53 protein-coding genes (1 of these 53 cut by a window edge) are annotated in these 57,355 nt (G+C 61.5%); 28 read left to right on the forward strand and 25 right to left on the reverse strand.

The window, feature by feature from the left end; all coding sequences use genetic code 11:
- Positions 1-168: 168 nt before the first annotated feature.
- From ACU8HS_RS08980 to ACU8HS_RS08995, 4 genes are all read left to right on the forward strand, one after another.
- Positions 169-1,116: an ornithine cyclodeaminase family protein gene (locus ACU8HS_RS08980; RefSeq protein WP_447015778.1), complete on the forward strand. Its 948-nt coding sequence runs from the start codon at positions 169-171 to the stop codon at positions 1,114-1,116.
- 5 nt (positions 1,117-1,121) lie between these two features.
- Positions 1,122-3,578, forward strand: a complete 2,457-nt coding sequence (gene hrpB, locus ACU8HS_RS08985; RefSeq protein WP_447015779.1) for an ATP-dependent helicase HrpB — start codon at positions 1,122-1,124, stop codon at positions 3,576-3,578.
- Between the two features lie 125 nt (positions 3,579-3,703).
- Positions 3,704-5,014: an ActS/PrrB/RegB family redox-sensitive histidine kinase gene (locus tag ACU8HS_RS08990; RefSeq protein ID WP_112562676.1), complete on the forward strand. Its 1,311-nt coding sequence runs from the start codon at positions 3,704-3,706 to the stop codon at positions 5,012-5,014.
- 67 nt (positions 5,015-5,081) lie between these two features.
- Positions 5,082-5,660 carry an ActR/PrrA/RegA family redox response regulator transcription factor gene (locus tag ACU8HS_RS08995; RefSeq protein WP_112562675.1) on the forward strand — a complete coding sequence of 193 codons (579 nt, stop codon included), beginning with the start codon at positions 5,082-5,084 and terminating at the stop codon, positions 5,658-5,660.
- Here ACU8HS_RS08995 and ACU8HS_RS09000 read toward each other — a convergent pair whose 3' ends face one another.
- Complete coding sequence (locus ACU8HS_RS09000; RefSeq protein ID WP_112562673.1) at positions 5,661-6,155, reverse strand: MmcB family DNA repair protein; 495 nt, start codon at positions 6,153-6,155, stop codon at positions 5,661-5,663. It abuts the gene before it with no gap.
- A gap of 183 nt (positions 6,156-6,338) precedes the next feature.
- Between ACU8HS_RS09000 and ACU8HS_RS09005 the strand changes: the two genes are divergently transcribed.
- Complete coding sequence (locus ACU8HS_RS09005; protein WP_112562672.1) at positions 6,339-7,022, forward strand: L,D-transpeptidase; 684 nt, start codon at positions 6,339-6,341, stop codon at positions 7,020-7,022.
- 73 nt (positions 7,023-7,095) lie between these two features.
- Here the strand turns inward: ACU8HS_RS09005 and ACU8HS_RS09010 are convergent, their stop codons facing one another.
- The 6 genes from ACU8HS_RS09010 to hslV form a co-directional block, all read right to left on the reverse strand.
- On the reverse strand, positions 7,096-9,267 hold the full coding sequence (locus ACU8HS_RS09010; protein WP_447015780.1) for a malate synthase G: 2,172 nt from the start codon (positions 9,265-9,267) through the stop codon (positions 7,096-7,098).
- Positions 9,268-9,356: 89 nt separating this feature from the next.
- The gene (locus ACU8HS_RS09015; RefSeq protein WP_447015781.1) at positions 9,357-10,769 is read right to left on the reverse strand and encodes a cytochrome P450; all 1,413 of its coding nucleotides are present in this window, start codon (positions 10,767-10,769) and stop codon (positions 9,357-9,359) included.
- Positions 10,770-10,818: 49 nt separating this feature from the next.
- Positions 10,819-11,766, reverse strand: a complete 948-nt coding sequence (locus ACU8HS_RS09020; RefSeq protein WP_447015782.1) for a DUF1402 family protein — start codon at positions 11,764-11,766, stop codon at positions 10,819-10,821.
- A gap of 187 nt (positions 11,767-11,953) precedes the next feature.
- Positions 11,954-13,261: an ATP-dependent protease ATPase subunit HslU gene (hslU, locus tag ACU8HS_RS09025; RefSeq protein ID WP_112562665.1), complete on the reverse strand. Its 1,308-nt coding sequence runs from the start codon at positions 13,259-13,261 to the stop codon at positions 11,954-11,956.
- The gene (locus ACU8HS_RS09030; RefSeq protein ID WP_447015783.1) at positions 13,258-13,761 is read right to left on the reverse strand and encodes a GNAT family N-acetyltransferase; all 504 of its coding nucleotides are present in this window, start codon (positions 13,759-13,761) and stop codon (positions 13,258-13,260) included. Before ACU8HS_RS09030 ends, hslU begins: the two co-directional genes overlap by 4 nt.
- Positions 13,758-14,282 carry an ATP-dependent protease subunit HslV gene (hslV, locus tag ACU8HS_RS09035; protein WP_112562661.1) on the reverse strand — a complete coding sequence of 175 codons (525 nt, stop codon included), beginning with the start codon at positions 14,280-14,282 and terminating at the stop codon, positions 13,758-13,760. Before hslV ends, ACU8HS_RS09030 begins: the two co-directional genes overlap by 4 nt.
- 177 nt (positions 14,283-14,459) lie before the next feature.
- On the opposite strand from hslV, the gene hisB reads away from it, so the two are divergent.
- The 9 genes from hisB (at position 14,460) to coaA (ending at position 19,881) form a co-directional block, all read left to right on the forward strand.
- Positions 14,460-15,068: an imidazoleglycerol-phosphate dehydratase HisB gene (hisB, locus tag ACU8HS_RS09040; protein WP_113413149.1), complete on the forward strand. Its 609-nt coding sequence runs from the start codon at positions 14,460-14,462 to the stop codon at positions 15,066-15,068.
- A gap of 20 nt (positions 15,069-15,088) precedes the next feature.
- Positions 15,089-15,559 carry a DUF2628 domain-containing protein gene (locus tag ACU8HS_RS09045; RefSeq protein ID WP_112755914.1) on the forward strand — a complete coding sequence of 157 codons (471 nt, stop codon included), beginning with the start codon at positions 15,089-15,091 and terminating at the stop codon, positions 15,557-15,559.
- On the forward strand, positions 15,559-16,209 hold the full coding sequence (hisH, locus tag ACU8HS_RS09050) for an imidazole glycerol phosphate synthase subunit HisH (RefSeq protein ID WP_112562654.1): 651 nt from the start codon (positions 15,559-15,561) through the stop codon (positions 16,207-16,209). The genes ACU8HS_RS09045 and hisH overlap by 1 nt, the downstream gene beginning before the upstream one ends.
- 63 nt (positions 16,210-16,272) lie before the next feature.
- A complete protein-coding gene (locus tag ACU8HS_RS09055) occupies positions 16,273-16,455 on the forward strand; it encodes a hypothetical protein (protein WP_112702786.1) in 183 nt (60 codons plus the stop codon).
- On the forward strand, positions 16,455-17,009 hold the full coding sequence (locus tag ACU8HS_RS09060; RefSeq protein ID WP_112562650.1) for a hypothetical protein: 555 nt from the start codon (positions 16,455-16,457) through the stop codon (positions 17,007-17,009). Before ACU8HS_RS09055 ends, ACU8HS_RS09060 begins: the two co-directional genes overlap by 1 nt.
- Positions 17,010-17,014: 5 nt before the next feature.
- Positions 17,015-17,764 (forward strand): 1-(5-phosphoribosyl)-5-[(5-phosphoribosylamino)methylideneamino]imidazole-4-carboxamide isomerase, encoded by a 750-nt coding sequence (hisA, locus tag ACU8HS_RS09065; RefSeq protein WP_112562648.1) that lies wholly within the window; start codon positions 17,015-17,017, stop codon positions 17,762-17,764.
- On the forward strand, positions 17,761-18,549 hold the full coding sequence (hisF, locus tag ACU8HS_RS09070; RefSeq protein WP_112702785.1) for an imidazole glycerol phosphate synthase subunit HisF: 789 nt from the start codon (positions 17,761-17,763) through the stop codon (positions 18,547-18,549). The genes hisA and hisF overlap by 4 nt, the downstream gene beginning before the upstream one ends.
- Positions 18,550-18,565: 16 nt before the next feature.
- Entirely contained in the window at positions 18,566-18,889 is a 324-nt protein-coding gene (locus ACU8HS_RS09075) for a phosphoribosyl-ATP diphosphatase (RefSeq protein ID WP_447015784.1), read from the forward strand.
- Complete coding sequence (gene coaA, locus ACU8HS_RS09080; protein ID WP_112562642.1) at positions 18,886-19,881, forward strand: type I pantothenate kinase; 996 nt, start codon at positions 18,886-18,888, stop codon at positions 19,879-19,881. The genes ACU8HS_RS09075 and coaA overlap by 4 nt, the downstream gene beginning before the upstream one ends.
- A gap of 10 nt (positions 19,882-19,891) precedes the next feature.
- On the opposite strand, the gene ACU8HS_RS09085 is transcribed toward coaA, so the two are convergent.
- The 3 genes from ACU8HS_RS09085 to ACU8HS_RS09095 all read right to left on the reverse strand — a co-directional run bounded on the left by ACU8HS_RS09085 (position 19,892) and on the right by ACU8HS_RS09095 (position 22,675).
- Complete coding sequence (locus ACU8HS_RS09085; protein WP_447015785.1) at positions 19,892-20,503, reverse strand: alpha-ketoglutarate-dependent dioxygenase AlkB family protein; 612 nt, start codon at positions 20,501-20,503, stop codon at positions 19,892-19,894.
- A 1-nt stretch (position 20,504) separates the two neighbouring features.
- Entirely contained in the window at positions 20,505-20,942 is a 438-nt protein-coding gene (gene arfB, locus ACU8HS_RS09090) for an alternative ribosome rescue aminoacyl-tRNA hydrolase ArfB (protein ID WP_112562638.1), read from the reverse strand.
- 122 nt (positions 20,943-21,064) lie between these two features.
- Positions 21,065-22,675, reverse strand: coding sequence for a phosphoenolpyruvate carboxykinase (locus ACU8HS_RS09095; RefSeq protein WP_447015786.1), 1,611 nt, complete (start codon positions 22,673-22,675; stop codon positions 21,065-21,067).
- A gap of 337 nt (positions 22,676-23,012) precedes the next feature.
- Here ACU8HS_RS09095 and ACU8HS_RS09100 point away from each other — a divergent pair, with 337 nt between their 5' ends.
- From ACU8HS_RS09100 to trxA, 12 genes are all read left to right on the forward strand, one after another.
- A complete protein-coding gene (locus tag ACU8HS_RS09100; protein ID WP_447015891.1) occupies positions 23,013-23,750 on the forward strand; it encodes a response regulator transcription factor in 738 nt (245 codons plus the stop codon).
- Positions 23,751-23,826: 76 nt separating this feature from the next.
- A complete protein-coding gene (locus tag ACU8HS_RS09105; RefSeq protein WP_112562632.1) occupies positions 23,827-25,617 on the forward strand; it encodes a stimulus-sensing domain-containing protein in 1,791 nt (596 codons plus the stop codon).
- Positions 25,614-26,054, forward strand: coding sequence for a serine/threonine protein kinase (locus ACU8HS_RS09110; RefSeq protein ID WP_113413154.1), 441 nt, complete (start codon positions 25,614-25,616; stop codon positions 26,052-26,054). Before ACU8HS_RS09105 ends, ACU8HS_RS09110 begins: the two co-directional genes overlap by 4 nt.
- A 153-nt stretch (positions 26,055-26,207) precedes the next feature.
- Positions 26,208-26,609: a PTS sugar transporter subunit IIA gene (locus tag ACU8HS_RS09115; protein WP_007813746.1), complete on the forward strand. Its 402-nt coding sequence runs from the start codon at positions 26,208-26,210 to the stop codon at positions 26,607-26,609.
- A gap of 9 nt (positions 26,610-26,618) precedes the next feature.
- Entirely contained in the window at positions 26,619-26,894 is a 276-nt protein-coding gene (locus tag ACU8HS_RS09120; protein ID WP_112562628.1) for an HPr family phosphocarrier protein, read from the forward strand.
- Positions 26,895-27,061: 167 nt separating this feature from the next.
- Positions 27,062-28,462: an adenosylhomocysteinase gene (gene ahcY, locus ACU8HS_RS09125; RefSeq protein WP_447015787.1), complete on the forward strand. Its 1,401-nt coding sequence runs from the start codon at positions 27,062-27,064 to the stop codon at positions 28,460-28,462.
- A 202-nt stretch (positions 28,463-28,664) separates the two neighbouring features.
- On the forward strand, positions 28,665-31,250 hold the full coding sequence (locus ACU8HS_RS09130) for a sensor histidine kinase (protein WP_113413155.1): 2,586 nt from the start codon (positions 28,665-28,667) through the stop codon (positions 31,248-31,250).
- Positions 31,247-32,758: a tRNA (adenosine(37)-N6)-threonylcarbamoyltransferase complex ATPase subunit type 1 TsaE gene (tsaE, locus tag ACU8HS_RS09135; RefSeq protein WP_113413156.1), complete on the forward strand. Its 1,512-nt coding sequence runs from the start codon at positions 31,247-31,249 to the stop codon at positions 32,756-32,758. The genes ACU8HS_RS09130 and tsaE overlap by 4 nt, the downstream gene beginning before the upstream one ends.
- Positions 32,759-32,770: 12 nt before the next feature.
- Positions 32,771-33,502 (forward strand): nucleotidyltransferase family protein, encoded by a 732-nt coding sequence (locus tag ACU8HS_RS09140; protein WP_447015788.1) that lies wholly within the window; start codon positions 32,771-32,773, stop codon positions 33,500-33,502.
- A gap of 3 nt (positions 33,503-33,505) precedes the next feature.
- A complete protein-coding gene (gene addB / locus ACU8HS_RS09145) occupies positions 33,506-36,694 on the forward strand; it encodes a double-strand break repair protein AddB (RefSeq protein ID WP_447015789.1) in 3,189 nt (1,062 codons plus the stop codon).
- Entirely contained in the window at positions 36,687-40,232 is a 3,546-nt protein-coding gene (addA, locus tag ACU8HS_RS09150; protein ID WP_447015790.1) for a double-strand break repair helicase AddA, read from the forward strand. Before addB ends, addA begins: the two co-directional genes overlap by 8 nt.
- Positions 40,233-40,307: 75 nt before the next feature.
- Positions 40,308-40,628 (forward strand): thioredoxin, encoded by a 321-nt coding sequence (gene trxA, locus ACU8HS_RS09155; protein ID WP_112755932.1) that lies wholly within the window; start codon positions 40,308-40,310, stop codon positions 40,626-40,628.
- A gap of 47 nt (positions 40,629-40,675) precedes the next feature.
- Here the strand turns inward: trxA and ACU8HS_RS09160 are convergent, their stop codons facing one another.
- From ACU8HS_RS09160 to ACU8HS_RS09205, 10 genes are all read right to left on the reverse strand, one after another.
- Entirely contained in the window at positions 40,676-42,028 is a 1,353-nt protein-coding gene (locus tag ACU8HS_RS09160) for a bifunctional folylpolyglutamate synthase/dihydrofolate synthase (protein ID WP_447015791.1), read from the reverse strand.
- A 30-nt stretch (positions 42,029-42,058) separates the two neighbouring features.
- Entirely contained in the window at positions 42,059-42,961 is a 903-nt protein-coding gene (gene accD / locus ACU8HS_RS09165) for an acetyl-CoA carboxylase, carboxyltransferase subunit beta (RefSeq protein ID WP_112562610.1), read from the reverse strand.
- Between the two features lie 39 nt (positions 42,962-43,000).
- Entirely contained in the window at positions 43,001-43,840 is an 840-nt protein-coding gene (gene trpA / locus ACU8HS_RS09170) for a tryptophan synthase subunit alpha (RefSeq protein WP_112562608.1), read from the reverse strand.
- Between the two features lie 5 nt (positions 43,841-43,845).
- Positions 43,846-45,066, reverse strand: coding sequence for a tryptophan synthase subunit beta (gene trpB, locus ACU8HS_RS09175; protein ID WP_112562606.1), 1,221 nt, complete (start codon positions 45,064-45,066; stop codon positions 43,846-43,848).
- Positions 45,063-45,737: a phosphoribosylanthranilate isomerase gene (locus tag ACU8HS_RS09180; RefSeq protein ID WP_112562604.1), complete on the reverse strand. Its 675-nt coding sequence runs from the start codon at positions 45,735-45,737 to the stop codon at positions 45,063-45,065. Before ACU8HS_RS09180 ends, trpB begins: the two co-directional genes overlap by 4 nt.
- 73 nt (positions 45,738-45,810) lie before the next feature.
- The gene (locus ACU8HS_RS09185) at positions 45,811-46,569 is read right to left on the reverse strand and encodes a M48 family metallopeptidase (RefSeq protein ID WP_447015792.1); all 759 of its coding nucleotides are present in this window, start codon (positions 46,567-46,569) and stop codon (positions 45,811-45,813) included.
- Between the two features lie 89 nt (positions 46,570-46,658).
- Entirely contained in the window at positions 46,659-47,093 is a 435-nt protein-coding gene (locus ACU8HS_RS09190) for a DUF2852 domain-containing protein (protein WP_112562600.1), read from the reverse strand.
- A gap of 144 nt (positions 47,094-47,237) precedes the next feature.
- Entirely contained in the window at positions 47,238-48,512 is a 1,275-nt protein-coding gene (locus tag ACU8HS_RS09195) for a polyhydroxyalkanoate depolymerase (RefSeq protein WP_112562598.1), read from the reverse strand.
- A gap of 207 nt (positions 48,513-48,719) precedes the next feature.
- Positions 48,720-49,562, reverse strand: coding sequence for a fumarylacetoacetate hydrolase family protein (locus ACU8HS_RS09200; protein ID WP_112562596.1), 843 nt, complete (start codon positions 49,560-49,562; stop codon positions 48,720-48,722).
- 140 nt (positions 49,563-49,702) lie between these two features.
- Positions 49,703-50,656 (reverse strand): glutathione S-transferase family protein, encoded by a 954-nt coding sequence (locus ACU8HS_RS09205; protein WP_112755941.1) that lies wholly within the window; start codon positions 50,654-50,656, stop codon positions 49,703-49,705.
- 193 nt (positions 50,657-50,849) lie between these two features.
- On the opposite strand from ACU8HS_RS09205, the gene ACU8HS_RS09210 reads away from it, so the two are divergent.
- Positions 50,850-51,446, forward strand: a complete 597-nt coding sequence (locus ACU8HS_RS09210; protein WP_112755943.1) for a nitroreductase family protein — start codon at positions 50,850-50,852, stop codon at positions 51,444-51,446.
- Positions 51,447-51,508: 62 nt separating this feature from the next.
- Here ACU8HS_RS09210 and gyrB read toward each other — a convergent pair whose 3' ends face one another.
- From gyrB to ACU8HS_RS09235, 5 genes are all read right to left on the reverse strand, one after another.
- Positions 51,509-53,944, reverse strand: coding sequence for a DNA topoisomerase (ATP-hydrolyzing) subunit B (gene gyrB, locus ACU8HS_RS09215; protein ID WP_112562590.1), 2,436 nt, complete (start codon positions 53,942-53,944; stop codon positions 51,509-51,511).
- A 133-nt stretch (positions 53,945-54,077) separates the two neighbouring features.
- Positions 54,078-54,455, reverse strand: coding sequence for a helix-turn-helix domain-containing protein (locus ACU8HS_RS09220; RefSeq protein WP_447015793.1), 378 nt, complete (start codon positions 54,453-54,455; stop codon positions 54,078-54,080).
- Entirely contained in the window at positions 54,452-55,021 is a 570-nt protein-coding gene (locus tag ACU8HS_RS09225; protein ID WP_447015794.1) for a Smr/MutS family protein, read from the reverse strand. The genes ACU8HS_RS09220 and ACU8HS_RS09225 overlap by 4 nt, the downstream gene beginning before the upstream one ends.
- Complete coding sequence (gene mltA, locus ACU8HS_RS09230) at positions 55,021-56,136, reverse strand: murein transglycosylase A (RefSeq protein WP_447015892.1); 1,116 nt, start codon at positions 56,134-56,136, stop codon at positions 55,021-55,023. The genes ACU8HS_RS09225 and mltA overlap by 1 nt, the downstream gene beginning before the upstream one ends.
- Positions 56,129-56,833, reverse strand: a complete 705-nt coding sequence (locus ACU8HS_RS09235; protein ID WP_112702769.1) for a Tim44/TimA family putative adaptor protein — start codon at positions 56,831-56,833, stop codon at positions 56,129-56,131. The genes mltA and ACU8HS_RS09235 overlap by 8 nt, the downstream gene beginning before the upstream one ends.
- Before the next feature lie 126 nt (positions 56,834-56,959).
- Between ACU8HS_RS09235 and ACU8HS_RS09240 the strand changes: the two genes are divergently transcribed.
- A protein-coding gene (locus tag ACU8HS_RS09240; protein ID WP_447015795.1) for an FxsA family protein crosses the window boundary here: on the forward strand, positions 56,960-57,355 show its 5' portion. 120 nt of this gene lie beyond the right edge of the window; the window shows 396 of its 516 coding nt (coding positions 1-396); it begins with the start codon at positions 56,960-56,962; its stop codon lies off the right edge, out of view.

Consider the following 57,355-nt stretch of genomic DNA (forward strand, 5'->3'; position numbering starts at 1 on the left):
CAAAATCACCCCGTCTCGGACCGATTTAGATCGATTCCGGCCATGCGACGTCGGCTTCAGATGTTTTCTTTATATGGGCGGCCACGGGGGCAATTTCCAGAGCGCTTGCCTCGACCGTCCCAATCGGTAGTTTGACATGCATATATCCATGCCTCTGGAGAGTTCGGAATGCTTGTCCTCGATGAAGATCAGACCCGGTCGGCGCTGCCTTGGGCGCAGCTTATCGATGCGATCGAGGCGATGTTTCGAAGCGGCTGCGTCATGCCTGTGCGCCACCATCACGATATGGAGGTTCCGGGAGAGGAGAACGCCACCCTGCTGCTGATGCCGGCCTGGCTTCCCGGGCGATATGCGGGCATCAAGACGGTTTCCGTGTTTCCGGGGAATGTCCGCCGCAGCCTGCCTGCGATCTTCGGGACCTATCTGCTTTCTTCTGCGGCGACCGGACAGATGCTGGCCGTCATCGAGGGCGGAGAATTGACGGCGCGGCGGACGGCGGCGACCTCGGCCCTTGCATCGCGCTACCTTTCCCGGCCGGACGCAGAGGAAATGCTGGTCTGCGGTACCGGGCGGCTTTCACTCAACCTCATGCAGGCGCACGGGATCGTCAGGCCGATCCGGCGCTTCCGCATCTGGGGACGCAATAGCGAAGCGGCGGCGAGAGCGGCGGCGGAGGCCCGGGCACTCGGCCTGCCGGCCGAACCGGTGCGCGATATCGAAGCGGCGGCAAGAACTGCCGACATCATTTCCTGCGCGACGCTTTCCAGCGAGCCGCTTGTTCGCGGCGAATGGCTAAAGCCGGGCGCCCATCTCGACCTCGTCGGCGCCTTTAAGCCCGGCATGCGCGAGAGCGACGATGCGGCCGTGCTGCGCTGCGCCGTCTATGTCGACACGAGGGCCGGCGCGCTGAGCGAAGGCGGCGACATCGTTCAACCCCTGAAGAGCGGCCTGCTGAAAGAGAGCGACATACGCGGCGAGTTGGCGGAACTGGTATCCGGTGCCTGCGACGGGCGCAAAGATGCGCAAGAGATGACCCTCTTCAAGTCCGTCGGCGCAGCGCTCGAGGACCTGGCCGCTGCCATCCTTGCCTATGAAATGGTCACAGGCCGAAAGTGAAAACCATGCCTTCTTTGCCGGAGCTTCCGGTTTCGCATGTGCTGTCCGATATCGGCGCAGCGCTGGGCAAGCAAAAGCGCGCCGTGCTTTCGGCCCCTCCGGGTGCCGGCAAGACGACGCTCGTGCCGCTTCATCTGCTTGGCGAGGCCTGGCGCGGCGAGGGGAAGATCATCCTGCTGGAGCCCCGCCGGCTGGCGGCGCGCGCCGCGGCAAGCCGCATGGCGTCCCTGCTTGGGGAGCAGGTGGGCGAAACGGTCGGCTACCGCATGCGCCTGGACAACAGGATATCGGCCAAGACGCGGATCGAGGTCGTCACCGAGGGCGTCTTTGCCCGTATGATCCTTGATGATCCCGAACTCTCCGGCGTCTCCACCGTGATCTTCGACGAATTCCACGAGCGGTCGCTGGATGCCGATTTCGGCCTTGCCCTGGCGCTCGACGTTCAATCGGCGCTTCGCGATGACCTGCGTATCCTTGTGATGTCGGCAACCCTTGATGTGGAGCGGGTCGCCGCGCTGCTTGACCACCCGCCTGTTATCGAAAGCATGGGACGCAGCTTTCCGATCGATATCCGCTATCAGGACCGGCCCGGTGGCGAGCGGATCGAAGATGCGATGGTGCGGGCCATCGTCGATTCACACGCCGGCGAATCCGGCTCGATCCTCGCCTTCCTTCCTGGTCAGGCGGAGATCACCCGGACGGCAGAGCGGCTCGAAGGGCGGTTCGGAACCGAGACGCTGATCGCGCCGCTCTACGGCAATCTCAGCCAGAAGGAGCAGGATGCGGCGATCCGCCCCGCGGCAGCCGGCACACGCAAAATCGTGCTGGCGACCTCGATTGCCGAAACCTCGATCACCATCGACGGCGTGCGGATCGTGATCGACAGCGGGCTGCAGCGACTGCCGGTCTTCGAGGCATCGACGGGCATCACGCGGCTGGAAACCGTGCGCGTCTCGCGCGCTTCTGCCGACCAGCGCGCCGGCCGCGCGGGACGAACAGAGCCTGGCATCGCCATCCGTCTCTGGCACCCGGGGCAGACGGCGGCACTTCCGGCCTTCACGCCGCCACAGATTCTTTCGAGCGATCTTTCCGGCCTCGTGCTCGATCTTGCCCACTGGGGCGTTCAGGATGCGAAATCGCTCGCCTTTGTCGACCAGCCCCCGGAGACGACGATCAGGGAAGCACGCGCGCTGCTGGCGCAACTCGGGGCGCTGGACAAGGACGGTGCGCTGACGGCGCGGGGAAAGCTGATGCGCGACCTCGCCCTGCCGCCACGGCTCGCTGGGATGGTGGTTTCGGCCGGCGAATCGGGACATGCCAGGGATGCGGCACTGATATCCGTGCTGCTGACCGAGCAGGGGCTCGGCGGCACCGGTATCGATCTGGAAGAGCGGCTGCGCCGGTTCAAAGGTGAAAGAGGCGAAAGGGCCGAGGCTTCCAGGCGGCTGGCGGGAAGGCTCTCCGAAGGCCTCGACAGGGTTTCGAGTACCGAACCCGCGCTCGCAGGAAGGCTTCTGCTGCATGCATTCCCGGATCGCATCGCCCTCCAGCGCGGCGCGCGCGGGCGGTATGTCATGGCGAACGGCCGGGGTGCCGAGCTTGCGGAAACCGAGCGGCTGGCCGGCAGCCAGATGCTCGTGATTGCCGATCTGACAGGTCGGGCCGCGCAGGGGAGAATTCTGGCGGCAGCGGAAATCTCCCGTGCCGACATCGAGGCCGAACTGCCGGGCGAAATCCGGACGGACGACCAGACCTTTTTCGACAGGCAGAGCCGGCAGGTGCGGGCACGCCGGGCCACAAGACTCGGTGCGATCGTTTTCGAGGAAGCGCCGCTTCCGCGCCCATCGGGCGAGGCCGTGGTGCGGGCGCTGGCGCAAGGATTGCAGGAACTGGGGCTCGATCCGCTTCCCTTTTCCAAGGAGGCTCTACAGCTTCGCGAGCGAATCGGCTTCCTGCATCGGACGATCGGCGAGCCATGGCCCGATATGAGCGACGAAGCACTGCTCGGCCGCATGGAAGACTGGTTCATTCCGTTCCAGACGGATGCGCGAGGGCTTTCGGATATTTCCGCTTCCGGCCTTTCCAACGGGTTGATGGCACTCGTGCCGCACGATCTGCAGCGCGATCTCGCACGGCTTGCACCGACACATTTCGAGGCGCCGACGGGGCAGCGTCATGCGATCCAGTATGATGGCGAGGAGCCGACGCTGACGATCCGGGTACAAGAGCTCTTCGGCCTCAAGCACCACCCGGCGGTCGCCGGCGGGCGATTGCCCCTGCTGCTGGAACTTACCTCGCCGGCCCACAGGCCGATCCAGACGACCCGCGACCTGCCGGGTTTCTGGGCAGGTTCGTGGAAGGATGTGCGGGCGGACATGCGGGGGCGCTATCCGAGACATCCCTGGCCGGAAAAACCCGACGAAGCGGCGCCGACGACACGGGCAAAGCCGCGTGGTACATGATCCACCGGCCCGGAGCGTGATGCGTCGATCCGGACGCACAGGGATGCCCGAACCCCTTTGAATCTGCGTATCAGCCTTGCCGAAAATCGATTCCGATTTTCGGGCCGATGCTGTAGGAGTATGGCGTGATCGAGAAGGTTGAAATCCAGACGCAGGAAGACAGACTGAGCAGCCGCCGGTTGCGCTTGCAGACTTTGGTGCGCTTGCGATGGCTGGCCGTCATCGGCCAGGCGGTGACGGTCTTTATTGTCGCCTTTCTTTTGAAATTTCCCCTGCCGCTGGTGGCGAGCTGCTCGTTGATTGCGGCCCTTGCCTGGGTGAATTTCTATCTGACGATCCGCTATCCGCCGACCCACCGGCTTGAGCCGCCTGCCGCTTTCGCGCTCCTGGGTTTCGACCTTCTGCAGCTTTGTGCGCTGCTTTTCATTACCGGCGGTCTTGCCAATCCCTTTGCGGCACTGGTCTGCGTTCCCGTCATCATTTCCTTCGCATCACAGCCGATCCGCTACAGCACGGCACTGATCGGCTTTGCGATGGTCTGCATTACCGTGCTCGCCTTCTCGCCCTTTCCGCTTCCCTGGTTCGACGGGATGGAGATCAACGTGCACAATGTCATGCAGTTCGGCGTCTGGTGTTCGATCGCTTCCACCATGGCCTTTGCCGCCTTCTATGCCTACCGGGTGTCGATGGAAGCGAGCCAGCTTGCCGACGCGCTGGCGGCGACGGAGCTGGTGCTGCAGCGGGAGAAACATCTTTCCCAGCTCGACGGGCTGGCGGCCGCTGCAGCCCATGAACTCGGCACGCCGCTTGCCACGATCAGCGTCGTTGCCAAGGAAATGGAGCGCGAACTCAAGGACGACGACCGGTTCCGCGAGGACGTCCAGCTTCTGCGCAGCCAGAGCGAGCGCTGCCGCGACATCCTTCGCCGGCTGACGACACTCTCCGCGGAGGGCGAGGCGCATATGCGACGGCTGCCTCTCTCCTCGATGATGGAGGAAATCGTCGCACCGCATCGCGAATTCGGCATCAATCTGGAACTGGTGGAAAAGAGCCCGCGCAAGGGCGAGCCTGTTACCGACCGCAATGCCGGCATCATGTACGGGCTCGGCAATCTGATCGAGAACGCCATCGACTACGCGCGCGAGAAGGTGACGGTCACGGTCGAGCACGATCACGAAAAGGTGCTCATCGTCATCGAAGACGACGGCAATGGTTATGCACCCGACATTCTGACGCGGATCGGCGAACCCTATGTCACCAAACGGCAGAAGGAGGATACGGCCGGAGGCCTGGGATTGGGGCTTTTCATCGCCAAGACGCTGCTGGAACGCTCCGGCGCATCCTTGGTTTTCGAAAACCGCGATCCGGAAAACGCCGGCGCTCGCATTCGAATCGAATGGCCGCGCGTATTGATCGACGCAAATTCGACAAAATGACTTTGTGGGCATAAACAGGATAGAGCGGTTGACGCATTTCGGACATTCAACCGCCGGGACCGTAGCGATGACAGACCAGAACCACGAGATTTCCGCCGGCTCCAATGCGGAGCATATCGGGCCTGACCCGAGCCTGCTGATCGTCGATGACGACGGCCCCTTCCTGCGGCGCCTGGCACGCGCCATGGAGGCACGCGGCTTTCATGTGGAAACGGCCGAATCGGTGGCGGAGGGCGTGGCAAAGTCCAAGGGCCGGCCGCCGAAATATGCCGTGGTCGATCTGAGGCTCGGCGACGGCAACGGCCTGGACGTTATCGAGGCGATCCGCCAGCGGCGCGACGACACGCGAATCATCGTGCTGACCGGCTACGGAAATATCGCCACCGCCGTGACGGCGGTGAAGCTTGGGGCTGTGGACTACCTGGCGAAACCTGCCGATGCCGACGATGTGTTTGCCGCGCTGACGCAGCGGCCGGGGGAAAAGGCCGAACTGCCGGAAAACCCCATGTCGGCCGACCGCGTGCGCTGGGAACATATCCAGCGCGTTTACGAAATGTGCGAGCGCAACGTCTCGGAAACCGCGCGCCGGCTCAACATGCATCGCCGCACGCTGCAGCGCATCCTCGCCAAACGCGCACCGAAATAACTACACGTCGTCGACGTTGAATGGCTTTCCGTTTGCCCATTCGGCCATCATCAGCCGCTGCGCGGCCGTACGCGAGAAGTTGAGCGTCACCGCCTTGCGGGTCGCTGGCGGCAGGCGGTGTTCCGGCGCTTCACGCAGCATATGCGCCCCGTAACCATCCGATAGAAAAAGGCCGCATTCCTGCGGGAAGATATCGAGCGGCACATCCTTGTGCGTCGCGAAGAACAGCCGGTCGCAGTGCAGGCGGTAGTCCGGCCATTTGCGATCGACCTTGAAGTCCTCGATCGACGTCTTGATCTCGATGATCCAGACCTCTCCCTTTTCAGAGATCGTAATCAGGTCGGCCCGGCGGCCGCTTGCCAGCGGCAGTTCCGGCAACACCGCATGACGCATGTCGTGAAGCAGGATCTGCATGCCACGACGCACCATCATGGCCCTGTCCGATTGCCGGCCATCGATTAACGGATTGTTATTATAAACGCTCAAAATCGTCATGGATAACCATCAAGTGGGGTTGGCCGTTGTTGCAAAAAAGCCATGCGCTTTTAATTTGCGGCGCAGATGGATTTTGTCGCACCGCAGCAGCCTTGCAAAGGCAAAGTTAATCGAAAATAAACCATAAGTAACGATGGTCGAAAGACTGTCCCTTCTTGCCCCAACACCCTTCACGAGTCATCCATGCGCATCCGCAATGCATTCCCTGTATTTGGCCTGCTGGCGACCCTGGCACTGGCCGGCTGCTCCACGACGTCCGAAACCGCGTCCGTCAACGACAAGGGCGCAGGTCCGACCGTCCAGACGGCACAAATCTTCAACGACGCCTATGGCGTAACCTCGGATGCCGGATACTCCCTGCCGGCAATCCCGATCGACCGCGTCAAGCCGGAGTTCCGCCGCCAGATCGTCAGCTACCAGAGCGACGAACGCCCCGGCACGATCATCGTCAACACGCGCGAGCGTCACCTTTATTACATCCTGCCCGGCGGCAAGGCCGTCCGTTACGGCATCGGCGTCGGCAAGCAGGGCTTCGCATGGTCCGGCACGGCCTATGTCGCCTGGAAGCAGGAATGGCCGAACTGGCATCCGCCGAAGGAAATGGCTGCCCGCCGTCCTGAGATCGCCAAGTATGTCGAAGACGGCATGGGTCCCGGCCTCACCAATCCGCTCGGCGCACGCGCCATGTATCTCTTCAACGAGCAGGGCCAGGACACGCTCTTCCGCCTGCATGGCACTCCGGAATGGGCCTCGATCGGCACCGCCGCTTCCTCCGGCTGCATCCGCCTGATGAACCAGGACGTCATCGATCTCTATAACCGCGTCCGCCCGGGCAAGACCACCTCCAAGGTCATCGTTATCCAGTAGGTACAGGCTGAATTCGGTATAAAAAAGGCCGCCGGACTTTCGGGTCCGGCGGCCTTTTTTGCATCCGGCAGGATCAGGCGCTCTGCTTTGCCTTGAGCTCGATGCGGCGGCGATGCAGGACCGGCTCGGTATAGCCGTTCGGCTGTTCCCTGCCCTTCAGGACCAGGTCGAGCGCTGCCTGGAAAGCGATCGAATCATCGAAATTTCCAGCCATCCGGACGTAGGCCGGATCGCCGGCGTTCTGCTGGTCGACGACAGCGGCCATGCGCTTCATCGTTTCGACGATCTGCTCCTTCGTGACGATCTTGTGGTGCAGCCAGTTCGCCATGTGCTGGGCGGAAATGCGCAGCGTCGCGCGGTCTTCCATGAGGCCGACATTGTTGATGTCAGGCACCTTGGAGCAGCCGATGCCCTGATCGACCCAACGCACGACATAACCGAGAATGCCCTGGGCATTGTTGTCGAGTTCGCGCTGGATTTCTTCCGCCGTCCAGTTCGGACGCACGGCAACGGGCACCGAGAGAATATCGGAGAGCCTGGCGCGGGCGCGATCCTTCAGGCCGGCCTGCACCGTGGCGACATTGACCTGGTGATAATGCGTGGCATGCAGGGTGGCGGCTGTCGGCGACGGCACCCAGGCGGTGTTGGCGCCGGCCTTCGGATGAGCAATCTTCTGCTCCAGCATGGCGGCCATCAGATCGGGCATCGCCCACATGCCCTTGCCGATCTGGGCATGGCCGGACAGGCCGCATTCCAGGCCGATATCGACATTCCAGTTTTCATAGGCGCCGATCCAGTCGGCCTGCTTCATGTCGCCCTTGCGGATCATCGGGCCGGCTTCCATCGAGGTATGGATTTCATCGCCGGTGCGATCGAGGAAGCCGGTATTGATGAAGACGACGCGCTCGCGCGCTGCGCGGATGCATTCCTTGAGGTTGACGGTCGTGCGGCGTTCCTCGTCCATGATGCCCATCTTCATGGTGTTGCGCGCCATGCCGAGTGCATCCTCGACGCGCGAGAAGATCTCCACGGCGAAGGCGACTTCTTCGGGACCATGCATCTTCGGTTTGACGACATACATGGAGCCCGTGCGCGAGTTCTTCCGGCGCCCCGACGGGCCGACATCGTAGAGCGCGATCAGGCCCGTGATCATCGCATCCATGATACCCTCGGGCACCTCGTTGCCGTCGCGATCGACGATCGCCGGATTGGTCATGAGGTGGCCGACATTGCGCACCAGCATCAGGGAGCGACGGTGCAGCTCGAAAGTCTGGCCGCCCGGTGCCGTATAAGCGATATCGGGATTGAGCTTGCGGATGAAGGTGGAGCCGGCCTTGCTCACTTCCTCCTGCAGGTCGCCCTTCATGAGGCCCAGCCAGTTGCGGTAGACGACGACCTTGTCCTCGGCATCGACGGCGGCGACGGAATCCTCGCAGTCCATGATCGTGGTGATGGCCGATTCCAGCCAGACGTCAGAAATATGGGCTGGGTCGCTCTTGGCGATCGGCGTCGAGGCGTCGAGCACGATCTCGATGTGAATGCCGTTGTTCTTCAGGAGAATATGGGTCGGCGCATTGCCATCGCCACGATAGCCGGCAAAGTGTCCGGCATCCTTCAGCCTCACGGCCTTGCCATCGACAGTGGCGATCGCGAGCGCACCGTCCTTGACGGCGAAGGAGCCGACATTCTTCCAGGAACCGGTGTCGAGGGGGGCGGCGGAATCGAGGAAATCGCGCACCCAGGCAATGACCTTTTCGCCGCGCTTCGGATTATAGCCCCTGCCCTTCTCCGCGCCATCCGTCTCCGGAATCGCGTCAGTGCCGTAGAGCGCATCGTAGAGCGAGCCCCAGCGGGCATTGGCGGCGTTCAACGCATAGCGGGCGTTCATGACGGGAACGACAAGCTGCGGGCCGGCGATCGAGGCAATTTCGGCATCGACGTTTTCGGTCGAAACCCGGAACTCGGGGCCTTCCAGCAAGAGATATCCGATCTCCTTCAGGAAGGACTGGTAGGCGTCCATATCGGTGGGCGCGCCATTCTGGCGGTACCAGTCGTCGATCTTTGCCTGCAGCTGATCGCGCTTCGACAGCAGCGCACGGTTCTTCGGCGCCAGATCGCGCACGATCGCCGCAAAATCGGCGAAGAACTTGTCCGCATCGATTGCAAGGCCCGGCAGCGCCTCTTTCACGAGGAAATCATGAAGGACGGCTTCGATGAAGAGACCATTCTTTTCAATGCGGCTCATGCGGTGTCTCCCTTGCAGTGGCAGCTTTTTTCATGCTGCCACTTTGCCCGGCTTTCACTCACAGTCAATTCAGCAACAATTCGAAAGATTTATGCAGGCTTGGAAACAGTTCGGCGTGTCACGCGCATCGGAAGGCCGCCCTGCGGCTGTGTCGTCAGCTTCTGCACCGGCCAGGGATTGGTCTGGTTGGTCGAATCGAAACGATATTTCTGCATCAGTACGGCCAGCGCGATCACCGCCTCCTGAAGCGCGAAAGTGGCGCCGATGCAGACGCGCGGACCGGCCCCGAAAGGCAGGAACTGGAAGCGGCCGATGGAAGCACGGTTCTCCGGCAGGAAGCGCTCCGGCATATAGGCGCGCGGCCGGTCCCAATAAAGTTCATGGCGATGCAATGTCCAGGGCATGACGAGCAGGGTGACGCCGGCCTCGATTTCGACACGCTCGCCCTTGGGACTGGTCCAGGAATCATCTGCAATGGCAGCACGATTGATCGATGGAGCTGGCGGATAAAGGCGGAGCGCCTCCTCGAAGGCGGCGCGGGTTTGCGGCATCAGATCCAGCCATTCGACCGGCTCTGCGCCTGACGCGAGCACCCTGTCGATCTCCTCTTCCATCGCCTCGCGGATATGGGGGCTGTTCGCTACGCAGTAGAGCGTCCAGGCGAGCGCGCGGGCGGTGGTCTCATGACCCGCACCGATGAAGGTGAGGATATTGTCCTCGATCTCCTCCTTCGTCAGACCGTCGGGACCGGCCTGCTCCAGCAGGAGGGTCAGGAAATCGTTCGGCACCCTGCTGCGGTCGGCCTTCATCCGGGCAAGGCGCATATCCATAGTGTTGCGCACGATGGCACGGAATTTTTCCAGCACCTTCTGGCCACCGATGCGTGTCACACGTGGAACCCAGGACGGGGCGCGCAGCAGATCCATCGGATCGACGCGACCCATGCGATGCAGCAGTTCGTTGACATCGTCGGCGAAGTGACCGCTCGATGTGACGATCTCACCGGAAAACAAAGTGTCCGCGAGGATGGCGAAGGTCAGCTCCGTCATGTCGGTGCTGATATCGAAAACCGTCCCGGCCTCGCCGGCACCGGCATATTTGCGCGCGTAGTCCTCCGACTGGCGCAGCATCTGGCTGGCAAAACCCTTGGCGTGGCGGGGCGTGAAAACAGGAGCGACGGCTTTTCTCGATCGCTTCCATACGGAGCCTTCCGCGGTCAGAAGTCCGTCGCGCAGGATGGGACGCAGCACAAGCTGGCGAATGTCGGACATGCGGTAATTGTTGGCGTTATCGACCAGCACATGTTTGATCAGGCCGGGATCGTTGACGATCAGCGTGCGCTGGCCGAAGAAACTGGTGCGGATCCAGGGCAAGGTATAGGAAGGCTCGCCCCACAGCTCCAACGGATTGCGCAAAACCGTCCTGATGACTTCGAGCCGTGACGGCGGCACGGTGCGCGGCAACGGTGCCGGCGGAACGAACGGGTCCGGACGCATGTCCATCAGCAGAGCCTTTCCCGGGAAAATATCGTCTTCCCGGCAGGCCTAAAGGTTAGAGCAGGGCCTTGAGCTCGTCCAGCTTGTCGTTGACCAGCCAGCCGTAATAGTTCTCTTCCGGCCAGACTGTCGTGCCGGAGGAACGATTGCGGGCGGCAAGGGCTGCGGCGCGCTGGCGCGAATTGCCGACATTATAAAGAGTGGCCGTCAGCCCCGGATTGCCGGAGATGTCCATGCCGGCGATCTCCTTGTAATCGTCGATCGACCTGCGGATCGAGGCGGCAACGAAGGCGAGCGAAATATCGGGATCCATGATCGCCTTGTAGACCGAGCCGGCATTCTTCTCGTTCAGCTTCGGATAACCGGAAACGCGCGACACCAGATCGGACAGCATCAGCGCCGTCAGCGGATTGACCTGGCCGAGACCGAAGGTCTGACCGGCATAGAAGGGCTGGAAGAAGACGGCGCTGAAGCGGTTGTTCGGGAAGCTCTTGCCATCCACGGTCTTGCCGCGGAAATCGCTTTCCCAGACATCTTCGCGGCAGGTCCAGAGCGTGTAGGAATCGCTCTTGCCGCTGCAGGCGGCAAATTGCGGCCGATCGACGAAATCGTCGACGCTCTCGCCATCATAGGCAAAACGGAAGCTTTCACCGGCATAGGAAGCGGCCTTCACATAATAGGCCTGCAGGCGGTCATAGGCGTCGACGTTGTAAGTATGCTCGCCGACGATTGCGCCGATCACATGGATCGGATTGATGCCGTAAGCGCTTGAGACCTTCTTGATCTTGCCGAGAAGCTCATGGTCGGTCGACAGGAGGTCATAGACCTTCTCATATTTGAGATCGAAGGTCGTCTTGGTGCCCTTTGTGCGACGGACCGAAGCACCGGGAATATCCGGCTGCTCGGCATGACGGTTGCCGGGCGGAACGACTTGTGCCGCGAGCGCAGGAACCGAGCCCGCAATGGTCATGGCAATCACAAGGCTTGTCAAAAGGCGTCGCACGATCTGCTTTCCCGTCTTTCCCTGTCGTCTTCGTGTCGCGGCTGACTGGACCAGAATCTTGTCCGAATAAAGCCGGTACAAAAAACAAAGCGGGCCTTTCACTAAAAAGTAAAAGGCCCGCTGTCGAGAGTTCAGATCGTCAAAGATTTGGCATCGTCGCGCAAAGACGGGCCGCGATGCTTCCCGATCACAGGATGAAGCGCGACAAGTCGGTATTCTGCGCCAGATCCCCGACATGCTCGCGCACGTAGGCGGCATCGATCTTCACATCCGTGCCGGCGCGATCCGGCGCGTTATAGGAAATGTCGTCCAGTACCCGCTCCATGACCGTCTGCAGACGACGCGCACCGATATTCTCGACGGAGGAGTTGAGGTGGACGGCGACGTCGGCCAGCGCATCGATGGCGTCGTCGGTGAAATCGAGGGTCAGGCTTTCGGTTTCCATCAGCGCCTTGTACTGGCGAATGAGGCTTGCCTCGGTTTCCGTCAGGATCCGTCGGAAGTCTTCCTTGTTCAGCGGCCGCAGCTCGACGCGGATCGGCAGGCGGCCCTGCAGTTCCGGCAGCAGGTCCGAAGGCTTGGCGACATGGAAGGCGCCCGAGGCGATGAAGAGGATGTGATCCGTCTTTACCGGACCGTATTTGGTCGAGACCGTCGTGCCTTCGACGAGCGGCAGCAGATCGCGCTGGACGCCTTCGCGGGATACGCCGGCACCGACGCCGCCGTCGCGGGCGGCGATCTTGTCGATTTCGTCGAGGAAGACGATGCCGTCGTTCTCGACCGAGCGGACGGCTTCGCGCTGGATGACTTCGTTGTCGATCAGCTTGTCGGATTCGTCGCGGATCAGGTCTGTGTAGGAGGCCTTTACGGTGGTGCGCACCTTCTTGGTGCGGCCGCCCATCGCCTTGCCGAACATTTCCGACAGATTCAGAACGCCGATATTGGCGCCCGGCATGCCGGGAATTTCAAAGCCGCCCATGCCCGAGCCGGTATCGGCCACTTCGATATCGATTTCCTTGTCGTCGAGTTCGCCGTTGCGCAGCTTCTTGCGGAAGCTTTCGCGCGTCGCAGGCGAAGCGGTCGCGCCGACCAGCGCATCGAGGACGCGTTCTTCGGCGCTCATATGGGCCTTGGCCTGAACCTCGGCGCGCTTCTTTTCACGCACGAGGCCGATGCCGACTTCGACGAGATCGCGGATGATCTGCTCGACGTCGCGGCCGACATAACCGACTTCGGTGAATTTCGTCGCTTCGACCTTGATGAAGGGAGCGCCTGCGAGCTTGGCGAGGCGACGGGAGATTTCCGTCTTGCCGACGCCAGTCGGGCCGATCATCAGGATATTCTTCGGCATGACTTCGTCGCGCAGGCTCGGGTCGAGCTGCTGGCGGCGCCAGCGGTTGCGCAGCGCAATCGCCACGGCGCGCTTGGCCTCATGCTGGCCGATAATGTAGCGGTCGAGCTCGGAGACGATCTCGCGGGGAGAAAAAGTGGTCATTGTCTATCATTCTCCTGGCGGTCCAGGGCCATCAGAAGCGCCCGGCCGTAGTTTGTATTTGTTTCGCCAAGTCTTTGAAAGCCCGCCTTGGCATAGGCCCTGATCGCGGAAATATTGTCGGGATGCGGATCGACCAGCACGCGGCTCTTGCCCCTTTCGAAAAGCTGCCGGCAAAAACCTCTCATGAAAGCCGGGCCGTGTCCTTTTCCCAGAAGCGTTTCGACGCCGATGAACTGGTCGATGCCGCAAGTGCCTTCGGGCTGGCCGTCCAGCGCGGCGTCGTCTTCCGCATCGAGATCCGCCATTTGAATATAGGCAAAATCCCCGCCGTCCAGCATCACCATATAGGGTTCGACCTGGGGATCGCGCAGATGTTCCTCAATCGAAGCCAGTGCGTCGGCCGGCTCGCCCCACCAGCGGCGGACATGCGCCTTGTCAAGCCATTCGGCGAGAAGCGGCAGGTCGGCCGGTATGACGGGACGGAAGACGTAGTCCGTCATTCCGCGTCCAGCGTTTCCACGATGACGTTGTGGTTGGTATAAACACAGATGTCGGCTGCGATATCGAGCGCGCGGCGGGCAATCTCCTCGGCGGACTTGTCGGTATCGGACAGCGCAAGCGCGGCGGCGAGCGCGAAATTGCCGCCCGAGCCGATTGCCGCGACGCCATGTTCGGGTTCCAGCACGTCACCGTTGCCGGTGATCGCCAGCGTCACCGATTTGTCGGCAACCAGCATCATGGCCTCGAGATTGCGCAGATAACGGTCGGTACGCCAATCCTTGGCGAGCTCGACGGCGGCGCGCATCAGCTGGCCGGGATATTGCTCCAGTTTCTTTTCAAGCCTTTCCAGAAGGGTGAAGGCATCGGCCGTCGCACCGGCGAAACCGGCGATCACTTCGCCCTTGCCGATGCGGCGAACCTTGCGGGCATTGCCCTTCATGACGGTCTGGCCGAGACTGACCTGGCCATCACCGGCCACCACGACCTTGCCGCCTTTTCGAACTGTAATAATCGTTGTCATCAAGCACCTGTTGCCCTAACGCGCGGGCGGTTCCAGCGGGCCGAACACCGGCCCTGTCGAACCCTATGTAAGAGGGCCTGGCGCGATTGCAAATGGCCTTGCTTTTCTGACCCGGCGCTTCTGGATATTTCGGCATGCGCCTGATAAGGAACACCTTGATTTCAAGGAGAAAGCCATATGGCCGAGACCACCGCAAGCCGCACGGGCAGCGTTTCCCGCAAGACCAATGAAACGTCCATTTCCGTCTCCGTCAATCTCGACGGCACCGGCAAGTCGACGATTTCGACCGGCGTCGGCTTCTTCGACCATATGCTGGACCAGCTGTCGCGACATTCGCTGATCGACATGGAAATCGAGTCCAAAGGCGATCTGCATATCGACGACCATCACACGGTCGAGGATACCGGCATCGCCATCGGCCAGGCGATCGCCAAGGCGCTCGGCGACCGGCGCGGCATCACCCGCTACGCCTCGATCGATCTCGCCATGGACGAGACGATGACCAAGGCCGCCGTCGATCTCTCCGGCCGTCCCTTCCTCGTCTGGAACGTCTCCTTCAGCGCGCCGAAGATCGGCACTTTCGACACGGAACTGGTGCGCGAATTCTTCCAGGCGCTTGCCCAGAATGCCGGGATCACCCTGCATATTCTCAACCACTATGGTGCCAACAACCACCATATTGCAGAGACATGCTTCAAGGCCGTCGCCCGCGTCCTGCGCACAGCGACAGAGATCGATCCGAGGCAGGCGGGCCGTGTTCCTTCGACGAAGGGCACGCTTGCCTGAGCCCCAGCGGGGAGCATCAGATGGCATCCAGCTACGTTTTTCTTGTTCCGCCTGACGGTCAGCGTGAGGATACACGCACGATCCGCGACGGTTTCTCCTGGCTTGCCTTTCTCTTTCCGTGGATCTGGCTGCTCGCCCATCGCCTCTGGCTTCATGCGATTATTGCCTTCGCACTACAGGCAGCCGGCGGCGTATTGACGGAAGAGCCGGGTTTCGGGCCGGCAGGCATGGCGCTCGCCTTCGCGGTCAATCTGTTCGTCGGGTTCGAAGGACAGAATTTCCGCATCCGCAATCTCGCCGCGCTCGGCTGGCGCGAGGAGACCGCAATCGGCGCCGCCTCGATCGACCTTGCGGAAGAGATCTATTTTTCCAACATCGAGACCGGCGCGGATACGAAGGCGCCCGAATGGGATCAGGCCTCCGGCCCGCAGGCGCGGCAAGGCCATTCCACTTCGCTCGGTCTCTTCGGTTTTGACGGAGGACGCAAATAATGCGCGTCGCAATTATCGATTACGGCTCTGGCAACCTGCGCTCGGCCACCAAGGCCTTCGAACGCGCGGCCCGCGAAGCCGGCATCGAGGCCGAGATCAACCTGACGGACAAGGCGGACATCGTCGCCGCCGCCGACCGGATCGTGCTGCCGGGCGTCGGCGCCTATGCCGACTGCCGGCGCGGGCTCGACGCCGTGCCCGGCATGACGGAAGCGCTGATTGAAGCAGTCGAGAAGAAAGCCCGCCCCTTCCTCGGCATTTGCGTCGGCATGCAGCTCATGTCTTCGCGCGGTCTCGAAAAGACGGTGACGCAGGGTCTTGGCTGGGTGCCGGGCGATGTGGTGGAGATGACGCCCGCCGATCCGGAACTGAAGATTCCGCAGATCGGCTGGAACACGCTCGACCTGAAAGTTGAGCATCCGCTCTTCGCAGGCATTCCAACCGGGCCGGACGGGCTGCACGCCTATTTCGTGCATTCCTACCATCTCGCTGCCCAGAACGCCGGCGATGTGATCGCGACAACCGACTACGGCGGCCCGATGACGGCCTTCGTCGGCCGGGACAACATGGCCGGGTCGCAGTTCCACCCGGAAAAAAGCCAGAAACTCGGGCTGGCGCTGATCGCGAATTTCCTGCACTGGGCGCCGTAAGGGCTGGCTTTTAATACGGGCCTTATTTCCCCTGTAAGTGAGGGGCGGAGACAGGAGCGCGCGATGCCGGCTTCGCAGAAATCAGGCAAGATATTTTACCGGGTGCGGCCCGCCAGAGAGGGCCAGCCGCCCTTCGTCGATATCCGGCTGCCCGGCGGCGCGATCATCCGCCAGGTCGACGAAGCTCTGCATCGCAAAGCGCTCGCCAATGCGGCGAAGGCTCTGAAAGAGAGGCTCGGTGGCTGATGCAGGACATCTTTCCGGGAAAGGAGAATTCGAGGCTGCGTTCGGACGAGGTCAGTTCGGGCGATCTCGCCGAAGCCGTGCTCGAATTCTATATCGAAGGCGAGGACGATCTGATCGGGCTGCTCGCCTATGCGCTTTATGAACGCCAAAAACGCGATTTCGTCGTCAGCTACCGCAAGCGCAATGCCGGCCGCTCGCCCAACGAGACGGAAATCGCGGCCGTTACCAGCAACTACCTTTCCGCCGATCTGCGCAATACGCTGCGCGACCGCGCCTCGCAGATCCTGTCGAGCTACGCCGAAACCTATGTCGAGGCGATGGAACCGCAGATCCAGCTCGTCGCCACCAACAGCGCGGCGTTGCGACAGGCGCGCGATATCGAAAAGACGGTGCGAAAGAGCACCGGCTTCTGGCGACAGGTGCGGGTAGGCTTCACCATCAGTCTGCTGCTGGTCCTGCTTTTTGCCGCAATCACCATTGCCGCTGTCTTTTTCCGTTCGGATATCGTAGATGCGTGGAATGCACTGAGAGTGCCTACGACGCTACGGACCTGAGACGAATGATCCTTTTTCCCGCGATCGACCTGAAGGGCGGACAATGCGTGCGCCTGAAGCTCGGCGACATGCAACAGGCAACGGTCTACAACACCGATCCGGCCGCCCAGGCGAAATCCTTTGAAGAGCAGGGTTTCGAATGGCTGCACGTGGTCGATCTCGACGGCGCCTTTGCAGGACATTCCGCCAACGGCAATGCGGTCGAGGCGATCCTGAAGTCCACGAAAAACCCGGTTCAGCTCGGCGGCGGCATCCGCACGCTCGATCATATCGAGAGCTGGCTGTCGCGCGGGCTGCGCCGCGTCATCCTCGGCACCGTTGCCGTGCGTGATCCGGCGCTTGTCATCGAGGCCTGCAAAAAGTTTCCGGGCCGGGTCGCCGTCGGCATCGACGCCAAGGGCGGCAAGGTTGCCGTCGAAGGCTGGGCGGAGGCGTCCGAACTCGGCATAATCGAGCTTGCGAAGAAATTCGAGGGCGCGGGCGTCGCCGCGATCATCTATACTGACATCGACCGCGACGGCATCCTGACCGGTATCAACTGGACATCGACGCTGGAACTGGCGGACGCCGTTTCCATTCCGGTCATCGCTTCGGGCGGCCTTGCCTCGATCGACGACATCAGGCGGATGCTGCAGCCGGACGCCCGCAAGCTCGAAGGCGCGATCTCCGGCCGTGCCCTCTATGATGGCCGGATCGATCCCGAGGAGGCGCTCGAGCTTATCCGGGCCGCGCGGGCGAAGGAGAGTGCAGAATGAGCCTGAAAGCCCGCGTGATCCCCTGCCTCGACGTCAAGGACGGCCGTGTCGTCAAGGGTGTCAATTTCCTCAATCTGGTCGATGCCGGCGATCCTGTCGAAGCGGCCAAGGCCTATGATGCGGCCGGAGCCGACGAGCTCTGCTTCCTCGACATCACGGCCTCTTCGGACAATCGCGAAACGATCTTCGACGTCGTGGCACGCACGGCCGAGCAGTGCTTCATGCCGCTCACCGTCGGCGGCGGCGTTCGCACCATCGCCGATATCCGCAAGCTTCTGCTCTGCGGAGCCGACAAGGTCTCGATCAATTCGGCGGCGGTCAACAATCCGGATTTCGTCGCTGAGGCGGCCGACAAGTTCGGCGACCAGTGCATCGTCGTGTCGATCGATGCCAAGCGCCGGCGCACGCAGCAGGTCGGCGGCGACAATCTCAGCGCCTGGGAAATCTATACACACGGCGGCCGCAACGCGACCGGCATCGACGCGGTGGAGTTTGCCCGGAAGATGGTTGCCCGCGGCGCCGGTGAACTTCTCGTCACCTCCATGGACCGTGACGGCACGAAGATCGGCTACGACCTCGAGCTGACGCGGGCGATTGCCGATTCCGTGCGTGTTCCCGTGATCGCGTCCGGCGGCGTCGGGGATCTCGACGATCTCGTGGCCGGCGTGAAGGACGGCCATGCCAATGCGGTGCTCGCCGCATCGATCTTCCACTTCGGCACCTATTCCGTCGGCGAAGCGAAACACTATATGTCCGAGCGCGGCATCGCGATGCGCCTCGACTGAGTTTGAAAGCAGTATCATGAGCGGATTTTCCCTTTCCGATCTCGAACGGATCGTCGAAGAGCGGGCGAAGGCCTCTCCGGGCGAATCCTGGACCGCCAAACTGGTGGCCGGCGGACAGCAGAAAGCAGCCAAGAAACTGGGCGAGGAGGCAATCGAAGCCGTGATGGCGGCCGTCGCCAACGACCGCGAAAACCTCATCTACGAAGCAGCCGACGTTCTCTATCACCTATTGGTCGTATTGAAGATTGCTGAAATACCGCTAGAGAATGTCATGACCGAACTTGCGCGGCGGACCGCGCAATCCGGCCTCAAGGAAAAGGCCAGCCGGCAGAGTTCATGAGCATCGCAACGCAGATTATCGGAGTGGCGGAAAAGGTGGATGACTTCCAGACCGCTTCTTATTCTCCCTACCATTTCTTCAGCTCGGATCAGTGGGCAAAGTTTCGAGCCGATACGCCGCTGACGCTGACTGCGGACGAGGTCAAACGGCTGCGCTCGATGGGCGATCCGATCGACCTCGACGAAGTCCGGCGCATCTATCTGTCGCTGTCGCGCCTGCTTTCGGCCCATGTGGAATCCTCGCAGCTGCTGTTTGAGCAGCGCAACCGCTTCCTTAGCCTCTCGAATGTAACGAAGACGCCCTTCGTGATCGGTATTGCCGGCTCGGTGGCCGTCGGCAAATCCACGACGGCGCGTATCCTGAAGGAACTGCTCGGCCGCTGGCCTTCCAGCCCGAAGGTCGATCTCGTCACGACGGACGGTTTTCTCTATCCGAACGCGGTGCTGAAGCGCGAGAACCTGATGCAGCGCAAGGGTTTTCCGGAGAGTTACGACACCGGCGCGATCCTGCGTTTCCTGTCGGCGATCAAGGCCGGCCTGCCGGACGTGAAGGCGCCTTCCTATTCGCACCTTGTCTATGACGTGCTGCCGGACGAATACAAGATCGTCGATCGGCCCGATATTCTGATCTTCGAGGGCATCAACGTCCTGCAGTCGCGTGACCTGCCGGCCGACGGCAAGATCGTGCCGATGGTATCCGACTTCTTCGACTTCTCGATCTATATCGACGCCGAGGAGACGCAGATCCACAACTGGTATGTGACACGCTTCATGCGGCTCAGGGAAACGGCCTTCCGGGACCCGAATTCCTATTTCCACCGCTATGCTTCAATCAGCGAGGAAGAAGCGGTTGCGATCGCCGAAGACCTCTGGGCAAATATCAACCTGAAAAACCTGCGCCAGAACATCCTGCCGACGCGCCCGCGCGCCGATCTCATCCTGCGCAAGGGCAAGGATCACCTGATCGAGCAGGTGGCGCTGCGCAAGCTCTGAACGACGCGAGTTAAGGATTGACGCGGCGGAGCGTCAGGTTGATGCGCCCGCCGTTCTTCAGAAGCGTCGACGTGGCCGGATAGATGCGGTCGACGCCGTGAAAGCAAAGCCGCCCCTGCCCACCCAATACGACCAGATCGCCGCTGGCGAGCTTGAAAGACACGGTCCTGTCGTTGCGGTTCAGGCCGCCGATGCGAAACAGACAGGCATTGCCGAGGGAGATCGAAACGACCGGCGCTTTCAGGTCCTTCTCGTCCTTGTCCTGATGCAGGCCCATGCGCGCTTCATCGGTATAGAAATTGACAAGACAAGCTTCCGGCTCCCTGTCGTAGCCTGAAACATCGTTCCATATCTCAAGCAGTTCGCGGGGGATTGCCGGCCATGGCCTGCCGGTCACCGGATGCAGCGGCTGGTAGCGGTAGCCTCGTTCCTTGTCCGTTACCCAGCCAAGCGATCCGCAATTTGTCATCCGCACCGACATCGGCTTGCCGGTGCCCGGCATGACCGGTACATAAAGCGGCGCCTCCGCTACAATCGTCCTGACGATGCCGACCAGCGCCTCCTGGCGGGCACGATCGAGATATTCCGGCAGATGGCGGATACCGCTCAGGAGCTCCGGCATATCACTCTCCGCCGCCTGGCCTGCCGCGCATCTTCTTGACTTCCGAACGGCCGGATTTTTCCTTCAGGCGCCGCTCGATCGAGCCTTTTGTCGGCTTGGTCTTCTTGCGCGGCGGCGGCGGCGGCTTGGCGGCCTCGATGATCAGTTCCTTCAGCCGCTCGCGCGCATCTTCGCGATTGCGGTCCTGGCTGCGGAAACGACTTGCCTCGATCATCAACACGCCGTCCTTCGACAGGCGCCTGCCGGCAAGCTTGATCGCATTGGCCTTGACCCGCTCGTTGAGCGAGGGCGAATTCTGGATGTTGAAGAAGAGCTGGACGGCGGTGGATACTTTGTTGACGTTCTGACCGCCGGGACCGCCCGCCAGAACGAACTGTTCCGTCAGCTCCCATCCGGCGATGGTAATCCTGTCATCGATATAGAGCGCGTCGCTGGCCATACCGCCTTCTAGCGCAGATCAGCGGGTATTGGGAAGCGCCTGAGACCCGGCACAAGCACGGCCGGAAACCCGGTGCTGAAAGAACCGGGTTTCACGTGAATCGCCAAAGGTTTATTGGCGAATTATTCGGCGGCGACCCTGGTGCCCGGAGCCGCGTCGCGCACACCGCCGTCGACATGGTCCTCGAACTTGGCGAAGTTGGCGATGAACATGGAGACCAGCTTTTCGGCCTGCGCGTCGTAAGTCTGCTTGTCGGCCCAGGTCGAGCGCGGATCGAGGATGCCGGTATCGACGCCTTCGACGGACACCGGAACGGCGAAACCGAAGTTCGGATCGGTGCGAAGCTCGGCCTTGGCGAGTTCGCCCGAAAGGGCTGCCGTCAGCAGGGCGCGGGTAGCCTTGATCGGCATACGCTTGCCGACGCCGTAGGCGCCGCCGGTCCAGCCCGTATTGACGAGCCAGCACTGAACGCCGTGCCGGCCGATGAGCTCCTTCAGGAGATTGCCGTATTCGGCAGGATGGCGCGGCATGAAAGGCGCGCCGAAGCAGGTCGAGAAGGTTGCTTCCGGTTCCACGACACCCTTTTCCGTGCCGGCCACCTTGGCAGTGTAGCCGGAGAGGAAGTGATACATGGCCTGATCGGGCGTCAGCTTGGCGATCGGCGGCATGACGCCGAAGGCATCGGCCGTCAGCATGATGATCGTCTTCGGATGAGGCGCAAGCCCGGTTTCCGATGCGTTCGGGATGAAATGCATCGGATAGGCGCAACGGGTGTTCTCGGTGAGCGACGCATCATCGAAATCCGGTTGGCGATTTTCGTCGAGAACGACGTTTTCAAGCACAGTCCCGAAGCGCTGGGTCGTGGCGTAGATTTCCGGTTCGGCTTCGGCCGAAAGGCGAATGGTCTTGGCATAGCAGCCGCCTTCGAAATTGAAGATGCCGTTTTCGCCCCAGCCGTGCTCGTCATCGCCGATCAGCGTACGGGCCGGATCGGCCGAAAGGGTCGTCTTGCCTGTGCCCGAGAGGCCGAAGAAGACCGCCGCATCGCCAGCCGGGCCGACATTGGCCGAGCAGTGCATCGGCATGACACCCCTCTCGGGCAGCAGATAGTTCAGCACGGTAAAGACCGATTTCTTCATCTCCCCGGCATAGGAGGTGCCGGCGATCAGCACGATGCCGTTCGTCAGATCGCAGGCGATCACCGTTTCGGTACGGCAGCCGTGACGCTCCGGCTCGGCCTTGAAGCTCGGCAGATCGATGATCGTCAGCTTCGGCGCGAAGCTCGCGAGCGCGTCAGCCTTCGGACGGATCAACAGGTTGCGGATGAAGAGCGAGTGCCAGGCGAATTCGGTCACAACGCGGGTCGGCAGCGCCTGGCCCGCATCGGCGCCGCCGATGAGATCCTGCACGAAGAGATCCTTGTCGGCGGCATGGGCCAGCATGTCCTTATGGAGCAGCGCAAAATGCTCCGGCGACATCGGCTTGTTGTTGTCCCACCAGATCTGACCATCGGTCTTCTCGTCGCGGACGACGAACTTGTCCTTCGGCGAGCGGCCGGTGTGCTGGCCGGTCACTGCGCGAAGAGCGCCCTGGGCTGTCAGTTCGGCTTCTCCCCGGCGAATCGATTCCTCGTAGAGAAGAGCGGCGGAGAGGTTGTAGCGGACGCTCCGTGCGCCGCCGAAACCGATCGTCGCCAGCTCGATTGCCTGGTTGTGAACTCCGAACGTCTCCATAGCTTTTCCCTTCGCTGAGGCGCCTTGGCCGTTAAAATCAGCGCGAAAGTAAGAGGAGAATTTTTAAATGGCAATAGGCAGAATCTTAGAAAATGCAGCAATATCAAATAATTAATCGATTTAAATTTCTGCATTCTGTTTTAAATCGTTTGAAGACCTCCTGTTGAAACAAGTTGTCGCACCACCTTCGGTTGCGCTCCATACAGGCTGGCAATCTACCCCTTTATCTTTGCCACAATTTGTTCCACCTTTATCCTCCATAAGCGCAACCGGTCACGAAGACCGCCTGGGGATGACCAATCCGGGAGATTGCGCACTGATGACGGAGACGAACACCATGCCGACAATCGCGCTCGTTGACGACGACCGCAACATTCTCACTTCCGTGTCGATTGCACTGGAAGCTGAAGGATATAAGGTCGAAACCTATACGGATGGCGCTTCGGCGCTCGATGGTCTGCTCGCGCGCCCGCCGCAGCTGGCGATCTTCGATATCAAGATGCCGCGTATGGACGGCATGGAGCTGTTGCGCCGTCTTCGCCAGAAGTCGGACATGCCCGTCATCTTCCTCACCTCCAAGGACGAAGAGATAGACGAGCTCTTCGGCCTGAAGATGGGCGCCGACGACTTCATCACCAAGCCCTTCTCGCAGCGTCTGCTGGTCGAGCGCGTTCGCGCCGTGCTGCGTCGTGCGTCGAGCCGCGAGGCGGCTGCCGCCGGCGGCACTGCCGCAGCCGGCGCGCCGAAAGCCGGAGCGGTTCAGCAGGCCCGGTCGCTTGAGCGCGGCCAGCTGGTCATGGACCAGGAGCGCCACACCTGCACCTGGAAGGGCGAGGCCGTCACCCTGACCGTCACCGAATTCCTGATTCTGCATTCGCTGGCGCAGCGCCCGGGTGTGGTGAAAAGCCGCGACGCCCTGATGGATGCCGCCTACGACGAACAGGTGTATGTTGATGACCGCACCATCGACAGCCACATCAAGCGGCTGCGCAAGAAGTTCAAGATGGTCGATACTGACTTTGATATGATTGAAACGCTTTACGGTGTGGGGTACCGCTTCCGCGAAGCAGCCTGACGCCTCGCAGCGCAGGAAGAGACGAACGAGGGTGGCGGGCCGGGCAGACCGGCCCCGCCCTCCGAAAGGGCCGTGATTGGCACAGTTGGTGCAGGAAAGGGATCTGGATGATGCGGAGGGCGTGAGCACCCGACGCGTCAGGGGCCGGCGTTGGTCGCATCCCTTCACCCTGATCCGCCGCATCTTCGGCAATGCCGTCTTTTCCAGCCTGACGCGCCGCATCGTCTTCTTCAACCTTGCGGCCCTGCTCGTTCTCGTCGGCGGCATTCTCTACCTCAACCAGTTCCGAGAAGGCCTGATCGACGCGCGCGTCGAAAGCCTGCTGACGCAAGGCGAAATCATTGCCGGCGCGGTTTCGGCATCGGCCTCCGTCGACACGAACTCGATCACCATCGATCCGCAGAAGCTGCTCGAACTGCAGGCCGGCCAGAGCATTACGCCGGTGCCGAACGACGAGGACCTCGAATTTCCGATCGACCCGGAGAAAGTGGCGCCGGTTCTGCGCCGGCTGATTTCGCCGACGCGCACGCGCGCCCGCATCTTCGACGCCGATGCCAACCTGCTGCTCGATTCCCGCCACCTCTATTCGCGTGGCCAGGTCCTGCGCTTCGACCTGCCGCCGGTGGAGGAGGAAAAACAGACGTGGAGCGAATGGTTCACGGCTCTCTTCAACAAGGCGCTGCAGCCGGGCAATCTTCCTGTCTACAAGGAAGCGCCCGGTGGTGACGGCTCCATCTATCCGGAAGTGATGAATGCGCTGACGGGCGTGCGCGGTGCGGTGGTGCGCACGACCGAAAAGGGCGAACTCATCGTCTCGGTTGCCGTGCCGATCCAGCGCTTTCGCGCCGTGCTCGGCGTATTGCTGCTGTCGACGCAGGCCGGCGATATCGACAATATCGTGCATGCCGAGCGTCTTGCCATCATGCGTGTCTTCGGTGTCGCGACACTCGTCAACGTACTCCTGTCGCTGGTTCTCTCGTCGACCATCGCCAATCCGCTGCGCCGGCTTTCGGCGGCCGCGATCCGCGTGCGCCGCGGCGCCAAGGAGCGTGAGGAGATTCCTGATTTCTCGGTACGCCAGGATGAAATCGGCAACCTCTCCATCGCTCTGCGCGAGATGACGACCGCCCTCTATGACCGGATCGACGCAATCGAGAGCTTCGCGGCCGACGTCAGCCACGAGCTGAAGAACCCGCTGACCTCGCTGCGCAGCGCCGTCGAAACGCTGCCGCTTGCCAAGTCCGACGATTCCAAGAAGCGGCTGATGGACGTTATCCAGCACGATGTCCGCCGTCTCGACCGCCTGATCAGCGATATTTCGGACGCATCCCGCCTCGATGCCGAGCTTGCGCGCGTCGATGCCGGCTCCGTCGATCTGGAAGTGCTGCTGCGCGACCTGATCGACGTGTCGCGCCAGATCCGCAACACCAAGAAGCAGGTCGAAATCGAATATGTCGTGGACCGCAAGCCGAACGTGAAGACGCGTTTCGTCGTCAACGGACACGACCTGCGCATCGGCCAGATCATCACCAACCTGATCGAAAACGCACGCTCCTTCGTGCCCGAACACAACGGCAAGATCACAGTCCGCCTTGTCCGCACCCGCTCACGCTGCGTCGTCTATATCGAAGACAACGGTCCGGGCATCCAGGCGGAGAATATCGACCGCATCTTCGAACGCTTCTATACCGACCGGCCGGAATCCGAGGGCTTCGGCCAGAATTCCGGCCTCGGACTTTCCATCAGCCGACAGATCGCCGAGGCGCATGGCGGCTCGCTGCGAGCCGAAAACATCGTCGACGACGAGAGCGGCAAACTGCTTGGCGCCCGCTTCATCCTCGCCCTTCCGGCCGATGCCGCAGCATGATCAACATCCACGCCACCGCAATCGTCATTGGAAAGACCGGTCTCCTCTTCACCGGTCCCTCGGGCTGGGGCAAGTCGATGACCGCCTTTACCTGCATGGCGGAGGCGCGCCGGCAGGGTATTTTTTCCGCTCTGGTCGCTGACGATCAGGTGCTTCTTTCGAAGGATAGCGGAGCCGTCACTGCCGCCTGCCCGCCTTCCATTGCCGGGCTTATCGAATTGCGCGGAACAGGGATCGTAAAGCAGGCCCATATCGCCCAGGCGACGATGCATTTTGCGGTCCTGCCGGCCAGCGCCACAGGCGAAGACCGGCTCCCCGCGGATGGCGAAACCGTCGTTCTTGCCGAGGGTTTCGAACTGCCTGCGTTGCGATTGCTGCCCAATCTTCCGCTGCCTCTTGCCGTATTGATGGCAAAAGCACCGGAAATCGGAAGTTGAAGCCTTCCGGACGGTCCGAGACGGACTATACGTTTGTATTTTTATCTTGCACTTCGGCTTTTGATCGCCAAGATGTGCCCCCACCGGTGGACGTAATTGCTGCGTTGCGATATTGGGGCCACCGTTTGCGTATGCCATGGGAGCAGTAATATCATGATCGGACTTGTGCTTGTCACTCATGGCAAGCTGGCTGAAGAGTTTCGTCATGCCGTAGAGCACGTCGTCGGTCCTCAGAAATTCATCGAGACGGTCTGCATCGGACCGGAAGACGACATGGACCAGAGACGACAGGACATTCTCGAAGCCGTTTCCGGCGCAGACGACGGCCATGGCGTCGTCATTCTCACCGACATGTTCGGCGGTACACCTTCCAACCTCGCCATCTCGGTGATGAGCAGCGGCCACACCGAAGTGATTGCCGGCGTCAATCTGCCGATGCTGATCAAGCTTGCCGGCGTGCGCGGCGAAAACAATATGGAAAAGGCGCTTGCCGAGGCTTCTGAGGCAGGCCGCAAATATATCAACGTTGCAAGCCGGGTTCTGAGCGGAAAGTAAGAAGCCTCCATGACACCGCTCTCCCGGGAACTCCTCATCATCAACAAACGCGGCCTGCATGCGCGCGCTTCGGCAAAGTTTGTCCAGACGGTCGATGCCTTCGATGCAACGATCACCGTTTCCAAGGACGGCATGACGGTGGGCGGCACGTCCATCATGGGCCTCATGATGCTTGCGGCAAGCCCAGGCTCCAGCGTCATCGTTTCGGCCACCGGCAATCAGGCCGTTGAAGCGCTGGACGCCCTTGACCAGCTGATCCAGAACAAGTTCGGCGAAGAGATCTGACCTTCGCGACATATAAAGATATAAAGACTTCTTTATATCCCCGTTGCCTTCACGGCCGAAGCCTGCTAAACGGCGGGCATGACGTGCATCCCGCACCCGTTCCAACCGTTGCGGTCATCGTCGCGCCTTTGCGATGTGTTTGAGACGTTTTCAGCCTGGAGAGCCTTATGAGCACTGAAAAAGATTATGTCGTCGCCGATATCGGCCTTGCGGATTTCGGCCGCAAAGAAATTTCGATCGCCGAAACCGAAATGCCGGGCCTCATGTCGTGCCGCGCGGAATTTGGCGAAACCAAGCCGCTGAAGGGCGCGCGCATCACCGGTTCGCTGCATATGACGATCCAGACCGCCGTTCTCATCGAGACGCTGGTGGCCCTCGGCGCCGAAGTTCGCTGGGCCTCGTGCAACATCTTCTCGACGCAGGACCATGCCGCGGCAGCCATCGCGGCGGCCGGCATTCCGGTCTTCGCCGTCAAGGGCGAATCCCTCGTCGATTACTGGAACTACACCGACAAGATCTTCCAGTGGACCGATGGCGGCTTCTCCAACATGATCCTCGATGACGGCGGCGACGCCACCATGTACATCCTGCTCGGCGCGCGCGCCGAAGCCGGTGAGGACGTTCTCTCCAAGCCGCATTCCGAGGAAGAGGAAATCCTCTTCGCGCAGATCAAGAAGCGCCTGGCCGCAACGCCCGGCTGGTTCACCAAGCAGCGTGAAGCCATCAAGGGCGTCACCGAAGAGACCACGACGGGCGTCAACCGTCTCTATCAGCTCAGCCAGAAGGGCCTGCTGCCCTTCCCAGCCATCAACGTCAACGATTCCGTCACCAAGTCGAAGTTCGACAACAAGTACGGCTGCAAGGAATCGCTGGTTGACGGTATCCGCCGCGGCACCGACGTGATGATGGCCGGCAAGGTTGCCGTCGTCTGCGGTTACGGCGACGTCGGCAAGGGTTCTGCCGCTTCGCTTTCCGGCGCCGGCGCCCGCGTCAAGGTGACGGAAGCCGATCCGATCTGCGCCCTGCAGGCCGCCATGGACGGTTACGAAGTCGTTCTGCTCGAGGACGTCGTTTCCTCCGCCGATATCTTCGTCACCACCACCGGCAACAAGGACGTCATCCGCATCGACCACATGCGTCAGATGAAGGACATGGCGATCGTCGGCAATATCGGCCATTTCGACAACGAAATCGAAGTGGCGGCACTGCGTAACCTGAAGTGGACGAACGTCAAGCCGCAGGTCGACCTGATCGAGTTCCCCAAGGGCAATCGCATCATCCTTCTCTCCGAAGGCCGCCTCCTGAACCTCGGCAACGCGACGGGCCATCCGTCCTTCGTCATGTCGGCTTCGTTCACCAACCAGACGCTGGCGCAGATCGAGCTCTTCACCAAGCCCGGCCAGTACGAGAACAAGGTCTACATCCTGCCGAAGCACCTCGACGAGAAGGTCGCGCGCCTTCACCTCGACAAGCTCGGCGTGAAACTTACCCAGCTCAGCGAAGAGCAGGCTGCCTATATCGGCGTGAAGCCGCAGGGTCCGTTCAAGTCCGACCACTACAGATACTGATTTCATCTTCGATATCCACAAGATGTGGTGGCCCCGGCATTGACAAATGCCGGGGCTTATTTTTTAGGCGCTCTCTTTCCGACGATTCCCTTCCGAAGTATTGTTTTAAGACTTGATTCGTGGCTTCGGAGCTCTCCGTTTTCCACGAAAATGGGATGTCTTGTCGTGATGCGGCACATTAAAGGACGGAGACATACCGCGGATGTCGGAAATGAAACACAGCCTGCCCGGACAGGCGGAGGATAGCGCTTACGCCGCTGACCGCCCGCTTCAGGCAGGCCAAAAACATAGGTTTGCCACGGCCCCTGTGGCCGCAAGGCAAAGGCCGTGGTCTTTAGCCCGTATTGCGAAGCTGTGCGCTGCGAGCACCGCTGCCGCCCTACCCGCCTGGCCGGTTCTGGCGCAGGCGCAGCCCGGCATTGGCGCATCGGCACATCTCTTTACCTCTTCGCAGGTTGTCGGCCTTTCCGTCGTCATAGGCGTCATTTCGGCTGCGCTGCTTTCGACGCTCTGGCTGGTGCGCCAGCGCGGCAATCTCGAAAATGAAAGCCGTGAGATCCGCTCGGCACTTTCGGATGCGCAGCAGCGCATTTCACAATATCAGGCGCTCATTGCCGACAAGAACCGGCGCATCGTCATCTGGGACGGCGTCGCCCGGCCGGAACTGCTCGGCCAGCTTCCGCCGGAAACCGGCGCGCCGCAGGACAACGAATTCCTCGCCTTCGGCCTCTGGCTGAAAGCGCGATCGGCATCCGAGCTGGAGCGGGCGATCGGCCGCTTGCGCGAGCAGGCCGAGAGCTTCGACATGGTGGTCGAGACCATTCGCGACGAAGTGCTTGAGGCACAGGGCCGGGTTTCCGGCGGTCGCGCCTTCGTCCGCTTCGTGGCGCTCAACAATCTGCGCGCCGAACTTGCCGAGTTGAAGATCGAGCGGGATCGGCTGATGACGTCGATTTCCGCGTTTCAGAGCATGCTGGACGCCATCGACATGCCTGCCTGGCAGCGCGATACGGCCGGCCGTCTGACCTGGGTCAACCATGCCTACGGCGACGCAGTCGAGGCGCAGTCGCCCCAGCAGGCAATCAACGAGGGCCGCGAGATCCTGACGACGATCGCCCGCGAGCGCATCCGCGCCACGGCGACGCCGGAATCGCCGTTTCACGATACGATCTCAACCGTCGTGCGCGGCAACCGCACCTTTTTCGACGTCGTCGACGTGAAGGTCCCCAGCGGCTCGGCAGGCATTGCGGTCGACGTTTCGGATGTCGAAGCGGTGCGCGCCGAACTGGAACGCACGCTGAAGAGCCATGCCGAGACGCTCGACCATCTGGCAACGCCGGTTGCCATCTTCGACGGCGACCGCCGGCTGCAGTTCTACAATCAGGCCTTCGTTTCGCTCTGGGAACTCGACATCTCGTTCCTCGAAAGCAAGCCCGACAACAGCGAACTTCTGGAGCGCCTGCGCGCCGCCAAGAAGCTTCCTGACCAGCTGAACTGGAAATCGTGGAAGGAAGCGGCGCTTTCCGTCTATCGTTCGCTCGATACGCAATCCGACCTCTGGCACCTGCCAAACGGGCAGACGCTGCGTGTCTTTGCCACCGCGCATCCGCAGGGCGGCGCCACCTGGGTTTTCGAGAACCTGACCGAACAGGTCGATCTCGAGACGCGCTACAATACGCTGGTAAAGGTGCAGGGCGAGACGATCGACCACCTTTCGGAAGGTGTTGCCGTCTTCGGCCCCGATGGGCGCATTCGTCTTTCCAACCCGGCCTTCCGGGCTCTGTGGGGCATTACGGAGACGGAGGCCAAGCCCGGTACGCATATCCGCACCATCGGCGAAGTCTGCGCGCCGTCCTATGACCAGCCCGACGGCTGGAAGACCTTTGCCGAGCTGATTACCAGCTTCGACGACGAGCGGCGCTCCAGCCAGGGAACGCTTGAGCTGCTGTCCGGCCTCGTGCTCGACTTCGCCGTGATCCCGCTGCCGAACGCGCAGACCATGCTGACTTTCGTCAACATGACCGACAGCGTCCGGGCCGAACGGGCGCTGACGGAAAAGAACGAGGCGCTGCGCAAGGCGGACGAGCTGAAGAACGATTTCGTGCAGCACGTCTCCTACGAGCTGCGCTCGCCGCTGACGAACATTATCGGCTTTACCGATCTGCTGCGCACGCCGGGCGTCGGGTCGCTGAACGAACGGCAGGCCGAATATATCGACCATATCGCCACTTCCTCCTCGGTGCTTCTGACGCTCGTCAACGACATTCTCGATCTTGCGACCGTCGATGCCGGCATCATGCGGCTCAACTATGCGGAAATCGATCTCGCCGACCTGCTCGACGACGTTTCCATGCAGATCGCCGATCGGCTGCAGGAAAGCGGTGTTTCGCTTGAGATCACTGCACCTGCCTATCTCGGCTCGATCGTCGCCGATCCGCAGCGGCTGAAGCAGATCCTGCTGAAGCTTCTCGCCAATGCCGCCAATTTCTCGCCGGAAGGCGCGTCCATTTCGCTGGAATGCCGTCGGGAAGGCACGGATTTCGTCTTCTCCGTCCGCGATCGCGGTCCCGGTATTTCTCCCGAAATGGTCGCCACGGTCTTCGATCGTTTCGCAACCGGTGCGAAGAGCGGCAAACGTGGCGGCGCCGGGCTTGGACTTTCGATTGTGGACAGTTTCGTCAGCCTGCATAATGGCGAAGTCAGCATCGACAGCGAGCCCGGAAAGGGGACGACCGTGACCTGCCGCATCCCTTCCATCAACCTGCCGCATTCCGTCGCCGCCGAATGACGCAAGGCGACGTGATTTCGCTTCTACTGGAAGACGAGGCGGCAACGCTCCGCCTCGGCAACGATCTGGCGCTTGCCTTGAAAGCCGGCGATTGCCTGGCTCTCTCCGGCGATCTTGGGGCGGGAAAATCCTCCCTCGCACGCGCCTTCCTGCGCACAGTGGCCGAAGACGACGGGCTGGAAGTTCCAAGCCCGACCTTCACCCTCGTGCAATCCTACGAGCTGCGGATCCCGGTTTCACATTTCGATCTCTATCGGCTCGGCGACCCCTCGGAATTGACGGAACTCGGTTTCGATGAGGCGCTCGAAAACGGTATCTGCATCGTCGAATGGCCGGAAATGGCGGAAGGCGAACTGCCTGAAGGGCGCATATCGCTGCGGCTCGAACACGAAGGCAGCGGGCGGCGGGCCACGATCACGGCGCCGGAGCAAAGTGCGTCCCGTATCCGGCGCGTGCTCGCGATCCGCAGCTTTCTCGCCGATGCCGGCTATGGTGACGCCGAACGGCGGTTTCTGACGGGCGACGCATCGCTTCGCGCATACGAATATTTCCATCTCGGCGACGGCAGGCGGAAAATCCTCATGGACTGGCGGCCGCCACCCGAAGGGCCGCCGATTTATGACGGCAAGCCCTATCCCAAGGTCGCCCACCTGGCGCAGGACGCCTATCCTTTCGTCGCGATCGCCGATGCGCTGCGCGAGCGGGGCTTTGCGACGCCGAAAATCGAGAAGGTCGATTACCAGCAGGGCATCCTGCTGATCGAGGATCTGGGCACCGAGGGCGTGCTGGACGATGAAGGCAGGCCGATCGTCGAGCGCTACCGGGAAAGCGTCGCCTGCCTTGCCCATCTTCACTCGATGCAGATCCCGCAGGATATCCCCGTCACGGCCACGCACACCCATCACATTCCGGAGTTCGATCGCACGGCGATGAAGATGGAAGTGCGTCTTCTGCTCGACTGGCACATTGCCTGGAAACGCGGAGCGCCTCCTTCAGATGCCGAGCGCGAGGAATATCTCGCGATCTGGGATCAGCTGATCGACGAGCTGCGGTCGGCGGAAAAGACCCTGCTTCTGCGTGATTTTCATTCGCCCAACATCATCTGGCGGGAGCATGAGAACGGCGTCCGCAAGATCGGCCTCATCGACTTTCAGGACGCGATGATCGGCCCGGCTGCCTATGACCTTGCCTCCATCGTCCAGGACGCACGTGTGACGATCGAGCCCGACCTCTTCCGCCTGCTCATGGCCTATTATCTTTCGCTCCGGCGCGCGCAAGGCGGTTTCGACGAAGCCGGATTCATGAAGGCATGGGCCATCATGTCTGCGCAGCGCAACTGCAAGCTTGCCGGTCTCTGGGTGCGGCTCCTGCAGCGGGACGGCAAGCCCGGCTATCTGCAGCACATGCCGCGCACGCTTGCCTATCTCAAAGTGGCGCTGGAACATGAGACGCTTGCCCCCTTGCGCGAATGGTGCACAAGGGCTGGAATACTGCCAGTCGAATCATAGATCCGGACCAGCATGACCATCAGACAAGCCATGGTACTGGCCGCGGGCCTCGGAACCCGCATGCGCCCGATTACCGACACTATTCCGAAGCCTCTGGTGAAGATCGGCGGAAAGCCGATGATCGACTACGCGCTGGATTCGCTTGCCGAGGCCGGGGTCGAACAGGTTGCCGTCAATGTCCACCATTTTGCGGACCAGATGGAGGATCATCTGAAAGGCTATCGCGGGCTGGATATCCTCATTTCGGACGAGCGCGATGCGCTGATGAATTCCGGCGGAGGACTGGCGAAAGGCCTGAAGCTGCTTCGGCGGGAACCGGTTTTCGTCATGAACGCCGATCTTTTCTGGATCGGGGAGCCGGTCGGGCGGCCGAGCAATCTGCGGCGCTTAGCCGGATTCTTCGATGCCGAACGTATGGATATGGCGCTGCTCTGCGTGCGCATCGAGGACACGACGGGCCATAACGGCAAGAACGACTTCAGCCTCGCTGCCGATGGCCGGCTGACGCGCTATCGCGACGATCCGTCCAACCCGGTCGTCTATGCCGGTGCCATCGTCATGAGCCCCGCGCTGCTCGACGATGCGCCCGAAGAGGCCTTCAACCTGAATATCTATTTCGACAAGGCGATCGCCCGCCGCCGGCTCTTCGGCATGATGATGGAAGGCCATTGGCTGACGGTCGGCACGCCTGATGCAATTGACGATGCAGAGGAGACGATCCGGCGGTTCCGGACGTTTGCTTGATCGATGGCGGAGCGGCACCGGCCACGCATTTTGACGATCCCGTCCGGTCTTCCCTTCCTGAAGACGCTGGCGAGTTCGCTTTGCGACGGGCGGCTGACGCCGCTTTTCCGGCATGATGCCGCCGATCCTCTGTCGCTCGCCAAGGTGACGATCTATCTGCCGACCCGGCGCGCCGTGCGCGTGCTGCGTTCGGAATTCGTCGATCTGCTCGGCGGCCGTTCGGCGATCCTGCCGGTTATCCGGCCGCTCGGAGAGACGGATGACGACAGCGGCTATTTCGACGAGGCGCTGCCCGCGACGATCGATCTTGCCCAGCCATTGTCCAATACCGCGCGCCTTCTGGAACTGGCGCGGCTGATCCTTGCCTGGCGCAACAAGCTGCCCGAGATCGTCCGGCATATCCATTCGGAATCGCCCCTTGTCGCGCCGGCAAGCCCAGCCGATGCCATCTGGCTTGCCCGCAACCTGGCGGAACTGATCGATTCGATCGAAACCGAGGATCTTGCGTGGTCCGACCTCGGAAAGCTCGAGACGGGCGACTATGCGGCCTGGTGGCAGCTGACGGCCGAATTCCTGCAGATCGCCAGCGCGTTCTGGCCGGAGCGGCTGGTTGAACTTGGCCGCTCGTCGCCAGCCCGACACCGCAACGCCATTCTGCGCGCTGAAGCCGGCCGGCTTTCGGCGACAAGACCTCCCGGTCCGATCATCATTGCCGGCTCGACAGGTTCGCTTCCTGCCACGGCTGATCTCATCGGTGCGGTGGCGAACCTCCCGGAAGGCGTGATCGTGTTGCCCGGCCTCGATCTTTCCATGCCGGAGGAGCATTGGCGGCTTGTCGCCCCCGACCTCCTGCCGGGTCAACGGGCCAATCCGGCGAGCCGCACACATCCGCAATATGGTCTTTCCGTCCTGTTGAAGCGCCTGAAGCTTACCCGAGAGGATGTCCAGCCGATCGATGACGCAGAGGCCGACCTGCGTTCACGCGCGGAAGTTCTGTCGCGCGCACTCACGCCATCGGAGGCCACGAGCAGCTGGGGCGATTGGAAGAAAAACCTGCCGGAAGGAACCATCGCGGCGGCATTCGCCGACGTATCGATGATCGAGGCCGCCAACGAACGCGAGGAAGCGACGGCGATTGCCGTTGCCCTGCGGCTGGCGCTGGAACAGCCGGGGGCAGATGGCGAAAGCCGGGCTGCGCTTATTACGCCGGACCGCAATCTCGCCCGCCGCGTCATGGCGGAGCTCTCCCGTTTCGGCATTCTCGCCGACGATTCGGCCGGTACCCCACTTTCGGCAACTGCGCAGGGCACGCTGCTGCAACTGCTTCTCGAAGCGACGCTGCGTCCTGGCGATCCCGTCGCCATCGTTTCATTGCTCAAACACCCGCTTGCCCAGTTCGGGCTGGAACGCAGCTTTCTGACTGCGGCTGTCGAAGCGTTGGAGTTGCTGGCCCTGCGCGGCGGCACGGCGGAAGTGAATATCGGAGCGCTCGAACGGCTGCTCGACCATCAGCTTTCGGAGCAGGCACTCGACAGACATGCGCCGGTGTGGCGCAAATCGCTGCCATCCGGGGCGACGGACATGGCCCGCACATTGGCGCAGAAAGTGGAACGCGCCGTGGAGCCGCTCGTATCGGCGCTCGCACTCCATCGCAGGAACGGTGATGGCCCGGTCACGGGCATCTCGCTGTCGCAATGGGCCGAACGGACGGGCCGTGCTCTTGAAGCTGTTGCGGCCGGCGAACACGGCAATCTGGCGAGCCTCTGGTCCGGTGAGGCGGGTGACGCCCTGGCGAGCCTGCTTGGCGAAGTGATCGATACCGACGGCCAGATGGATGCGGACGGTCCGCAGTGGATTGATATCATGCAGGCGCTGTCGGCCGGACATGCCGTCAAACCCGGTGCGCTGAGCCACCCCCGCCTCTTCATCTTCGGTACGCTGGAAGCACGCCTGCAGAATGTCGATACGCTGATCCTCGGCAGCCTCAATGAAGGATCGTGGCCGGGTCAGACTGCCAACAATCCCTTCGTCTCCCGTATGATGAAGACGGAAATCGGGCTTGAACCGCCGGAGCGGCGCATCGGCCAGCTGGCGCATGACTTCGAGATGGCGAACGGCACCCGCCACCTGATCTATTCGCGCGCGTTGCGGCAGGGTTCGACCCCGACCGTCGCCTCGCGATGGCTACAGCGGCTGCTGGCGCTTGGCGGCGAGGATTTTGAAGAACAACTGCGCGAGCGGGGTGCGCGTTTCGTTCACTGGGCGAACCAGATCGACCTCGGAGACAATCAGGCGCCGGCACAAAGACCGTCTCCAAGGCCGCCGCGCGAGTTGCAGCCCAAGTCCTATTCCTTCAGCGAAGTCGGCCGGCTGCGCCGCGATCCCTATGCGATTTATGCGCGGCGCGTTTTGCGGCTCGATCCCGTCGATCCGTTCAACCGCGATCCGGGCGCAGCGGAGCGGGGCACGCTTTACCACAAGATCATCGACCGCTTCGTCCGCGAGGGCCATGTCGCGGGAACGCCCGATGCGGCAGCGGCGATGGAAACCATTCTGACGGAACTCTTCGACATGGAGAAGCTGCCGGCGCATATCGACGCGGTCTGGCGACCGCGTTTCCGCGAGGTTGCGCGGGCCTTCCTCACCTGGGAAGCCGGGCGGCAGACCGACGTGCAGAAGCGGCTGACCGAAGTGAGAGGTGGTGTCGAACTCGACGGGATCGATATCCGGCTCACCGGGGTCGCCGACCGGATCGATATCAAGGGACCTAACAGCGCGGATATCATTGACTACAAGACCGGCTACAATCCCTCTCCGACCCAGGCCCGAGCCCTGCTCGACCCGCAGCTTGCGCTTGAGGCTGCAGCCCTTCAGGCCGGAGCCTTTCGCGACGCCGGCAGCCTAGTGCCGAACGATCTCCTCTATGTTCGCCTGCGGCCGGGCAGCCGCTTTCTGGTCGACAAGGTCAACAATGAGGAGGCCAATGGCGACAAGGCAAAATCGGCGATGCAGCTTGCCGAGGAATCGATCGACCAGCTGGTGAAATTCGTCAGCCTGCTGCAGTCGGGCGAAAAAGGCTTTACCTCGCGGCTGATCCCTGCCCAGCAATTCGATTTCGGCGGCGATTACGACCATCTCGCACGCGTTGCGGAATGGGCAACCGCAGACCCTGACGGAGGCGGCGATGATTGATCCGACGGCGCTTCCCGAGGGCGACGATCCCGGCACGTGGATCAGCTGGACGACGATCCAGCAGGCGATTGCCTCCGATCCAGCCCGTTCGGCCTGGGTGTCGGCCAATGCGGGTTCCGGCAAGACCCACGTGCTGACGCAGCGGGTGATCCGGCTGCTGCTTGCGGGGGCGCGGCCTTCCGCCATTCTCTGCCTCACCTATACGAAGGCGGCGGCCTCCGAAATGTCGAACCGCGTCTTCGAACGACTGGCGGAATGGGCGATTTTTCCGGATGAGGAACTGGCCAGGCGCATCACCCAGATCGAAGGTCGTGAGCCGGATTCTCTGAAGCTGGCGGAGGCAAGGCGACTGTTTGCCAAGGCGCTGGAAACGCCGGGCGGGCTGAAGATCCAGACGATCCATGCCTTCTGCGAGGCGCTGCTGCACCAGTTTCCGCTGGAGGCAAATGTCGCCGGTCATTTCTCCGTTCTGGACGACCGGGCAGCCGCGACGCTGCTTGCCGACGCGCGCCGCTCGCTCTTGACGGCGACGACCCCCGACAATGACCGGGATCTCGCCGATGCCTTCGCCTATGTGCTCAATCTCGGTGACGAATCCGGGCTTGAAAATCTGCTCGGCGAGATCGTTGCCAACAGAAATGCCATACGCCGTTTCATGCTGGCAGCCGAGCCGCATGGCGGCGTCGATCGCCTGCTTCGCACAAAGCTTGGCCTGTCGCCCGACGATACGGAAGAGGGTTTGGCTGAACGGTACTGGCCCTTGCCGGGGCTGACGGGTGCGGCACTGGAACTTTACCTTTCGCTCGCCGGTTCGAAGGGCGGGGCGAAAGCGCAGGACGTTGCCGACGGCCTGCGTCGCGCCGCCCGCGAGCGAGATGCAGCCGCACGTTCGCAGATTCTGGAGAAGGTCTTCCTCACGTCGAAAGGTGAGCCGAAGACGGACGGGCAATTTCTCGTCAAGGCGATGCTTGCCGAGGCGCCGCAGCTTGCCGATGCGATCGCCTCCGCACGTGCGCATGTCGTCAGTTGCCGCGACCGGCTGAAAATGATGCGGATGCATACGGCGACCCATGCCGCCCTCGTGCTGGCCGACCGCCTGAACCGGGACTACGAGGAGCTGAAGAAACAGCGCAGCCATCTCGATTTCGAGGACCTGATCACACGCACGGCCGACCTGCTGACGAAGAGCGGTGTCGGCCCGTGGATCCATTACAAGCTCGATCAGGGTATCGACCATATTCTCGTCGACGAGGCACAGGATACCAGCCCCATTCAGTGGAGCGTCATCCAGTCTCTGGCGGAGGATTTCTTCTCGGGCGAAAGCGCGCGGCCGGTCGTGCGAACGCTGTTTGCCGTCGGTGACGAGAAACAGTCGATCTACTCTTTCCAGGGCGCGCGGCCGGAACGGTTTTCAGAGGAAAAGGAACGAACGCAGCGCCGGGTGCAGAACAGCGGGCTCGATTTTTCTACAGTTCGCCTGCCGCTCTCCTTCCGCTCCACGTCCGATGTGCTGCTGGCTGTCGACCATATCTTTACGCCCCCCGAGAACGCGCGCGGGCTCGGCACCGAACCTGTGGTGCATCGCTCCAGCCGTATCGGCCACCCCGGTGCCGTCGATCTCTGGGACATGGTCGTTCCCGATGTGGTGGTGAAGGACGAGGACTGGACGGCTCCTTTCGACGCCACACCCGAAAGCGCGCCGGCCGCCATTCTGGCGCGGCGCATCGCCCACGCGATCGGTACGCTTGTCGGCCGCGAAACGATCATTGAAAAGGGCAGGGAGCGCTTTATCGAGGCCGGCGATATCCTCGTCCTCGTTCGCAAGCGCGACGCCTTCGTCAATGCGCTGACACGCGAACTCAAACGGCGCGGCGACATTCCGGTCGCCGGCGCGGACCGGCTGGTCCTGACCAGCCACATTGCCGTGCAGGACCTGATGGCACTTGGGCGTTTTCTCCTTCTGCCGGAAGACGATCTCTCGCTTGCCGCCGTCCTGAAAAGCCCGCTCTTCGATCTCTCGGAAGAAGATATTTTTACGATCTCGGCGCGGCGCGGCGACCAGGAGAGCGTCTGGCAGCATCTTCGCAAACATGCGGCCGACGGCCATGAACGATTTTCCGCAGCCGTTGCCAGGCTGGAACTCTTCCTTGCCCAATGCCGAAGCTTTTCGGTCCACGACTTCTATGCGCGGGTGCTCGGCAGCCATGGCGGCCGGCGGCAATTCCTGGCGCGTCTCGGCACTGAGGTCAGCGATATTCTCGACGAATTCCTGACCTTTGCGCTCGATCACGAAACGTCCGGCCTGCCCGGCCTGCAGTCCTTCATCTCGACGCTGGAGCTTGAAGCGCCCGAAGTGAAGCGCGAGCAGGACAAGGGGCGAAACGAGGTGCGCATCATGACGGTGCATGCGTCCAAGGGGCTGGAGGCGCCAATCGTCTTCCTGGTGGATGGGGGGTCCAAGGCCTTTACCCACACGCATCTGCCGAAACTCCGGTTGATCGACACCCGGCCGGACGAGCCGCCGATGCCCGTCTGGATTCCGGTCAGCGACCTTGGAAATTCGCTGACGATGAATGACGCAGCGCGCATCCAGTCGCTTGCCGAGGAAGAATACCGGCGCCTGCTCTACGTCGCGATGACACGCGCCGCCGATCGGCTGATCGTTTGCGGTTATCGCGGGGTGCGCCTGAACAACGACACCTGGCATATGATGATTTCTGCCGCGCTCGATGCGGAACATCCGCATGTCGAGAAGACGACCTTCTCAAGCCCGGACGGAGAATGGGACGGCGCACGCTGGCGCGTGCCGCAGGTCGAGCGCAGCTTCGAACGGATGGATCAGGCGCCCAAACCGGAGACCATCGAAACGGTCCCGCCGGACCTCTTCCGCCCTCTGCCGCCGCAGAAACAATTGCCGCGGCCGCTCAGCCCTTCCGGTGCGGGAACCATTATCGATGAGGAGGCCGACGATCTGCTGGTGACATCACCGCTCTTCGGCGACCCTGAGAGCAGCGATCGGTCGCTGGAAAAAGGCCGGCTCATTCACCGGATGCTGCAAGCCCTGCCCGATATTGCTGCGGAGGAGCGGGCCGAGGCGGCAAAACGCTATGCCGAGCGCGCAGCGCGATTCTGGCCGCCGGCGGAACGGCAAGCTCTGATCGATTCGGTTGTGAGGCTTTTGGAAGACCGGAGGCTTCAGCCTGTGTTCAATGTTCATGCACAGGCGGAAGTCTCGATCATGGGAACATTGACGCTGGAGGGCCGGGACTATGCGGTTTCCGGCCGCATTGACCGGCTTGCGGTCCTGTCCGACAGCGTCGTTATCATGGATTACAAGACAAACCGCGTCCCGCCAGCGAGCGAAGAGGCCATTCCCTTTGCGCACAAGGCCCAGCTTGCGATCTACCGGGAAATCCTGAAACCGCTCTATCCGGCCAAACGGATTGATTGCATGCTGATCTATACGGAAAATGCGAGCATTCACTCGCTCAGCGAACAGGCCCTGGCTTCGGCACTTGCAGGACTCAACACAAAGTGAAATATCGGACATTGAAATTCCGGCACCGCACCCTCACATCTTGTCCAACAGCAAATTCCGGTAAAGGAGCAGCCTATGGCTACCGTTAAGGTCGATATCAACAATTTCCAGTCGGAAGTTCTGGAATCCGCAGAACCCGTCGTCGTCGATTTCTGGGCCGAGTGGTGCGGTCCGTGCAAAATGATTGCTCCGAGCCTCGAAGAAATCGCGACGGAAATGGCTGGCAAGGTCAAGGTTGCCAAGCTCAATATCGACGAAAACCCGGAACTGGCAGCCCAGTTCGGCGTTCGCTCGATTCCGACGCTTGCGATCTTCAAGGGCGGTGAAGTTGCCGACATCTCTGTCGGCGCAAAGCCGAAGACGGCGCTTTCCAACTGGATTTCCAGCGCATCCTGAGGATATCGACAGTCCAATACGAAAAGCCCGGTACTCGCCGGGCTTTTTCATTTGGGGGGCGTGCCGTTTTCCGCCAGCACGTCGCCGACGAGATAAAGTGAACCGCCGATAAGGATACGTGGCGGCGGCGCCTCCGGATCGACGGTGGAAGCGATCGCGTCCAGGGCCTCGACGACTGACGACATCGGTTCGGCCACGAGACCGGCATCGTAGGCGGCATGAGCCAGGATCACCGGATCGATTGCCGCCTCGCTGCCGAGGATCGGCACGCAATAGATCTTCTCCGCAAGGTCCGCGAAGGCCTTGAAATAGCCGACCGGGTCCTTGGTGTTGATCATACCGGATATCAGGAACAGCGGCCGGGACTGGCGCTCCTCGAAATTCGCCATGGCTTCGGCAATCACTTCGCCGGCACCCGGATTGTGGCCGCCATCGACCCAGATTTCCGACCGGGCCGGCGCGTGGTTCAGGAGCCTGCCTTTCGTGAGCTTCTGCAGACGGCCCGGCCATTCCACCGTTTCCATCGCCTTCTCCATCATCGGCTCGGTGACGGTGAAACCCGCAGCCTTGACGGCGCGAATGGCGGCGGCGGCATTGGCATATTGGTGGCGGCCGGGAAGGCGCGGCAAGGGCAGATCCGCCAGGCCGAATTCATCCTGATAGATCAGCCGGCCATATTCCTCATGGGCGATGAAATCCTGACCGAAAACGGCGCTCGGGCAATGCAGCCGCTCGGCGGTCGACATCAGCACGTCGAGGGCCGCATCATATTCCTGGTGACCGATGACGACGGAATGGCCACCCTTCATGATGCCGGCCTTTTCCGACGCGATCAGCTCCACCCGATCGCCGAGATAGGGCTGATGGTCGAGCGAAATCGGCATGATGACCGAAACGGCGGGGTCCTCGATGACGTTCGTCGCGTCGAAGCGACCACCGAGACCGACCTCGATGATTGCCGCGTCGGCCGGGTGTTCGGAAAAAAGAATGAAGGTGACGGCCGTCAGGATTTCGAAGACGGTAATCTTCTCGCCGTTGTTGGCCGTGGCGACACGCCGGAGGGCGTCTGCGAAAACGGCATCGTCAACCAGGCGCCCCCGTCCGCCGGACACGCCCAGACGGTAGCGTTCATGCCAGTTTACGAGGTGCGGAGACGTGTGGACGTGGGCACTGTAACCTCCTGCTTCCAGCAGCGCCCGGCAGAAGGCCGATGTCGAGCCTTTGCCGTTGGTGCCGGCGATATGAATGACGGGAGGAAGGTTGCGCTCGGGGTTGCCGAGCGCTTGCAGAAGGCGCTTGATGCGGTCGAGTGACAGATCGTAGCCCTTGGGATGCAATCCCATGAGCTTTTCGATCTCCTGCGCCGCCTCACTCACCGCGATCTGGCCTCTGTCCGTCATCGGCCCGCCCTATCTTGTGAGGTCCGCCGCTCAGGCGCTCGCCGCCAGAGCAATGACCCCATTGGCATCGTTTGCGGCCGTAGCCGGCTTCTTGGTCAGGATCTTCAGGAGGCGCGCCAGCGTCTCGGGAATATCGTGACGTTTGACCACCATATCGACCACGCCGTGTTCCAGCAGGTATTCCGATGTCTGGAAGCCTTCGGGAAGCTTTTCGCGCAGCGTCTGCTCGATGACGCGCTTGCCGGCGAAGCCGATTTCGGCGCCCGGTTCGGCCAGATGGATATCACCCAGCATGGCATAGGACGCCGTAACACCGCCGGTGGTCGGGTTGGTGAGCACGACGATATAGGGCTGGCCTGCTTCCTTGAGCATATCGACTGCAACGGTGGTGCGCGGAAGCTGCATCAGCGACATGATGCCTTCCTGCATGCGGGCGCCGCCGGAAGCCGGGAACATGACGAGCGGGCACTTTTCCGCAATCGCGCGCTCGAAGGCTTTGACGATCGCCTCGCCGGCGGCCATGCCGAGCGAGCCGCCGATGAAATTGAATTCATGGACGACGGCGACGAGCTTCAGGCCCTGCACATTGCCGAGGCCGGCAAGGATCGTATCTTCCTGCTCGGTCTTGAGGCGGCTGTCGCGCAGACGGTCGATATATTTCTTGGAATCGCGGAACTTCAGCGGATCCTGCGCGACCTTCGGCTGCGGCAGGGATTCGTATTCGCCATTGTCAAAGAGGTCGGCAAGGCGCGCCTTGGCCGGCATCTTCATGTGATAGCCGGAGGCGGGAATGACCCACTTGTTGCTCTCAAGGTCCTTGTGAAAGACCATCTCGCCCGTTTCCGGGCACTTGATCCAGAGGTTCTCCGGCACTTCGCGACGGCCCAGCATGGAATTGATCCGCGGGCGAACGTAGTTAGTGATCCAGTTCAACTCGAATACTCCTGATTGACTAGTGCCAATGTGGGGAAACTATTCGGCAGCAACAAGGCGCGCCGAACGCGTTCCTGTGGAAAGACCGCGAACCAGCGTCGCAACGGCCTGAACCGTATCGGCTGTCGCCTTTCCATCTGCCGTCAGGCTGGTTGCCACCTGATTGACGATTGCCGTGCCCACAACCACGCCATCGGCCGAGCCGCCGATGACCTTTGCATGTTCCGCCGTCTTGACGCCGAAACCGACGCAGACGGGCAGATCGGTATGATCCTTGATGCGCTTGACCGCACCCGAAATCAGCGACGGATCGGGCAGCGCCGAGCCGGTGATGCCGTTCATCGAGACATAGTAGACGAAGCCCGACGTGTTCTTCAGAACCGCCGGCAGGCGCTTTTCATCCGTCGTCGGCGTGGCCAGACGGATGAAATTGATGCCCTTCTTCAGCGCCGGGATGCAGAGTTCGTCATCCATTTCCGGCGGCAGGTCGACGATGATCAGTCCGTCGATGCCGGAGGCCAGCGCGTCGTCGAGAAATTTCTCGACACCGTAAATGTAGATCGGGTTGTAATAGCCCATCATGACGATCGGCGTCGTATCGTTGGTCTTGCGGAAGTCGGCAGCAAGCTGCAGCGTCTTTTTCAGCGTCTGGCCGCCCTTGAGCGCGCGCTGGCCGGCGAGCTGAATCGCCGGGCCGTCGGCCATCGGATCGGAAAAGGGCATGCCGAGCTCGATGACGTCGGAGCCTGCCTCCGGCAGCGCCTTCATGATGCCGAGCGAAGTTTCGTAGTCCGGGTCGCCGCCCATGAAATAGGTTACGAGCGCCGGGCGGCCTTCCGCCTTCAGATCGGCGAAGCGTTTATCCATACGTGCGGTCATTTTCTTTACTCACCCATTCCCAGGATCTTGCCGACGGTGAAGATATCCTTGTCGCCGCGGCCGGAGAGGTTCATCAGGATGATCTCGTCCTTGCCCATCTTGGGCGCGCGCTTGATGACTTCGGCAAGCGCATGCGAAGGCTCGAGCGCCGGGATGATGCCTTCGAGGCGCGTCAGCGTCTGGAAGGCTTCGAGCGCCTCATGATCCATGATCGGGACATATTCGGCGCGGCCGATATCGTTCAGCCACGAATGTTCGGGGCCGATGCCGGGATAGTCGAGGCCGGCCGAAATCGAATGGCCTTCCTTGATCTGCCCGTCATCGTCCTGCAGCAGGTAGGTGCGGTTGCCATGCAGCACGCCCGGCGAGCCGGCCGTGATCGAGGCGCAATGTTCATCGCCCTGCAGGCCCTTGCCGCCGGCTTCGACGCCGACGATCTTGACGTCCTTGTCATCGAGGAAGGGATGGAAGATGCCGATCGCATTCGAACCGCCGCCGACGGCAGCGATGACGAGATCCGGCAGACGGCCTTCGGCTTCAAGGATCTGCTCTCTGGCCTCCGTGCCGATGACGGCCTGGAAGTCGCGGACCATTTCCGGATAGGGATGCGGGCCGGCGGCCGTACCGATCAGGTAGTAGGTGCTCTCGACATTGGTGACCCAGTCACGCAGCGCCTCGTTCATGGCATCCTTCAGCGTGCCGCTGCCGGCCGTAACGGGTTTCACCTCGGCACCCAGCAGCTTCATGCGGAAAACGTTCGGCGCCTGGCGTTCGACATCGGTGGCGCCCATGTAAACGACGCAGGGCAGGCCGAAGCGCGCAGCGACGGTGGCGGAAGCCACGCCATGCTGCCCGGCACCGGTTTCGGCGATGATGCGGGTCTTGCCCATGCGCTTGGCAAGCAGGATCTGGCCGATGCAATTGTTGATCTTGTGCGAGCCGGTATGGTTCAGCTCTTCGCGCTTGAAATAGATCTTGGCGCCGCCAAGATGCTGGGTCAGGCGCTCGGCGTAATAGAGCGGGCTCGGGCGGCCGATATAGTGGGCGCCGAGATGCTTGAGTTCCGCCTGGAATTCCGGATCGTTCTTCGCCTTGTTCCACTCATCCTGCAGGTCGAGGATCAGAGGCATCAGGGTTTCGGCCACGAAGCGGCCCCCGTAAATGCCGAAGCGGCCGTCTTCGTCCGGGCCGGCGCGGAAGGAATTCGGTTTAGGCGTCTCGTTCAATTTACACTCCCTGTGGTCGTTTCAGGCATACATGCCTGTTCAACCGCATCGAAAAACTCATCGATCATGTCCAGGCTCTTCACGCCCGGCGCACTCTCGACGCCGGAGGCGGTATCGACGCCCGGCGCCTTGGTCATCGCCAGCGCCTGCCCGACATTGGCCTTGTTGAGCCCGCCTGACAACATGTAGTCCACATTGCCGTCAAGCCAGGTCAGCAGGCCCCAATCAAAGGAAACGCCGTTGCCGCCCGGCAGTTCGGATCCTTTCGGCGGCTTGGCATCGAAAAGAAAGCGATCGGCAATACCGATATAGGCTTCGACCCGTTTCAGGTCGTCGGCCGTGCGCACCGACAATGCCTTGATGACCGGGATGCCGTACATCGCCTTGATGGTCAGCACGCGCTCCGGGCTCTCGCTGCCGTGCAGCTGCAGCATGTCGGGGCGCAAGAGCGCGACGATTTCATCGAGGTCGTCATTGCTCGGGTCGACCACGACGGCCACGATCTTCGCCTTGCCGCGCGCCGGCTCGGCCAGCTTGCCGGCAATATCGGGCTCGACGTAACGCGGGCTTTTCTGGAAAAAATTGAAGCCGATATGCGTCGCTCCGCGCTTCAATGCGCGCTCGACAGTTTCAGGCGTCTTCAAACCACAGATCTTGATATCCGGTCTCATGGCAGCGAAGTGACACGAAACGGGAAAAGAGTCGAGCCAATTTGCAATACTGGCCGCATTTAACGCCGAACGCTCAGTCGAAGTCTATGGCGTGCAATTGGCTGCCATGGCGCTTCAGCCACGACTTCGCCTCTTCCATATGCGGGCAGAGCCTCTTGCAGAGCGCCCAGAAGTGCGGACCGTGGTTCATTTCCTTCAGATGCGCCACTTCATGGGCGGCGAGATAATCGATCACCGAAGGCGGCGCCATGACGATGCGCCAGGAGAAGCTCAGGTTCCCCTCCGAGGAGCAGGAGCCCCAGCGGCTGCGGGTATCCTTCATCGAAATGGAGCGGATCGGCGCCTTGATGGAGCCCGCATGCAGGCGCGACAGCCTCTCAAGGTCGGCGCGCGCCTCTTTCTTCAGGAAGGTGGCGATGCGCCGGCCGATATGTTCCGGCATGCCGCTGACGCGAAGCACCGGTTTGCCGTCCACAACGACGGCCTCGGTCAGCCCGCGCAGGCTGCCGGTGTGCTCGATGCGATGCCTGACGCCGCGAAAGAGGATCTCTCCGCCGTCACGCAGGCCGGTATCGGTCGAGAATTTCGCAAGCTTGGTCAAAAGCCAGCCCTGATGCCGATCGAGGAAGGCATTGACCTCGCGGGCGGCAAGTCCTTTCGGCACCGTCATTTTCAAAGCGCGTCCGCCGGGCTCGATACGCAGCGTGATCCGCGTTGCCCGGTCATGCTGCTTGATCGTCAAGGGCATCGGACGACCGGCAACATCCAGCGTCCGCTTTTCGGGCGGCGACGGTTTCTTCGTCGTGCGGCGGATCTTCGGAAGCGGAAACATAGGAGTTTTCTATACGATTCGACGCGAATCCGGGCAAAGAAAAACCGGCATCGGAAGCGATGCCGGCCGTAGATTTTCTGTGATCGCGTTTACGGCGTCTGGTACTCGGCGACCGGACCATTGTCGTCGCGTCTGCCGTTCTTGCGTTCGCGCATGAAGCGGTCGAATTCTTCCTGATCCTTGGCGCGACGAAGCTCGCGCAGGTAGGAATCGAATTCTTCCCGCATTTCATCGAGCTTGCGGCGCTCTTCCTCGATGCGATCGAGCTCGGCCTTGCGCCAATCGTCGAAGGCGACGTTGCCCGTCGAGAAATGCGAGCGGTGACGGCCATGCGAACGACGGCAGCCTGCAAAGAAGCCATCCGTTGCCTGGTTGACGTCACGCTTGAAGCCACGCAGCCGCTCGCCGAAGATGATATAGGCAAGCATGGCCAGCCCCAGAGGCCAGAAAACCATGAAGCCGAGGATCATCAAGGCAACGGTAGCCGGAGTCCAATCCGGGCGAAGCAATGCTGACTGGTTCATCGTGCGGTATCCTCGCGTTCAGCACCCGACACGATGCCGAGTGCTGAAAAACCAGATGGTTACCGCTGAACCGGCCTTCAAGACGATTTCAGGTTAAATCGGACAAGGCCTTGAATCGATAGCATTAAATCAGCATTCTCTAACTCACGCCGATTTACCGCCCTTGATGACGCGCTGGACCGGCGGCTTCTTGGCGCGGGAATGCTGGCGCGTGAAGGAGACGATACGCGGCGCGATCTCCCTGCGGAAGCGCGAGCCGTTGAAGACGCCGTAGTGGCCGACATCCGGCTGCAGATAGTGCATGCGCATCTCGTCGGGAATATTCACGCAGACGGTCTGCGCGGCCTGCGTCTGGCCGACACCTGAAATGTCGTCGTTTTCGCCTTCGACCGTCAGCAATGCAACCTTGCGGATCGCGGAAGGGTCGACGCGCTTGCCGCGATGCATCAATTCGCCTTTCGGGAGCGCGTGTTTCATGAAGACCTGCTCGACGGTCTGGAGATAGAATTCCGCGGTCAGGTCCATGACGGCGAGATATTCGTCGTAGAAATCGCGGTGCTTTTCCGGCTCGCCGTCATTTTTCACCAGATGCATGAAAAACTCCTTGTGAGCGATCAGGTGCCGGTCGAGATTCATCGACATGAAGCCGGAAAGCTGCAGGAAGCCCGGGTAGACAGGGCGCATGAAGCCCGGCTGCGGCCAGGGCACGTTCATGATGACGTTATCAGCAAACCATTCGAGCGGCCGTTCCTTGGCGAGCTTGTTGACGGCCGTCGGATTGATGCGCGTATCGATCGGACCGCCCATCAACGTCATGGACGACGGCGCAAGCGGATCCCGGGCCTCTTCCATGATGGCGGCAGCGGCCAGAACCGGGACCGAGGGCTGACAGACGGCCACGACATGTGTGTCATGACCGAGGAAGTGCAGCATCTCGATGACGTAGTCGATGTAGTCGGAAAGGTCGAAAGTCCCCTCCGTCATCGGTACCATGCGTGCATCCATCCAGTCGGTAATGTAGATATCGGCGCTCGGCAGCAATGCCTCGACGGTGCCGCGCAGCAGGGTCGCATAGTGGCCGGACATGGGCGCCACGATGAGGATGCGCGGGTCGCCGCTATGGCCGTCCGGAACATCGCGGGAGAAGTGCAGCAGGCTGCAGAAGGAGCGCGCCCAGACCACTTCCTCGCGAACCGCGACCTTCTTGCCGTCGACGACGGTTTCCTTGAGCCCGAATTCCGGCTTACCGTAACGGCGCGTGGTGCGCTCGAACATTTCGAGGCTGGCCGAAATGGTGCGTCCCATAGGGGTCTGCGAGAAGGGGTTCAGCGGATTGGCATAGGCAAAACGCATAATATCGGCTGCAGCGCGGAAAGGAGCCAGGGCTGCATGGTTCAATTCATAAAGCTGGTAAAACATGGAGGGCGCCACCTTTCTCTATCCGGCAAAGACGACGCCAATTGAAAGGCGCCGGACTCTTTCCGTTAACGCTGGCACATCAACGTAGGCTAACAGGTTTTTGTTGCACAGCAACATAACATTACAGCCTGAAAGAATAATGCCGGAAAATTGATCTCCGGCATCATCTTGGCGCACAAAGTTTAAGCTTCTCGGCAAGAAAAGCCGTTAACGGTCCGCTACGAAGAGCTGCTTCTGGGTACCGAGGCCTTCAATGCCGAGCTCGACCACATCGCCGTCCTTCAGATAGCGCGGCGGCTTCATGCCCATGCCGACGCCCGGAGGCGTGCCGGTCGAGATGACGTCACCCGGCTGCAGGGACATGAACTGGCTGAGGTAGGAAACAACGAAGGCAACGCCATAGACCATGGTTTTGGTGGAGCCGTTCTGCATCGTCTGGCCGTTGACCTTGAGCCACATGCCAAGGTTCTGCGGATCGGCGACCTCGTCCTTCGTGACCAGCCAGGGGCCGATCGGGCCGAACGTGTCGCAGGACTTGCCCTTGGTCCACTGGCCGGCACGCTCCGTCTGGAAGGCACGCTCGGAAACGTCGTTGGAAACGCAGTAGCCGGCAACGTAGTCCAGCGCTTCAGCCTCGGTCACATATTTGGCGGTCTTGCCGATGACGACGCCGAGTTCGACTTCCCAGTCGGTCTTTTCGGAGCCGCGCGGGATCTGAACATTGTCGTTCGGACCGACGATTGCCGAGGTTGCCTTCATGAAGATGACCGGCTCGGGCGGTACGGTCGCACCGGTCTCAGCCGCGTGGTCGGAATAGTTGAGGCCGATGCAGATGAATTTGCCGGTGCCGGCAACGCAGGCGCCGATACGGCCGGGCGCCAGTTCCGGCAGGCTCTTCGGATCGAGGGCAGCGATCTTTGCCAGACCTGCAGGCGTGATCGCCTCGCCGCCGATATCGGCGACATGGGCGGAAAGATCGCGGATCTTGCCATCGGCATCGAGCAGGGCCGGCTTTTCCCGGCCCGCGTCTCCAACGCGCATCAGCTTCATGAATATCCTCCTCAATGGAAAGCGGGTGCGCCACCTATGAACGAATTATTCATCGGTGTCATTATGCCTTTCCGCCGAAGCGGTACGCCGCGACCCGGAATTTCCGCTTTTTTCGGAATCGTGAACGACTTCACGCAGTTTCAGAAAATCTCGGCCAGCTGCGGGCCGACCGGGACGATCCGCGTCGGGTTGAGGCTCTCGATCGAATAGTAGCCGCGCTTGATGTGATCGAAATTCACAGTCTCGGCGATGCCGGGCCAATCCAGCATCCGACGGCAGAATGCCTTGAGATTGGCATAGTCGGACAGGCGCCGCAGATTGCATTTGAACAGGCCGTGATAGGCGACGTCGAAACGCACCAGCGTAACAAACAGGCGGATATCGGCTTCCGTCGGATGGTCGTCAAACAGGAATTTGCGCCCTTCAAGCAGCGGCTCGATCCAGTCGAGGCATGAAAAGACCTCCGCAAAGGCCTCTTCGTAGGCAATCTGCGTCGTCGCAAACCCGGTGCGATAGACACCGTTGTTAAGCGAGGGGTAGATGCGTTCATTGAAGGCATCGATGTCACCCCTGTGAGCGGCCGGATAGAGATCGACCTCGCTGCCGGCGAGATCGCCAAAGCCGCTGTTCAGCATACGCAGGATATCGGAGGATTCGTTGTTGACGATCGTCGCACGCTTCCTGTCCCACAGGACGGGGACCGTTGCCCGCCCGGTGAACTGCGGGTCCGCCCTTGTGTAGATCTCGTGCATGTAGGTGGCGCCGTTCACCTCATCGGCGGTCGCGCCGGGATAATCGCCGAAACGCCATCCCTGTTTGCTCAGCGCCGGTTCCACAATCGAAACCGAGATGACCTCTTCGAGACCTTTGAGCTTGCGGCCGATCAGCGTGCGTGACGCCCAGGGACAGATATAGGCGACATAGAGATGATAGCGTCCGGGCTCCGCGGCAAAACCGCCCTCACCGCTCGGACCCGCGCTGCCATCGGGCGTCACCCAGTTTCGAAAGCTTGATATCTGGCGGACGAAACCACCCTTCTCATCCTTCGCCTGGACCGGCTGCCAGTCCTCGGCCCATTTCCCATTCACCAGCACGCTGTATCTCCTGATCGGTCGGATCCGGCCCTGCTCTACCGGGAGTCTGGCGCGCGCGTAAGGCCTGTTTCTGGAAACAGATTGTGCACCGGCTGCGACCAAACTGCGCTTGCCATACTGGCGAGCGCGGAAATATCACTTAAGTGACCCTCGCAATGGAACCCCCATCCATAGCCAACCTCCGGAAGCCAGCATGACGAAAAGCAATAGCCGCGAATCCGAATACCCGATCGATCCGATGTTCCTCGACCGCTGGTCGCCGCGCGCCTTCACCGGCGAGATTATCGAAGAAGCCCAGCTGCTTACGCTGCTCGATGCCGCACACTGGGCACCGTCCTCGGCAAACATGCAGCCGTGGCGGTTCCTCTACGCCTTGAAGGGTTCCGGGCATTGGGACGAATTCGTGAGCCTTCTCAACGAATCCAACCAGGAATGGGCAAAGAACGCCTCGGCGCTGATCTTCGTCGTTTCGCGCAGCTTCAACGGAGCCCGCGAAGAAGGACGGGCGAGCTACACGCACTCTTTCGATGCCGGCACGGCCTGGGGCCATCTCGCCATCCAGGCGCGCATCTCCGGCTTCTATGCCCATGGCATGGGCGGCATCAAGCATGATGAAATCAAGGAAAAGCTCAACGTGCCCGACGGCTATCGTGTCGAGGCCGGTATTGCCGTCGGCCGCATTGCCGACAAGAACACGCTTTCCGAACGCAACCGGGAGCGTGAATTCCCGAGCCAGCGCAAGCCGCTTTCGGACGTCGTCTTCAACGGCCATTTCGTTGGCAAGGATTGACCATGCGTAAAAAGCCCCGCAAGCCTGACGGCTGCGGGGCCTTGTCGTGTCCGGGATATCGATCAGATATCGAGGTTTGCAACGCTCAGGGCGTTATCCTGGATGAATTCGCGCCGCGGCTCGACTTCGTCACCCATCAGGCGGGCAAAGAGGCCGTCGGCATCGGTCGCATCGCTGACCTTGACCTGCAGCAGCGAGCGGACGTTCGGGTCGAGCGTCGTTTCCCAAAGCTGTTCGGCGTTCATTTCGCCGAGACCCTTGTAGCGCTGCATGGTCAAGCCCTTGCGGCCGCTGGCAAAAATTGCATCGAGCAGGGCACGCGGGCCGGAAATCTCGGCATCGCCATCGCGTCGGCTGAGCGTCGGCGGTGTCTGATAGATTTCCTTCAGGCGGGGCGTCAGCTGGTCGATCAGGCGGGCGTCCTGCGAGCCGATCAGCGCCATATCGAGCACGATGACTTCCTTGACCCCGCGAACCATGCGCTCCAGACGAATGCCGCCTTCGCTGGTAAGACTGCCCTGCCAACCGCGCTCGGTTTCCTCGGCGATGATATCGAGACGCTTGGCGACTTCGCTCGCCAGTTCCTGGGCACGGGTCGCGTCGCTGACAAGTTCGGCGTTGAGCGCGCCGGCAATCGCCGCCTGTTCGACGACCGCGCGATTGTAGCGGGAATGCAGGTTGTCGAGCAGCGCTCGCAATCGCAGGGCATCGTGAATGACTTCATTCAGATCCTGCCCGACACGGACTTCGCCGCTCGCAAGCTTCAGAGCCGCATCTTCCAGACCCTGGCCGATCAGATAGTCTTCCAGCGCCTTTTCGTTCTTGACGTATTGCACCGACTTGCCGCGCGAAACCTTATAGAGCGGCGGCTGGGCGATATAGAGATGGCCGCGCTCGATCAGTTCCGGCATCTGGCGGAAGAAGAAGGTGAGCAGCAGCGTGCGGATATGGGCGCCGTCGACGTCGGCGTCCGTCATGATGATGATCTTGTGATAGCGCAGCTTTTCGGCGTTGAACTCGTCCTTGCCGATGCCGGTGCCGAGCGCGGTGATCAGCGTGCCGATTTCCTGGCTCGACAGCATCTTGTCGAAGCGGGCGCGCTCGACGTTCAGGATCTTGCCGCGCAAGGGCAGGATCGCCTGGTTTTCACGCGAGCGCCCCTGCTTTGCCGAACCGCCTGCCGAGTCGCCCTCGACCAGGAAGACTTCGGATTTTGCCGGATCGCGCTCGGAGCAGTCGGCAAGCTTGCCAGGCAGCGAAGCGATATCGAGCGCGCCCTTGCGGCGCGTCAGTTCGCGGGCCTTGCGGGCCGCTTCGCGGGCCGCGGCGGCTTCCACGACCTTGCCGACGAGAACCTTGGCTTCGCCGGGATGTTCTTCGAGCCAGGTGCTGAGCGCTTCGTTGACCAGGCTTTCGACGACCGGGCGCACTTCCGAGGAAACCAGCTTGTCCTTGGTCTGCGAGGAGAACTTCGGATCCGGCACCTTGACCGAGAGCACGGCTGTCAGGCCTTCGCGGCAGTCGTCCCCCGTCAGCGTCACCTTTTCCTTCTTGGTGATGCCGGATGTATCAGCATAGGAGGTGATCTGGCGCGTCAGGGCGGCGCGGAAGCCGGCCATATGGGTGCCGCCGTCGCGCTGGGGGATGTTGTTGGTAAAGCAGAGCACGTTTTCGTGGTAACTGTCGTTCCACCACATGGCCACTTCGACGGTGATGCCGTCCTTCTCGCCACGGATCGCAACGGGTTTTTCGACGAGCGGCTTCTTGGCCCGATCGAGATAGGAGACGAAGGCTTCGAGGCCGCCGTCATAGACCATCTCTTCCTGTTTGATATCGGAGTGGCGCTTATCCGTCAGCAGAATACGAACGCCCGAATTGAGGAAAGCAAGTTCGCGCAGGCGGTGCTCCAGCGTGCCGTAGTCGAACTCCGTCATGGTAAAGGTTTCGGAACTCGGCATGAAGCTGACTTCCGTACCGGTTTCGGTGCCGGCTTCGCCCGTTACCTTCAGGGGCGCATCCGCAACACCATGGGTGAAGCTCATCTCATGCACCTTGCCCTGGCGGCGGATCTTCAGTTTCAGCCAGACCGAGAGCGCGTTGACGACGGAAACGCCGACCCCGTGCAGGCCGCCGGAAACCTTGTAGGAATTCTGGTCGAACTTACCGCCGGCATGGAGCTGGGTCATGATGACTTCGGCTGCCGACACGCCTTCGCCGCTATGGATATCGGTCGGGATGCCGCGGCCGTTGTCGGTCACGGTTACGGAGCCGTCGGGATTGAGCGTGACGGTGACGATGTCGGCGTGGCCGGCCAGCGCTTCGTCGATCGCGTTATCGACGACCTCGTAGACCATGTGATGAAGGCCCGAACCGTCGTCGGTATCGCCGATATACATGCCGGGGCGCTTGCGCACGGCATCGAGGCCCTTCAGGACCTTGATGGAGTCTGCGCCATATTCGGTGTTTACGCCGTTTTCCGTCGCGGGTGCATCGGTCATTCTGTCGAGATTTTCCCTGTTGTAGTCAGCAACGGCGCGCCTTACGAATCACCGGCCTTTTCAATGTCGAATATAGGTTTTTTGCAGCGACTTCCCAATGGCAAGACCCTAAAACAAGGCATAAATCAGGGGATTATGACGCTTTTCCGTCCCCTTTGCCGCCATTTTCAAGAAGCGCGGATAACCGGGCGATATCGCCGCTGTCAAGACTGCGGATTTGCTTGGCCAGACGATTGGCAAATTCGGTATATTCGGGCGGGAGGCCCGCCGTATCGATCACCACGCGCGGATCGGAAGAGCCGGCAACGAGGAAGAGTTCTTCGGCCTCGTCCCAGATGATGTTGAAGTAGCCGGCGATGCGCTGCAGCAGATCGAAGCTCGGCACGCCGCGCTTTCCGTGCTCGAGCGCAGAGAGGTAGGCGGGAGAAACATTGAGGGCAGCAGCCATCTGCTTCTGGGTCACGCCCTTGCGGGCGCGCAGCTTGCGGACCGCTTCTGCAAACGGGGTCACGGCTTTTCCCCGCTGCGCCGGGCAAGGCGGATGTAGAGCGCGCCCTCGCCACCGTGATGCTGGGCCGCCGGCTCGTAGGACGAAATCAGAAAGCGAAATTCCGGCTTGGAAAACCAGAGCGGCACGGCCCGTTTCAAGGCGCCCTCGCTGCCCATCGAACTGCCCTTGCCGGTAATGACGAGGACGTGGCGCATGCCGCGCTCATGCGCGCGGATGAGGAAATCGAGCAGGAAGGAATGGGCTTCGCTCTGGACCATGCCGTGAAGATCGATGCGCGCTTCCAGTGCCAGTTTGCCCTTGGCGATCTTGCGCTTGACGGGCCGCTCCAGCGGATGGTGGATGCCCGAGGGCTGTCTTGCGGGCGGCTGCGCGGCTTGCTGCTGCGGAAGCGGATGAGCCGTCTTCTGCATTTCCGCCTTTTCCTGATCGGCTTGCGCTTCGGCCTGCGCCAGGAAAGCGTCGAGCGCAGTCAATTCGTCCGCCTTGCCGGGCATGGGCCTCGTACTGCGGGCCACCCTCCCCCAGAGGATCCTTTCGTCTGCGCTGAGCTTGCGGTCCTTCGCCATCACAGGAACCTTGCTGCCGCGGCATTGGGGATGAGAATTACGAAATCGGCAATGTTGCGCACCGTTCCTGCCAGTTCGCCCGCCGCATCGCCCGAACCGGTGAAAATGTCGCCGCGCGCGGGACCGACAATGGCGGAGCCCGTGTCGAGCGCCAGCATCAGCCGCCGGAAAGGCATGCCGCCATCGAGATGGGTCAGGGTCTCGGAGCGGATGAAGAAGGGAAAGCCGAAAGTATGGATCAGGCGGTCGACGGCGAGCGAACGGCCTGCGAGCAACGGCACCTCTGCAGCGGCGATCGGCCCGGAATCTGGATCGTCCACCGGTGCTTCCCGGAAAAATATATAGGATCGGTTATGCCAGAGGACTTCGTCGACCCGGTCCGGATGAGCGGCAAGCCAGGCGCGGATCGACTGCATGGAGATGTTGGTACGATCGATGTCGCCACGGTCGATCAGCAACTTCCCGATTGCCGAAAAGGGATGGCCGGCTTTTGCCGCGTAGGTGATGCGCCCGATCCTGCCATCCGGGTAGCGTAAACGGGCAGCGCCCTGCACATGGACGAAGAAAAGATCGACTTTCGACTTCGCCCAGGCAATCTCCAGGCCACGGCCGTCAAGATAGCCCTGATCGATGTCGCGACGATCCGGATAGGCGTCGACCAGGCCGTCACGCAAACGCCCGAACATGTAGGAGCCGTCAAGATCCGGCGGACGAGTTTGATCGTCAAGGTCGACGAGATCGTCCGGGCGCCGGTAGACCGGAAAGCGGAAGGTCTCATCCCGTCTTTCCGAAACTTCGATCTCAGGTTCGTAGAAGGCAGTGACAAAACCGCCGGCGCCATCGGCCGGGACAATCCGGAACGGCCGGCAGTGCTTCTCAAAAAAGGCGCGCGCCCGCCTCCCCGAAGCCGGGCGAAAGCTCGCTGCCTGCTCCAGCAATGGAAGGAGATCGGCCGAACTCAACCCCAGCGAACCGGTACGGTAAGGTTTGATTTCAGTGATGTGCCGGCGGCAGTTGGCCATGACTTCAAAAAGGCCGGAGGGATCGTCATCCCCCCAGCCTTCCAACGCGTCGAAACTGACTGCCTGAAGGGCGAAGCCGGCTGCGTCACTCATGTTCCGATTCGGTCGCGACGAGTTTCCAGTTGGGGTCGCGCGAGCGCGTATCGCGAGCGAAAGTCCAGAGATCGTTGACTTCGGCGACATTCTCGGCGTCGCCGTCAATCAGCGCGTCGCTCTTGTCGTAGGTAGCAGAGATCAGCTGGCTGATGATGCGCACGGTGATCTGTGCCTCGCTGCCTTTGGTTTCGGCATGAGTGATCTCGGCCTTGTCTATGCCCACGAAAGTGGACTTCATCTTCTCGCCCTTGTTTTCGCGTTCGGTGATCGCCGCGTCGAAACCGTCATAGACTTCCCGGGAGAGAAGGTTCTTCAGCGTCTTGCGATCGCCGTCGGCAAAGGCCATGACGATCATCTCGTAAGCCATGCGGGCGCCGTTCAGGAATTCCTTCGGGTCGAAGGAAGCGTCGGCCCTGTTGAGCGCGCGCAGGGACTCGTTCAGCGGCGTGCCGGCCGGCGCCAGCGCGTCAATGGCGGAGAAGCGGTCTTCCTCTTCCCCGTTCGCGTCGCGTCGCGGCAGGGTTACGACCTTGCCGGCATCGGCGGTGTCGTTCTGCACGGCATCCCGTGGCGTATAGAGATCACGCGGCGGCTTCTCATTTCCCGTGCGACGTCCAAGAACGGATCGAAGCTGAAAGAAAATCAGCACCGCCGCCACCAGGAAAAATAGTGTGATGAAGTCGTTTGAACTCATATCCCGCCGTTCGCTGTTAACATCCCTGATTTCTACCCCCATATAGTCCGGCTATACGAATGATTCAAATCATGGCTGGTATCTTCACCGGTGCCAAGAGGAGCCCGAGCTGCTCGGGATAGAGAGATGCGTTTTTCCATGCTGCCGGTTTTCGTGCTGCTTCTGCCGCTTGCCGAAATTGCCGGCTTCGTCATTGTCGGCCGCGCAATCGGGCTTGCCGCGACGCTGGCGCTTGTCGTGCTGGGCTTTGTCGTCGGCTGCTTCCTGCTGCGCCGGCAAGGTATCGGCATCCTGCGCCGCATGTCTGCCGAAGGGCGCAGCGGTACCATGCCCGGACGGGAACTGCTCAATCCGGCGATGACGGTCATCGCTTCGCTGCTCTTCATCATTCCCGGCTTTCTCTCGGATATACTGGCGATCCTGCTTCTGATCCCGCAGGTTCGCAGCCTGCTCTGGCGGTCGATCGCAAGGCGTTTCGTCGTCGTCGGCACCGGTGGGGGCTTCTCGGCTTCCTCCCGTTCG

This window comes from Rhizobium sp. KDH_Rht_773_N, from assembly GCF_052946295.1.

Bases quoted from the DNA above. Each gene is read 5' to 3' on its own strand.
- ACU8HS_RS08980 (WP_447015778.1), top strand. From the start codon at position 169: ATGCTTGTCCTCGATGAAGATCAGACCCGGTCGGCGCTGCCTTGGGCG.
- hrpB (WP_447015779.1), top strand. From the start codon at position 1,122: ATGCCTTCTTTGCCGGAGCTTCCGGTTTCGCATGTGCTGTCCGATATC.
- ACU8HS_RS08995 (WP_112562675.1), top strand. From the start codon at position 5,082: ATGACAGACCAGAACCACGAGATTTCCGCCGGCTCCAATGCGGAGCAT.
- ACU8HS_RS09000 (WP_112562673.1), bottom strand. From the start codon at position 6,155: ATGACGATTTTGAGCGTTTATAATAACAATCCGTTAATCGATGGCCGG.
- ACU8HS_RS09005 (WP_112562672.1), top strand. From the start codon at position 6,339: ATGCGCATCCGCAATGCATTCCCTGTATTTGGCCTGCTGGCGACCCTG.
- ACU8HS_RS09010 (WP_447015780.1), bottom strand. From the start codon at position 9,267: ATGAGCCGCATTGAAAAGAATGGTCTCTTCATCGAAGCCGTCCTTCAT.
- ACU8HS_RS09015 (WP_447015781.1), bottom strand. From the start codon at position 10,769: ATGGACATGCGTCCGGACCCGTTCGTTCCGCCGGCACCGTTGCCGCGC.
- hslU (WP_112562665.1), bottom strand. From the start codon at position 13,261: ATGACCACTTTTTCTCCCCGCGAGATCGTCTCCGAGCTCGACCGCTAC.
- ACU8HS_RS09030 (WP_447015783.1), bottom strand. From the start codon at position 13,761: ATGACGGACTACGTCTTCCGTCCCGTCATACCGGCCGACCTGCCGCTT.
- hslV (WP_112562661.1), bottom strand. From the start codon at position 14,282: ATGACAACGATTATTACAGTTCGAAAAGGCGGCAAGGTCGTGGTGGCC.
- hisB (WP_113413149.1), top strand. From the start codon at position 14,460: ATGGCCGAGACCACCGCAAGCCGCACGGGCAGCGTTTCCCGCAAGACC.
- ACU8HS_RS09045 (WP_112755914.1), top strand. From the start codon at position 15,089: ATGGCATCCAGCTACGTTTTTCTTGTTCCGCCTGACGGTCAGCGTGAG.
- hisH (WP_112562654.1), top strand. From the start codon at position 15,559: ATGCGCGTCGCAATTATCGATTACGGCTCTGGCAACCTGCGCTCGGCC.
- ACU8HS_RS09055 (WP_112702786.1), top strand. From the start codon at position 16,273: ATGCCGGCTTCGCAGAAATCAGGCAAGATATTTTACCGGGTGCGGCCC.
- ACU8HS_RS09060 (WP_112562650.1), top strand. From the start codon at position 16,455: ATGCAGGACATCTTTCCGGGAAAGGAGAATTCGAGGCTGCGTTCGGAC.
- hisA (WP_112562648.1), top strand. From the start codon at position 17,015: ATGATCCTTTTTCCCGCGATCGACCTGAAGGGCGGACAATGCGTGCGC.
- hisF (WP_112702785.1), top strand. From the start codon at position 17,761: ATGAGCCTGAAAGCCCGCGTGATCCCCTGCCTCGACGTCAAGGACGGC.
- ACU8HS_RS09075 (WP_447015784.1), top strand. From the start codon at position 18,566: ATGAGCGGATTTTCCCTTTCCGATCTCGAACGGATCGTCGAAGAGCGG.
- coaA (WP_112562642.1), top strand. From the start codon at position 18,886: ATGAGCATCGCAACGCAGATTATCGGAGTGGCGGAAAAGGTGGATGAC.
- ACU8HS_RS09085 (WP_447015785.1), bottom strand. From the start codon at position 20,503: ATGCCGGAGCTCCTGAGCGGTATCCGCCATCTGCCGGAATATCTCGAT.
- arfB (WP_112562638.1), bottom strand. From the start codon at position 20,942: ATGGCCAGCGACGCGCTCTATATCGATGACAGGATTACCATCGCCGGA.
- ACU8HS_RS09095 (WP_447015786.1), bottom strand. From the start codon at position 22,675: ATGGAGACGTTCGGAGTTCACAACCAGGCAATCGAGCTGGCGACGATC.
- ACU8HS_RS09100 (WP_447015891.1), top strand. From the start codon at position 23,013: ATGCCGACAATCGCGCTCGTTGACGACGACCGCAACATTCTCACTTCC.
- ACU8HS_RS09110 (WP_113413154.1), top strand. From the start codon at position 25,614: ATGATCAACATCCACGCCACCGCAATCGTCATTGGAAAGACCGGTCTC.
- ACU8HS_RS09115 (WP_007813746.1), top strand. From the start codon at position 26,208: ATGATCGGACTTGTGCTTGTCACTCATGGCAAGCTGGCTGAAGAGTTT.
- ACU8HS_RS09120 (WP_112562628.1), top strand. From the start codon at position 26,619: ATGACACCGCTCTCCCGGGAACTCCTCATCATCAACAAACGCGGCCTG.
- ahcY (WP_447015787.1), top strand. From the start codon at position 27,062: ATGAGCACTGAAAAAGATTATGTCGTCGCCGATATCGGCCTTGCGGAT.
- ACU8HS_RS09130 (WP_113413155.1), top strand. From the start codon at position 28,665: ATGTCGGAAATGAAACACAGCCTGCCCGGACAGGCGGAGGATAGCGCT.
- tsaE (WP_113413156.1), top strand. From the start codon at position 31,247: ATGACGCAAGGCGACGTGATTTCGCTTCTACTGGAAGACGAGGCGGCA.
- ACU8HS_RS09140 (WP_447015788.1), top strand. From the start codon at position 32,771: ATGACCATCAGACAAGCCATGGTACTGGCCGCGGGCCTCGGAACCCGC.
- addB (WP_447015789.1), top strand. From the start codon at position 33,506: ATGGCGGAGCGGCACCGGCCACGCATTTTGACGATCCCGTCCGGTCTT.
- addA (WP_447015790.1), top strand. From the start codon at position 36,687: ATGATTGATCCGACGGCGCTTCCCGAGGGCGACGATCCCGGCACGTGG.
- trxA (WP_112755932.1), top strand. From the start codon at position 40,308: ATGGCTACCGTTAAGGTCGATATCAACAATTTCCAGTCGGAAGTTCTG.
- ACU8HS_RS09160 (WP_447015791.1), bottom strand. From the start codon at position 42,028: ATGACGGACAGAGGCCAGATCGCGGTGAGTGAGGCGGCGCAGGAGATC.
- trpA (WP_112562608.1), bottom strand. From the start codon at position 43,840: ATGACCGCACGTATGGATAAACGCTTCGCCGATCTGAAGGCGGAAGGC.
- ACU8HS_RS09180 (WP_112562604.1), bottom strand. From the start codon at position 45,737: ATGAGACCGGATATCAAGATCTGTGGTTTGAAGACGCCTGAAACTGTC.
- ACU8HS_RS09185 (WP_447015792.1), bottom strand. From the start codon at position 46,569: ATGTTTCCGCTTCCGAAGATCCGCCGCACGACGAAGAAACCGTCGCCG.
- ACU8HS_RS09190 (WP_112562600.1), bottom strand. From the start codon at position 47,093: ATGAACCAGTCAGCATTGCTTCGCCCGGATTGGACTCCGGCTACCGTT.
- ACU8HS_RS09195 (WP_112562598.1), bottom strand. From the start codon at position 48,512: ATGTTTTACCAGCTTTATGAATTGAACCATGCAGCCCTGGCTCCTTTC.
- ACU8HS_RS09200 (WP_112562596.1), bottom strand. From the start codon at position 49,562: ATGAAGCTGATGCGCGTTGGAGACGCGGGCCGGGAAAAGCCGGCCCTG.
- ACU8HS_RS09210 (WP_112755943.1), top strand. From the start codon at position 50,850: ATGACGAAAAGCAATAGCCGCGAATCCGAATACCCGATCGATCCGATG.
- gyrB (WP_112562590.1), bottom strand. From the start codon at position 53,944: ATGACCGATGCACCCGCGACGGAAAACGGCGTAAACACCGAATATGGC.
- ACU8HS_RS09225 (WP_447015794.1), bottom strand. From the start codon at position 55,021: ATGGCGAAGGACCGCAAGCTCAGCGCAGACGAAAGGATCCTCTGGGGG.
- mltA (WP_447015892.1), bottom strand. From the start codon at position 56,136: ATGAGTGACGCAGCCGGCTTCGCCCTTCAGGCAGTCAGTTTCGACGCG.
- ACU8HS_RS09235 (WP_112702769.1), bottom strand. From the start codon at position 56,833: ATGAGTTCAAACGACTTCATCACACTATTTTTCCTGGTGGCGGCGGTG.